The following is a 57,671-nucleotide window of genomic DNA, read 5'->3' as shown; positions in this document are numbered from 1 at the left end:
GGACGCTAAGTCCGACCAGCCCGCACTGTCGCCCGCAGCGGCGGCCGCCTGTTCCGGCGTGTGGCTGGAACGTCCCACCGCGACGCCGGCGCCCAGCAGCGATCTGGCCGCGGCGACCGGCAGATCCTGCTGGCCGATGTGAAAGACCGGGGCGCCGGAAAGCGTGGCGATGTCCGCCCGGTCATTGACGGCCCAGAGTTTGCCGTGTTCCCGGGCGACGGCGCGCAGCACCGCCAGCTGTTCCAGCTCCTCGGCGGCCTGCAGCGTCTTGTCCCGGAGCTGGATGATATCCACTCCTCCGGCGTAGGCCGCGCGCAGGAAATCCGCAAAATCCCCACGGTCCTTGCGCGCATCGGTGCACAGATACAGCCTCGCGTCGGCAACAGAAGGCTGGGCGGAGGGAGCGGCGGAATCCGGCGCGGAAGCGGTTATGGCAGGAATGGGCGTCATATCTCATAGACTAGTTCAGTACCGCGGGAGCCGGAAAAGCCGGCTGAGAGGGCACCGGGCGTTGCGCCACGTGCCGACCGACTTGTTCCGCTGGGCCAACGGCCCGGCGGACGGAACCTGATCCGGCTCATACCGGCGTAGGGAAGGAGAACACGTGCCAGCGAGCAATGAATTGGCCCTTGAAGCCGACGTCGTCGTGATCGGCGGCGGCATCGTGGGCCTGGGCATCGCCTGGGAGGCGCAGCGTACCGGACGCTCTGTGACGGTCATCGATCCCAGCCCTGCCGCCGGCGCAACGTTCGCCGCAGCCGGGATGCTGGCTCCTGTCAGCGAGCTGCATTACCAGGAGGAGCAGTTGCTGGGGCTGACACTGGCCTCCGCCGCGCTGTGGCCGGAGTTCGTGGCGCCGCTGGCTGCGGCTGGTCATGCGGACACCGGTTTCCGGACGACGGCGACGCTGGTGCTGGGTGCCGACGCGGCAGACCGCAGGGCGCTCGCCGACCTGCGGCAGGTCCAGCTCTCGCTTGGGCTGGCGGTGGATCCGCTGACCATCCGCGAGGCCCGCGCTGAAGAACCCCTGCTGGGTCCCCAGCTCTCCTGCGCCTTTCGAGTGGCGCACGATCATCAGGTGGATCCCCGGGGGTTGGCAACGGCGATCCGGGTGCAGCTGAATGTGGTCGCGGCCGCGTCCGGGCGGCTGATGGAGGAACAGACCTCGATCCGGCGGAAGGCCACTGGTCTGGTGCACCGCGATCCCGCCGATCCCGATTCCCGCGTCACGGGGGTGCTGCTGGAGGACGGGCGCACGGTCCGTGCCGGTGAGGTGGTAGTGGCCAACGGGCTGGGGGCCCCCGCCCTGACCGGTCTGCCGGCCGGACTTCGGCTGCCGCTGCGCCCGGTGTATGGAGACATTCTTCGGCTCGGTGTTCCGGAACATCTCCGGCCGCTGCTCACCTCCACCGTCCGCGGACTGGTGCGCGGGGTGCCGGTGTACATCGTGCCGCGCAACGACGGGACGGTGGTCATCGGTGCGACCCAGCGCGAGGAGGGAGTCGTCGGAGGTTCGGCAGGGGCCGCGGGGGGCGAAGTTGGGACCGCGGGAAGCTCGCGGAGCCGAGATGGGACTGCGGAAAGCACCTCGGGAAGCACCGCGGCGGGCGTGTCCGCCGGCGGGGTCTATGCGCTGCTGCGCGACGCCCAGACCCTGGTGCCGGCAGTTGCAGAGCTGGAACTCCTGGAGACAACCGCGCGCGCCCGGCCCGGGACACCGGACAACGCACCGCTGCTCGGCCGGGTGGCCGGACGACACGGCGACGTGGAGGGACTCATCATCGCCACCGGCTTCTTCCGGCACGGGGTGCTGTTGACCCCGATCGCCGCGCAGATCTGCCGGCAGCTGATGAACGGCATCACGGCCCTGGAGTGGACGCCGTTCCGCCCGGACCGGTTTTCGGTGGTCGCCTATTCGGCCGGCGCCTATTCGGTCGACCCCGGTTCGGCCGGTCCCGATGCGGCCGGACCTGCCGCACCGTCAACACCGTCAGCAGTCCCAGCAACGGCAGCCCCGTCAGCTGTTCACAATCATGAGGGGGATTACCAATGATCAGCATCAGGCTCAACGGACAAAACCAGCAGGTGGAAACCGGCCAGCACGTGGCCGCCCTGGTTTCCGGGGTCACCGGGCGCGCCATCGACGCGTTCGGCCAGGCATCCGATGGCGCTCGGCTCGGCGTGGCCGTGGCCGTCAATGCCGCCATTGTCCCGCGCAGCCGGTGGAACGCCACCGAGCTGGCGGATAACGACGACGTGGAAATCGTGACCGCGGTTCAGGGTGGCTAGCGACCCACCGGCAGGTGGCCTTCGGGCTGACCGACAGGCTGACGGGGCGGTGGATGCGGCGGATTCCGCGGCTCATGCAGTGGCGGATGCGGAAATAACCATGGAAAGACGAAGGAAGAAGCAATGAACGAGCAGGCAGTTAAGACGACGTTGGACCCGACCGCTGCCCGCGCGGCGCTCGCCGATTCTCCGGGTGCGGATTGCCTGATGATCGACGGCGTTGCGCTGGCCTCGCGTCTGATCATGGGAACCGGTGGAGCGCCCAGTCTGGACGGGCTGGGAGCAGCGCTACTGGCCTCCGGAACGGAGCTGACCACCGTGGCCATGCGGCGGCACAATCTCTCAGCCCCTGCCGGCACCTCGCTCTTTGACCTGCTGCTGGAACACCACATCCGGGTGCTGCCCAATACCGCGGGGTGCTTTACCGCACGCGAAGCCGTGATGACGGCGGAGCTGGCCCGCGAGGCGCTGGAAACGGATTGGGTGAAGCTGGAAGTCATCGCCGACGAGCGCACGTTGTTGCCGGACGCCGTCGAACTCGTTGACGCCACGGAACAACTGGTGGGCCGCGGGTTCAAGGTCTTCGCCTATACCAATGACGACCCGGTGCTGGCGCTGAGGCTGGAAAACCTGGGCGCGGCGGCCGTGATGCCGCTCGGCGCGCCGATCGGCACCGGGCTAGGCATTTTGAATCCGCACAACATTGAACTGATCGTCGCGCGGGCCTCCGTTCCGGTGGTGCTTGATGCCGGTATTGGCACCGCCTCCGACGCGGCACTCGCGATGGAACTGGGCTGCGACGCCGTCCTGCTGGCGACTGCCGTCACGCGTGCCCAAGACCCGGTCAGGATGGCGGAAGCCTTTAAACATGCCGTGATCGGCGGTAGGCTGGCCGCACAGGCCGGGCGGATTCCACGGCGTGAACACGCGCTGGCCTCCTCAGCGATGGAGGGTCGACCGGACCTGTAGCTGCCCATCATCTGATCGGCAGCACACGGACAACGAGGGAGCCCGCGATGGCAGCCATCGACGTTCTGAACCGGCAGCAGCTCCATGACGCGCTGGAGGTATTGCCGCACTGGCGCTACCGGTTGGGGGGTCTGCAGTCCGTGTTCAAGCTGTCGTCCGCCCGCGCGGCCCTGGATCTGCTGGCCCGCATCGGCGACCTGGCGGAGGCGGCCGGCCATCATCCGGACGTTGACTGGCGCTATAATCTGTTGTTCCTCAGGCTGACATCCCATGATGCCGGCAGCGAGGTGACCAGCCGGGACGCGGCACTTGCCAAGGAAATCTCAGCCGCCGCCGAAGAGGTTTCAGCCACCGCGAAACCGGAGCTGAACCGGACGGTGGAGCTGGGCATCGACACGGCCGACCCGAGCGCCGTGGCCGAGACCTGGCGGCTGGCGCTGGGTTACAAGGACGGACCCTACGGCGATCTGGTGGACCCCTATGGTCGCGGCCCGAACGTGTGGTTCCAGAAAACGGAAACCCCCAACTCCAGCCGAATGCATGTGGATGTGCACGTCTGCGCCACGGAATCTCCCGCTGTACTCAGCGCTGTCGAAGGTACCGGGGCCGGGCTGGACCACAGCCATGCACCCCAGTGGGTGATTGTCACGGATGCCCAGCAGAACAGGCTGTGCATGTGCACCGAGGAAGGGCGCGGCCCGGATCTGTGAGGACGGATTTGCGCCCGGCATGTGGCCCTCGTCGCAGGGTAAGGAACAAACGGCTCGTATGGAAGAACGACGCAGGTCGGCGGAGAAGCCAGGTGCTGGAGCTTGTCCGGGGACCGCAGCCGGCTGGGTTTGCGTGTGAACTCCTGAGGGTTGGTCGAGAGGATGCGCAGAGCATCCTGCCCGACTGACCTTTCGCCCTCGTCGAGAATGAGCCAGGATCGGTGCTGGGGGGTCTTTTAGCTCGCCTGCAAGGGTAATAATCCGTGACCGGTCGCTGCCCTTCATGGCCCCAATCACGGCCAGAGCATCAGTGAGAGCAACGGATAGCACGGCAGTATTCGGTGCGCTGCAGGCACTGCGGTCATAGGGTGCCCCAGCCGCCCGGTGGCGTGAGCAGATCCCGTCCGGGGCGGTCGCCGTCGGAGAAGTCTGCTGTGCGCTCAGCTGGGCGTGCAGATTCCTCTGCTTCGCCGTTGATCCATGGGGCCTCCTGTCCGCAGAGAAGGGCCAGGGACGCCCACGTGGTTCGCTCCGTCCAGGCTCTGCACGGAGCCCTGAGGCTGGACCCACCCCGACGGTCCAGCCGGTCCGGTACAAATGGCCGGGTTCAGTGCCAGAACAGCAGCGACGCTAGTTCAGTATTGGCGCAGGATGACGGTCATATGGGCCCTCTCGAACGCCGTCCGACGGCGTCCCAGCAGTTGCGTTGCCGTGGTGGAAAGAAAGACGCCGACCAGCAGCGAGGCAATCCACGGGATCCAGGTCAGTCCCGGCTGATAGCCGAGTCCGGCTGCTACTGTGATGATCCAGGTCAGCAGGGCAGCGGCCACAGCAATGCCCGCGGGGAGCAGTTCACCATACGTGTGGCGATGTATTCGGTCCGTTCCCCACACGATGGCGCCGGCGGCCGCGGACAGCAGGGCGATGACCACAAGATCAACCATGGCGGTACCTCCCTGTTCCTGGCAGTCTGGTTTAGAGAGCGCCGAAGCCGACCCGGCGCGATTCTTCGGCACCGACCTCGACGTAGCCCAAAACGTTGGCGGGGACAATGACGACCCGGCCCTTATCATCGGTCAGGCGAAGCTCGGAGCCCTTCGAGATGGCCTCGGACACGAGGGTGGCGACCTCATCCGCATTCTGGGCGGACTCCAGCACAATTTCGCGTCCGACGTTCTGAATACCGATCTTGATTTCCACCGTGGTGTCTCCTTTTATTTCCGGGCATATTGCGGATCCGGGCCCACGGCCCGTCCCTGAGTTTAGTCTATGGCTCTTTGGGGAAGCGGCTGATTCCGCGCCAGGCCAAACGGTAAATCAGTTCACTGGCCACATCGAGGTCCAGATGCCCGTCGGTTTCCAACCAGTAACGGGCACTGACCTGGGCCATTCCCGCCAGGGCACGGCCCAGCAGGGTGGCCTCGATATGGGGGAGCTTGGTGTCCTCGGAGATGACGCCGGCAATGGCATCGGCATAGGCGGCATTAAAGGTCTCGAGCCGGGCGGCGACCTCGGGATCGTTCACCAGATCCGATTCAAAGACGAACCGGTACGCCTGATCATCCTTGGCAATGAACTCGAAGTAGGCGCGCATCGTCGCCTGAACGCGGAACTTATTGTCCGTCGTCGAGCCCAAAGCGGCGATCAGCCGACTCGTCAGCTCGGCCAAATGGGCGTCGAGCAGAGCCAGATACAGTTCACGTTTGCTGGGAAAGTGCTGGTACAGCACCGGCTTGCTGACGCGGGCGGTGTCGGCGATTTCATCCATCGCGGTGCCGTGGTAGCCGTTGGCGACGAAGACTTCCTGGGCGGCGGCCAACAGCTGGGCGCGCCGTTCATCGCGGGGGAGCCGGGCCAGCCGCGGGCGACCGCCGCCCCGTTGCGGGCCATGAGGATCCTGGGTCATGCCGTGGCGCCTTTCCGGTTCGCGCCCCACCGGAGCGTATCGATCCACTCTACCGGCCGGTAATATGACTGCGCTCACGCCAAGGGCATAGATTAATGTTTATGGTACCAACATTGCGGGCAAGCACCGCGCAGCGCAGTTCCGATTCCCCGGCCCTCCCAGCCCTGGTGGAGCCCGGTCCGGAACTGAGCCGGACGGAAATTGAGCGGTATTCGAGACACCTGATCATCCCCGAGATCGGCACCGAGGGGCAGCGTCGGCTGAAGAATGCCCGTGTTCTGGTGATCGGGGCCGGCGGTCTGGGCTCGCCGGCGCTGCTGTATCTGGCTGCCGCCGGCGTGGGGACCATCGGGATCGTGGACGACGACGACGTGGACCTGAGCAATCTGCAGCGGCAGGTGATCCACTCGGTCGCCGATGTGGGCCGAAGCAAACTCGAATCCGCCAGGGATTCCATTGCGGCGTTGAATCCGCTGGTGAACGTGCGGCTGCATCCGCTCCGGCTGGATTCATCCAACGCGCTGGAAATGTTTGCCGATTACGATCTGATTCTGGACGGCGCGGACAACTTCGCCACCCGCTATCTGGTTAACGACGCAGCTGCGCTGCAGGGCAAACCCTATGTCTGGGGCTCCATCCTGCGCTTCGATGGACAGGTCAGCGTCTTTTGGGAGAAGTTCGGCCCCAGCTACCGTGACCTGTACCCGGAGCCGCCGGCCGCAGGATCCGTCCCCTCCTGCGCCGAGGGCGGGGTGTTCGGGATGCTCTGCGCCGCCGTCGGCTCCATGATGGTGATCGAAGCCGTGAAGCTGATCACCGGCGTAGGCCGTTCCCTGCTCGGCCGCCTTTTGATTTTTGACGCCCTGGGCTCCAGCTGGCGGGAAATCAGCATTTCCAAGGACCCGGACGCGGTGCCCGTGGCCGGCCTCGTGGACTATGCGGACTTCTGCGGTGTACCGGCGGCCGCGGCCGGGACAGACACAACGGACACCATTTCGGCCCGCGGTCTCGCGGCACGGCTTGCCGCCCGGGATCGCGGAGAAGACGGTTTTGAGCTCATCGATGTCCGCGAGCCGGGAGAATTCGGCATCGTGCGCATCCCCGGATCCGTGCTGATCCCGCTGGCCGGGATCCAGACCGGCAGCGCGCTGCCACGGATCGCGCGCGACGTGCCGCTGGTGCTGCACTGCAAGTCCGGCGCCCGCTCGGCCCAGGCGCTGGCGAGCCTGCAGGCGGCCGGTTACGACGACGTCGTCCATTTGGACGGCGGCATACTCGCCTGGGTGCGGGACGTGGAACCGGACAAACCCGTCTACTGACCGGTCACTGACCCCTAACTGACTCTTGACTGACCCGTTACCAGGCTGCCGATCCACCTGAGGTGCTCATTTTGCAGCTAGGGAGAGCCGATTGCCCCAGAATACGCACCCATATTCGACGATGCCCAGAACAGGAAGAGCTTATGGACACCTCCGCAGAACATGTCACCTCGGCAAGAACAAATGACATTGCAGCATAAGATCAACTCCGGCTTCGGGGCACGCTCCACCGCGGAGGAGGTGCTTCAAGGCCTTGACCTGGCGGGAACCACCGCGATGGTGACGGGCCGTTATTCAGGACTGGGGCTGGAAACCACGAAGGCGCTGGCCGCGGCGGGTGCATGGGTGGTGGTTCCGGCCCGCCGGCCGGATCATGCTCAGGAGGTCCTGGGCTCCGCCGGCCTTTATCCGGACCGAGTGGCCGTTGATGCCCTGGATCTGGCGGATCAGCACAGCGTAAAAGACTTCAGCGCCCGCTTTCTGGATTCCGGGCGCAGCCTGGACATCCTGATCAACAGCGCGGCCATCATGGCCAGCGCGGAAAAACGCGTGGTTTCGGGCTGGGAGTCGCAGTTCGCCACCAACCCTTTGGGCCATTACACCTTGACCAATCTGCCGTGGCCGGCCCTGACCGCCGGCGGCGGTGCGCGTGTCGTCGCGTTGTCCTCCACCGGGCACAAGCTCTCCGGTATCCGGTTCGACGATCCGCAGTTCAACACCGGCTATGACAAGTGGCAGGCGTATGGACAGGTCAAGACGGCGGACAGTGTCTTTGCCGTCTGGCTGGACCGGCGCGGACGCGGCGCGGGGGTGCGGGCCTTCGCCGCACATCCGGGCGGCATCATGACCGAACTGCAGCGCCACTTGCCCCGTGAAGAGATGATTACCGCCGGTTGGTTGGATGCGCAGGGCAAAGTCGATCCGCGGTTTAAATCACCGGAGCAGGGCGCCGCGACTTCCATCTGGGCCGCCACGGCGCCCGTGCTGGCGGAGATGGGTGGAGTCTACTGCGAGGACTGTGATATCGCCGAGCCGACCGACCCGGATTCGCCCACGTCCCCGCTGGCCGGCGTCGATGCGCACGCAGTGGACCCGGATGCCGCGGCCAGGCTCTGGGATCTTTCCGCGGAGCTCACCGGCATTAACGTGTTCGCTTAGGTGTCGCTGCTCTCCGCGGACGGCTGGACGGACACGCTGGTCGGTGCGATCACCCGAGGAGCGCCGCTGGATCCCGCCGGCCCCGTGCTGATAATGATTCTGGCCGCCGCCGTGGTACTGGCGGTCCCCGGTATTGTGTGGCGGCACTTCGGCATTTATGTCACGGTGGTCCACGAACTCGGCCACGCCTTTGCCGCGCTGCTGACCGGGCAGCGGCTGACCGGCATTCGGATCCGGTCCGACCAGTCCGGAACGACGCATACCCTCGCGCGGGGACGGTGGCCGGCGGTCTGGTCCGGCTTCTGGGGCTATCCCGCGCCGGCCGCGGTTGGCGCAGCGCTGGTGCTCGCCGCGTTGACCGGCTGGCAGAGCGCGGCACTCCTAGCGGGCGCCGTTGTCGTGCTGCTGGCCCTGCTCTTTGTCCGCAACTGGTTCGGCGCCCTGGCCGTGCTGGTCTGCGCCGCGGTATCCGTGGCGCTGCTGTACCTGGCGGACGGGCGTGTCCAGGGCTATGTGCTGCTGGTGCTCGGCGCGGCGCTGCTGCTGGGAGCCGTGCTGGCCTGGTTTAACGTCATCGCGGTGCACCTGACGCGGCGGAACCGGCTGGCTTCCTCGGACGCGTACCTTTTGTACCGGCGGACGGGGATTCCGTCCGTCGTCTGGCTGCTGCTGATGGGCACGGTGATCGCGGCATGCGCGTGGGCCGCGGTCACCGCAGTGCTGATAGCGGGCTGAGAGGGGCACCGCTCCCCGACAACGGGGCCGAGCCGCGACAATCCGCTCCGCGAAAGCGGGGCCGAGGCCGGGGCCATGAGAACGGCGCCGGATTGGGCTGCGTAACTGTGGCCGGACCGCGAGAACGATGCTGGGCAACTGCGTTTTCGCGGGGCAACTGCGTTCTCGGCGGGGAGGCGTGGGCCGGTACAGCGGGGCCGGGCACCGGACGGCGTTCAGGCCGTGTCGGCCGAGCGGTCAACCGGGCATTCGAGCGGAGAAACGGCAGCCGGCTGATCCACCGTGATGCCAAAGAGCGCCTCGAGGCCGGCCAGGTAGCTGTCCTGCTCGCCGGCGGCCGCCAATTCACGGGCCCGGACCGTCGGGATATGCAGCAGCGACTTGACCATCCGGCGCATCGCGAATTCCACTTCCTCCGCCGCGGCGGTGCAGCCGTGCTGGGCACGTACGCGGGCGATCTCGGTATCCAGCACGCCCATGGTGTGTCGGCGCAGTGCCACGATGGCGCTGTCCATCGAGCGGACGCTCTGCTGATCTTCGAAGCTGCGGGCGGCCTCGGCAACGATGCTGCTGGCGTGCGCCATCGATTCCGTCTGCTCCGTCGGTGCGGCCAGCCGGACGGATTCGAGCGTCAGCAGTTCGACGCCGTCCAGTTCCGCCACGGCCGGATCGAAGTCGTGGGTCAGCGCCAGATCAACAATGACCAGCGGGCGCGCCGAACGGCGGCGCAGGCGGGCAATTTCTGCCGCCTCGACGCGATGGTCCGATCCGCTGCAGCCGATCAGGATGTCCGCGGCGGCGACGGCGCCCTGGAGACTCTCGGCTGTCAGCGCGGTCCCGCCGCGCGATGCGACGAAAGCCGCTGCCCGGCCGGAGGAGGAGAAGACCGAGATGTCCCGGCAACCGCGTTCGGTGAGCCTGGCCATGGTGGCGCCGGCGTAGGCTCCGGTGCCGAAAATGACGGCCCGTGAGCCGGAGAAGTCCCCACCGGTTACCGCCCGGCTGACCCAGTCGCCGGCGGCATGGGTCCCTCCGTCAGCGGCGGGGGTCCCGCCATCAGCGGTAAGGCGCGCGGCGGACATGGCCGGCCGTGCGTCGCCGAGTTCGGCAGCCAGATCCAGTGCCACCGAGACGATGGAGAGCCCACGGCTGCCCAGCGCGGTCCGCGCGCCAACATCTTTGGCGGCCTTGGAGGCGGACTGGAACAGCCGGACCAGGGCGGGGCTGGCGGTCGAATCCTGCTGGGCGCCGGTCAAGGCGCGCCGGACCTGGCCGGCAATTTCGCGTTCACCGACGACGGCGGAATCCAGTCCCGCGCTGACGGCAAACAAGTGCCGGCTCACGGCCGGTCCGCTGCGCGTTTCGAAGGCGCGGGAGACGGTGTGTTCGGAGAGCCCGCTGGTCTGGCTGATCCGGCTGATGACCGCGGAACGTGCCGCTTCGACGTCGTCGTCCGTCTTTGTCTCGGCGTAAATCTCATACCGGTTACAGGTCGCAAGCGCCACCGCGCCGAGGATTTGGGGGTGGCTATCGAGCACGGACAAAGGGACCTCGGAGGCGCCGGCGCTCAGGCGGGCAACTGTCTCGAGGTCAATATCGGCGTGCGACGCAACAAGGGAGAATAGGACCACAACCCCTCCATAGTACCGACTTCTTGGCCAGGTAGAACAAGCAAGGGGAGCCATAGCTGAATTCTGACCGGTGATCTTCGTTACCTCGAACGGATACAGCCCGGCGCCAGCGCGCGGTCCTGGCGCGGTTTTGACGCCACGCGGCCGGATGACCGGCCTCCCGTTGCCTCCCCGGAGCCGTTGCCTCCCCGGAGCCGGAGCCGGAGCCGGAGCCTGGGGCTGGGCCTGGGGCGGCAGTTGGGATGGGAGCCGGAACCAGCACAGCGGCACTGCGGTTATCCAATTGGGCAGATCTTCGGCAGAATCAGAGCCATGACACTTAGCCAGACACATCCGCTGATGGATGGCCGCACCGCCGATTCGCCGCTGATTACCGCCTACCGCGGGGGGAAGCCGTCGCGGCGGCCGGTGTGGTTCATGCGCCAGGCCGGGCGTTCACTGCCTGAATACCGGGCGCTGCGCAAGGGCGTGGCGATGCTGGAGTCCTGCCTGAACCCTGAACTGGCCTCGGAGATCACCGTGCAGCCGGTCCGGCGGCACGACGTGGACGCAGGCATCTTTTTCTCCGACATCGTCATCCCGCTTAAGCTGGCCGGCGTCGGCGTCGACATTGTCCCGGGCGTGGGTCCGGTGCTGGATGCGCCGATCCGCACGGCCGCGGATGTCGCCGCCCTGCCCACGCTGACCGACGAAGCGCTGGAGCCGATCCGCGAGGCCGTCCGGCTGACGGTGGCCCAGCTCGGGAAGACGCCGCTGGTCGGCTTTGCCGGGGCGCCGTTCACGCTGGCCGCGTACATGGTGGAGGGCAAACCCTCGCGGGATCATCTGGGCCCGCGCACCATGATGCATGCGGATCCGGCTGCCTGGCAGGCACTGACCCGGTGGGCGGCAGACGCGTCCGGGATGTTCCTGCGCGCCCAGCTGGAAGCCGGGGCCAGCGCCGGCCAGCTCTTCGACTCCTGGGCAGGTTCGCTGGGGCTGGCCGATTACACCCGCTACGTGGCCCCCGCGTCCTCACGTGCACTGGATCATGTGCGCGATCTGGGGGCGCCGCTGATCCACTTCGGTACGGGGACATCCGAGCTGCTCGGGGCCATGCACGACGTCGGCGTGGACGTGATCGGGGTGGACTACCGATTGCCGCTCGATGTTGCCAACCGCCGGCTGGGCGGAAAGGTGCCGCTGCAGGGCAACATCGATCCGGCTCTGCTGTCCGCGCCCTGGGAGGTGCTCGAAGCCCATGTGCGCGAGGTCATCACCGCCGGTGCCGCCGCGCCCGGACACGTGCTGAACCTGGGGCACGGTGTGCCACCGGAGGCGGATCCGGCCGTCCTTACCCGGGTCGTGGAACTGATCCACTCGATCCAGCCGTGATGTCGGCAGGGGAGCCACAGTCACGGCCGCAGCCGCGTCCACGATCGAAGCCGCGCGCGGTCGTCGTCGGCGGCGGAATCTCCGGACTGGTGGCGGCCCGTGACCTCGCCGCGGCCGGCCATCGGGTCACCGTGCTGGAAGCCGGGCACGCCTTCGGCGGCTGCGTGGGCTCGCACCGGGTGGCAGGCCTGCTGCTGGACAGCGGCGCGGAGTCTTTTGCCACGCGTTCGACGGCGGTCGCAGACCTGGCGGCCGACCTCGGATTGGGCGGCAGCATCGTCTCGCCCGACCCCGCCGGCGCCTGGGTGCAGTTGCCGGACAGCCCGTTGCCGCTGCCCAGGACCGGAGTCCTGGGAATTCCTGCCGATCCGCACGCGCCGGAAGTCCGCCGGGCGCTCGGTTTCGCCGGTTCTCTGCGCGCAGCGCTGGATGCCCGGCTGCCCGTCTCGGTGGGGACGACGGCGGAAGAGTGCAGCGTCGCGGCGCTGGTGCGGGCCAGGATGGGCCGGAAGGTGCTGGAGCGTCTTGTGGCCCCGGTGGTGGGCGGCGTGCATTCCGCGGATCCTGAACTGATCGACGTGGACGTGGTGGCGCCTGGACTGCGCAAGGGGATCCTGCAGCATGGTTCACTGGCCGCCGCGGTGTCGGCCCAGCGTGCATCCGCCAAGGCTGGATCCGCGGTGGGCGGGCTTGCCGGCGGGATGTTCACGCTGGTCTCCGCCCTGACGGCGGCCTTGCGGCAGGCCGGGGTGGAACTGCATGTGGGTCATCCGGTGACTGCGATTTCGCGCAATGCGCCGGCGGAATCTGATACGAAAGCGCGGGGTGGGGCCAATAGATCGATTGCCGCAGGAGCGTGGACCGTGTCGGCCGGGGACTGGACCGCTCAGGCGGATGTTCTGGTGGTGGCCACCGACGGACCGGCGGCTGTGCGATTGCTGGGGCCAGCCGTTCCCGCACTCGCCGAACACGCTCCGGCTGCCGGGCCGGATGTGCGGCTGGTGACGCTGGTGCTGGATTTGCCGGAGCTGGACACGAAACCCCGCGGCACTGGCATTCTGGTGGCCCCGCAGACATCTGGCATCCGGGCAAAGGCGCTGACGCATGCCACCGCAAAGTGGCAATGGCTGGCCGATCTCGCCGGCCCCGGTAGGCATGTCCTCCGGCTCTCCTACGGCCGCGCCGGGACGGAACCCGCGATGCCGAGTCCTGCCGGGCCGAGCCGCGCCGGGACGGAACCCGCCACCGATGAGGAGCTGCTCGCCGCAGCACTCGCAGACGCGTCCACCCTGCTGGGTCAGCCGGTCAGCCGCGGCGTCCTGGTGGACTGGGACGTGGTCCGGTGGCCCGGTTCATTGCCGTTTGCCGCCGTCGGGCACCGCAAAGAGGTGGCCGAGGTCCGCGCCATTGCGCGCAGGCAACCCGGGCTGCTGCTGCTCGGCGGCTGGCTGGCCGGGAATGGTCTGGCCGCCGTGGTGGTGGATGCCCGAGCCGCGGTGGCGCTCCTGCTGAAGGACTGATCCAGCCGCACCTCGAAGCGGGCCACATTAGGCTTCGCGGCGTGTGAGTTCCGCAACTTCTACCGGCTGTAGAGGTCGTCGGTTTCAACTTTCCGGTCCGGAGGGGCAAACTGGTAACCATGAGCCACACTTCTGCGGAATCTGTCACTAAAACTTCTGATCCGGGAACGTCCGATACGACGCCGGTTACGAGTCCGTTTACCCTCTGGACGGTCTTCAAACGCGTTGGGCTGCCGGGTGCGGGCAGCGAACAGCGCGTCGCCGCTTTTGAAGAACTGGTCGCCGGGTTGGCAACCGAGCACATCATCTTGCGCGGGGCCTACGACGTCTCCGCCATGCGCAGCGACGCCGACGTGATGATCTGGCTGATCGGTCCCAGCGCGGACGGACTCCAACAGGCCGTCCGGCAGATCCGCCGGAGCGATCTGTTCACCGGGACGGAGATTGCCTGGTCGGCAATGGGCGTGCACCGCGAGGCTGAATTCGCCAAGAACCATGCCCCGTCCTACATGTCCAAGACAGAGCCCAAGGACTGGGTCTGTGTGTACCCGTTCGTCCGCTCCTACGAGTGGTACATCCTCCCCCCGGAGGAGCGCGGCAAGATGCTGCGCGACCACGGCATGCTGGGCCGGGATTTTCCGGGAGTACTGTCCAACACCGTCTCGTCCTTCGCCCTCGGTGACTGGGAATGGATCCTGGGACTGGAAGCCGACGACGTGCTGGACCTGGTTGATCTGATGCGCCATCTGCGCGCTACGGAGGCCCGCATGCATGTCCGCGAAGAAATCCCGTTCTACACCGGCCGCCGGATCAGTGCCGGCCAAATTGCCGAGGTTTTGCGATGACGCAGGAGGCAAAGGGGGCCGTTTCCGTGGTGAATCCGGTCACCGAGGCCGGCCGGAAGGCACCGAGGAACTACGACGCCGTCCTGCTCGCCTCGTTCGGCGGACCGGAAGGCCAGGACGACGTGATTCCGTTCCTGCGCAACGTCACGCGCGGACGCGGCATTCCGGATGAGCGCCTCGAAGAGGTCAGCCAGCATTACCGCGCCAATGGCGGCATCAGCCCAATCAACGCGCAGAACCGCGTGCTGAAAACGGATCTGGAAGCCGAGCTCGCCTCCCGGGGCATCGGCCTGCCGGTGTTGTGGGGCAACCGGAACTGGGCGCCCTATATCGCGGACACACTGCAGGAAGCCTACGACGCCGGCCATCGCCGGCTGCTGATGATCACCACCAGCGCCTATTCCTGTTACTCCAGCTGCCGGCAGTACCGGGAGGACATCGGCGTCGCGCTGACTGAGACCGGGCTCGACGGCAGGCTGGCCGTGGACAAGGTCCGCCAGTATTTTGACCACCCCGGTTTTGTGGAGCCTTTTATTGAAGGTACCGCCGCGGGGCTGGCCAAGGTGCGTGCCGACCTGGCCGCAGCTGGCACCCCTGATGCGCCGGTGCACGTCCTTTTTTCCACGCACTCCATTCCATTGCGCGATGCGGAGGCGGCCGGACGCTCGGAGGATGAGCCACGCCGCTTTGCCGAGGGCTCCGCTTATGTGGCCCAGCACCTGGCCAACGGAGCCGAGGTGATAAAGCGCGCTGATGCCGTCACCGGTGCCACCGCACCCACGCCGTGGTCACTCGTCTACCAGTCCCGGTCCGGCGCGGCGCACGTTCCGTGGCTGGAACCGGATATCAATGATGCGTTGGACGAGCTGGCCGGGCAGGGCGTCAAGGGCGTGGTGGTAGTGCCGTTGGGCTTCGTCACGGACCACATGGAGGTCCTCTGGGATCTGGACACCGAAGCCAAAGAGACCTGCGAAAGACTGGGACTGGCCTTTGACCGCGTCCCGACACCGGGCACGCACCGGAAATTCATCGCCGGTCTGGCGGATCTGATCTGCGAACGGACGGCGGAAAACAACATCACGGACCGTCCGGCCATGACGGATCTCGGACCGTGGTACGACGTCTGCCGTCCGGGCTGCTGCGCCAACTTCCGCGGGGAAAAGCCCAGCATCGCCGGCGCGGACAGCACCGTCGGATCGGCGCATGGCCCGCGTCCGGCCGGCACACAGGAGGGTGGCTAAACGAAAATGCAGACAGTAAAAATCGGCACCCGTGCCAGCAGACTGGCGTTGACCCAAAGCCAGCAGACGGCGGACAAGCTGGCCGCCATCGGAGGCTTCACTGCCGAGCTGGTGCATGTGAAGACCGACGGCGACGTTCTGACCGGGCCGCTGTCACAGATGGGTGGCACCGGCGTTTTTGTCACCGCGCTGCGGGACGCGCTGCTGACCGGGCGCTGCGACATTGCCGTACATTCGCTCAAAGACCTGCCCACTGGCCCCGCCGATGGGCTGAGGCTCGCAGCCCTCCCGGCCCGCGAGGATGTCCGGGATGTGCTGTGCGCCCGGGACGGTCTGACGTTCGCCGAGTTGCCGGTCGGTGCCAAGGTGGGCACCGGCTCGCCGCGCCGCGCTGCCCAGCTTCGGGCGGCGCGCTCCGACCTTGAGGTGGTGGATATCCGCGGCAACGTCGATACCAGACTGGGCCGGGTCGCAGGGCTGCCCGGAAATCAGGAATCCCCGGACGGGGCACAGCGGGTGGACGGGAAGTCCGGCGACCTCGATGCCGTCGTCCTGGCCGCAGCCGGACTGGCCCGGATCGGACGGCTCGACACCGTCAGTGAGTTCTTCGCAGCATCCATTATGCTGCCTGCCCCCGGCCAGGGCGCGCTCGCGGTGGAGTGCCGTGCCGGAGACGCTCCGGGAAGCTTTGGCGCCGTGACCGGGACGGCCACCGGTGCGCCGGGCGTCCTGGCACAGGCGCTGGCCGCGCTGGACGATGCCGACACCCGACTCTCCGTCACGGCAGAACGGGCACTGCTCGCACGGCTCGAGGCCGGCTGCAGCGCACCGGTGGGGGCCTTGGCACACCGCAAGGGCAGCCTGCTGTATCTGGAAGCCGTGGTGTGCGCGGTGGACGGATCCGCGGCGGTGCGGCTGAGAAAGGCCACCGATTCGCTGACCGAAGTGGGCGCGACGCTGCTCGGGATAGATCTGGCCGAGGAACTGCTGCTGCAGGGTGCCGGCGAATTGGCGGACCTGGCCGGCACCGGGCGATGACCACCGGGTGGAACGGGCCGGGAATCCGCCGGTCGAACGAGACGGGGCTCCGCTTGCCGGGCTTGTCGCGGCCAGATTCCGTAACAATTGAGTCCGTAACGATCGAACCCGTGCAGGTGCAACCCATGCTGCTTGAAGTCACCGACACGCCGCTGCGTGGGCTCCGGGTCGCCATTACACGGAGCCCGGACCGCGCGGACGCGCTGGTACATGCCCTGCAGGACCAAGGGGCCGTCCCGTTCCTGGTGCCTCTGATCGATTTTGAGCTTGCCCCCGATCAGGACTCGTTGTCAGGGCGCCTCGTGGCGCTGGCGGCCGGGGAGTACGACTGGCTATTGGTCAGCAGCATTACAACGGTGCGCGCGCTGAAGCAGTGGTGTGCCGAACGCGGAACCGAGCTGGCAGCGCTGGTCCCGGCCGGGACACGGGTTGCCACCATCGGGCCTACGTCGCGACGGGTGCTGGAGGCCGAGGGACTTACCGTGCAGCTGGCCCCTGAGGACGTGCAGTCCGCTGCCGGTCTGGTGGCCTTGTGGCCGGCCGGAGCGGCACGGGTCCTGCTGCCGCATTCCAACCTCGCCGACCCGGCCCTGGCGGCCGGCATGAGCCGGGGCGGGGCCGCGGTCGACTCGGTCACGGCATACGTGACGGTTGACTACCAGGCCCGGACGGAGCAGCGGCTCACCGCCGTGCTGGCTTCCGGTCAACCAGGCGCCGCTGCGCCGGTCAATGGCCTCGTCAATAACGGTACGGCCTGCGATGGCCGGGCCAGTTACCGTGCGCCCGCCCCAGCGCTGACGCCGGCGCAAGCGAAGGTGCTGATCAGCGGCGGCGGGCTTGACGCCGTCGTCGCCGCGTCAGCAAGCGCGGCCCGGAGCATTGCCCGCCATCTCGCGCCGCTGCCCCAGCGATGTCTGCTGGTCGCCATCGGCGAACCGACCCGTGACGAAGCTGTCCGGCTGGGCCTTGCCGTCGCGGCCACGGCGAAGAAACCAACGCCGGCCGGAATTGTGGAAGCGCTGGTGCAGGCCGTGAAAGACGCCGCGGCCACCGAGCCAGCCGTCCGCGAATCCGTAACCGCGGCTGCCGATCCGAAGGAGTCCTCATGAGTTTCCCCCACCACCGTCCGCGCCGGCTGCGCGCCACCAACGCGCTTCGCCGCCTCACGACCGAATTCCGGCTGGATCCGGCCGAGCTGATTCTGCCCGCCTTTATCCGCGAGGGTCTGAACAATCCGTTGCCCATCAACTCCATGCCGGGCGTGGTCCAACACAGTACCGAATCGCTGAAGCGTGCGGCGGTCCAAGCCGTGGAGCACGGGGTGGGCGGGATCATGCTCTTCGGCGTTCCCGCCGAGCGCGATGCCACCGGCTCCGCCTCGCTGGACCCGGACGGCGTGTTGAATAAGGCCATCCGCGATGTCCATGCGGAGGTCGGCGATGATCTGGTGGTCATGAGCGATCTCTGTCTGGACGAGTTCACCGATCACGGCCACTGCGGCGTGCTTAACGCGTCCGGCGGCGTGGATAACGATGCCACGCTGGAAATTTATGCGGACATGGCCGTGGCACAGGCGCGGGCCGGTGCTCAGGTGCTGGCGCCGTCGGGCATGATGGACGGTCAGGTAGCGGTCATCCGGCAGGCGCTGGACGCCGCCGGATTCGAGGAAACGTCCGTGCTGGCGTACGCCGCGAAGTACGCGTCGGCGTTCTACGGTCCCTTCCGGGAAGCCGTTGATTCCCAACTGACCGGGGACCGGCGGACCTATCAGATGGATCCGGGTAACCGGCGGGAGGCCCTGCTGGAGGTAAAGTTGGACCTCGCCGAGGGCGCTGACATGGTGATGGTGAAACCGGCCATGAGCTATCTGGATATTTTGGCCGACGTGGCCGCGATGTCCCCGGTTCCGGTGTCCGCCTATCAGGTGTCCGGCGAATACGCGATGATCGAAGCCGCGGCCGCGAACGGCTGGATCGACAGGCGCCGCGCCATCGAGGAATCCGTGCTCAGCATCAGGCGGGCTGGCGCTTCCATGGTCCTGACCTACTGGGCCACCGAACTGGCCGGCTGGCTGAAAAACCCCTAAGCCCCTCACGGCCTGAAAGAATGGACCTATGATCAGCACAGACATTTCAGCTTCACTCTTCGACCGGGCCAAGTCCCTGATGCCCGGCGGCGTCAATTCCCCGGTACGCGCCTTCGGCTCGGTGGGCGGGACGCCGCGTTTCATGGTGTCCGCCAAGGGCGCCCATCTCACGGACGCGGACGGACGCGATTATGTGGACCTGGTCTGCTCCTGGGGGCCGGCCCTGCTGGGACACGCCCACCCGGACGTTCTGGCGGCGGTGCATGCCGCCGTCGACCGCGGACTGAGCTTCGGGGCCTCGACGCCGGCCGAGGCGGAACTGGCGTCGCTGGTGCAGCAGCGCGTGCCCGCCGTCGAACGGCTGCGCATGGTCTCCACCGGTACCGAGGCGACCATGACGGCGGTCCGGCTGGCCCGCGGGTTCACCGGACGTAACCTGATCATCAAGTTCGCCGGCTGCTACCACGGGCATCTGGACTCATTGCTGGCCGCCGCGGGCTCCGGCCTGGCCACCCTGGCGCTGCCCGGCTCGGCCGGCGTCACCGCTGCCACCGCCGCGGAAACGCTGGTGCTGCCGTACAACGATCTGGGCGCCGTTGAGGCGGCCTTTGCCCGGCATGGTCACAGCATTGCCGCGGTCATCACGGAGGCCGCGCCGGCCAATATGGGCGTGGTGGCTCCGGGCGAGGGATTCAACGCCGGGTTGTCCCGGATCACCGCCGGGCATGGCGCGCTGCTGATCCTCGATGAGGTGCTGACCGGATTCCGCACCGGACCGGCCGGCTACTGGGGGCTGACCGGCGGAGCGCTTGGCGGGACGTCCGGGGCGCCGGTCGGGGGGACAGCAGGGAGCTCAACAGCTTCGGGTCCGGAGTGGACGCCGGACCTGTTTACCTTTGGCAAAGTGATCGGTGGGGGACTCCCGACGGCGGCGCTGGGCGGCCGCGCGGAGGTCATGGACTACCTGGCACCGGTGGGACCGGTCTACCAGGCGGGCACCCTCTCCGGGAATCCGGTGGCCATGGCAGCCGGTGTCGCCACGCTGACCGCGGCGACGGCGGACGTCTATGCAACCGTAGATGCCCGGTCGATGGAGCTGTCCTCGGCGCTGTCCCAGGCTTTGAGCACGGCCGGAGTGGACCACAGCATCCAACGCGCCGGCAGCCTCTTCTCCGTCGCCTTCGGCACGTCCGAACGGGGCGTGCACAACTATGAGGACGCCCAGGGACAGGAGACGTTCCGTTACGCGCCGTTCTTCCACGCGATGCTTGACGCCGGTGTCTATCTGCCGCCGTCGGTCTTTGAGGCGTGGTTCCTTTCCGCGGCGCACGATGACGCGGCGATGAACCGTATCGTGGACGCGCTTCCTGCTGCGGCGAAGGCCGCCGCAGCCGCCTAACTGATATGTAGGACACCGGCCGGGTACATCCGGCCGGATGCCGCTGAAATGGACCGGTGCCGTGGGAATCTCCACGGCACCGGTCCATTTGTCGGGCATTATGCCGTCCCGGGACGGCTGCTGACCGGTTCTCGGACTACAGAACGTCGGAGAGGAAGCCCCGCAGCCGGTCCGTCTCGGGGGCGGTGAAGAGCTGATCAGGGGATCCGGTCTCCACCACGACGCCGGCGTCCATGAAAGTCACCGTATCCGAGACATTGCGGCAGAAGCCCATCTCGTGGGTCACAACCACCATTGTCATACCCGACTTCGCCAAATCTGCCATCAACGCGAGGACCCCCTTGACCAGCTCCGGATCCAGGGCCGACGTGGCCTCGTCGAAGAACATGACTTCCGGCTGCATCGCCAGCGCACGGGCAATGGCCACGCGCTGCTGTTGGCCGCCGGAGAGATTGGCGGGGCGTGCGTCGGCCTTGTGCCGAAGCCCGACAAGGTCGAGCTGTTCCAGGGCCTGGACGCGTGCCTGATCTTTGGGGACTTTGCGCAGCTTCCGCAAGGCCATCGAGACATTTTCCACCACGGTCTTGTGCTGGAAGAGGTTGAATTGCTGGAAAACCATGCCGATCCGCTGGCGCAGCTGGTCCGGATTCTCCGTCAGGACGGACTTCCCGTCGAGCAGGATGTCACCCTGATCGGGTTCGATGAGCCGGTTCATCACGCGCAGCAGCGTAGATTTTCCGGAGCCGGAGGGGCCGATCACCGAGGCGGTGGTGCCCTTTTCAACGTGCAGATCAATCCCCCGCAGCACGTGGTTGGGGCCGAAGGACAGGTGCAGATTCTTGCCGGTCAGAGTGCCGGAGCTGATCTCAGCCATGGGTTACGCGCCCTTTCCGACGACGGCGGCAGCTTCATCGGGCTGGAGTTTCTCCGGCCGGCCGGTGCGGAGCCTGTTGTCGATGAAGTTCACCAGATGGGTCAGCGGTACCGTCAGCACCAGGTAAAGGATGCCGGCGGCCACCAGGGGAGAGAGGTTTCCGGAGTTGGCGGCCGCATCATTGCCGACCCGGAAGATCTCGCGCTGACTGGCCAACAGACCAAGCAGATAGATCAGCGACGAGTCTTTAATGAGGGAGATCATCTGGTTGACCAGCGCCGGCAGCACGCGCCGGATACCCTGCGGCACCACGACCAGCTGCATGGAAGTCCCATAGCTGAACCCCAGGGCACGGGATGCTTCCAGCTGCCCCTTCTCCACGCTTTGAATACCCGATCGGAAGATCTCACCTATGTAGGCGGCCGCCATCAGGGAGAGCGCCAGAACACCTAACGGGAACGGATTGGTGGAGCCGGTAAGCTGGCGGACGGAGGGGCCCAGACCGATGCCGATCAGCAGGATCGTCACGATGGCAGGCAGACCGCGGAAAATGTCCGTGTAGATCCGTGCGATCCATCGCCACAAGGGATTGCGCGAGATGCCCATGATCGCCAGGATCATGCCCAGGACGGACCCGATAATGCCGGCCGAAACAGCCAGGATCAACGTATTGGGCAAACCAACCGTGAGCAGGTTGGGCACTACGGCGCCCATGGCCTTCCAGTCAAAGAATGTTTTGAGAAGTTGCTCAAATGCGTCCATAATCGGCCCTACGGGAGGGTGACTGCCTTGCTGCCGGGCTTCCACGTCTTCGGGGTCTCGCGGGTCGGGTACCACTCCTTGACCAGCTTGGACCAGGTCCCGTCGGTGATCACAGCGTCCAGGCCGGAGTTCAGGGCGTCGATGAGGGCCTGGTTCTTGGAGTTCACCGCGTAGGCGGTGAAGTTCTGGGTGTTAATGACGGTCTCCGCAATCACGGTGCCGTCGCCGTCCTTGACCTGGCCGGTTGCCTGCTGGGAGGGCGCAACCCACGCGTCAACCTGGCCGTTCTTCAGATTGGCGTACAGGGAATTGTAGTCATTGAAGCGGACCGGCTCGATCTTGAGCGTATTCGTGACGTAATCATCCTGGATCGACCCTTGGACAACGCCGATGCGATCGTCCTTGGTCAGGTCCTTGAATGACTTAATTTTGGAGTCGGTCTTGGCGACGACGGCCATGTAGCCGAAGTCGTAGCCGTTGGTGAAGCCCACGTTCTCACGGCGTTTGTCGGTGGTGGAGATGGAGGAGGATCCAACGTCGAACTGCTTGTTCTGCACCTGGGCCAACAGGGCGGAGAAATCTGTGGAGGCAAACTCGACCTTCAGCCCTAGCTTATCCCCGACGGCGCGAAGCAGCTCGTTGTCGAAACCGGTGAACTTGCCGGACTTGTCCAGGAAAATGTTCGGTGGGGCATCAGAGAGTGTGCCGACGCGCAGGGTGCCGTCAGTGATCAGTCCCAGCGCGGACTTGTCGATCCGGTCCAGCGGCGTCACGGTTTTCGTCGTGTATTTGTCCAGAGCCTGCTGGTCGCTGCCGGCCAAGGCATCGGTGGGCGAGGAGCCGCTGTCAGCGCTGCCACCGCAGGCGGAGAGTGAGACGGCCAGGGCGACGGCGACTGGAACGGTGGTCAACCACTTGAGGGCTTTGGTTTTCATCCGGCAATCACTTTCATAGAGGTCCGTACCGCAGGGCACGGCGGGAGGGGAATTCGGGTGGGCAGGGAGCCGGTGTGCTGGCGTGCAATAAGCGCCCTAGCAGAAACTCAACTTGCCGAACTAAATTATGTCATCCGGGTTGGTTCGCAAGCTGGGATGCACAAGTGACGCCAATCATCGCTGTTCAACGAAGATAATTTGGTCACTGCTCCTACCCGGCCTTCGGTTGCGGGGCTGGTGCGGCGCGGAGTGAATTCCTGCTGGCACTCGGTGACCCCGCAGCCTTTATCGGGTCGTGTGAGATATGTCCCAATAACCGCCGGTGCGAATCGTCGGCGCGGATCGGCTAGGGGAGCAGCGGCCAGTGTCCCTCGATAACGGCCGCCGGATTCTTCCGGCGCAGATAGCTCTGAAAGTCCGCCGCCTGGGCGGCGGCCCAGCCAACCTGGGAAGCGTGCAGCGCAGCGGCTTCGAGCCGCAGCTCGGGAAAGCGGAGTGCCAGCGCATCCGCGAGCCGGATGGTGGCAAGCGCATCGGCGGCGGAGGTGTGCGCGTCCTTAAGACGGACGCCATACTCCGCGCACAGCGCCCCCAATGTCCGGCTGCCCTTACGGTATTTGTGCACCTGTTTGTTGCAGATGTACGGATCAATGACCGGCAAGGCACCGATCGGCAGCACGTTGTGACGGACGGATTCGCGGGCCAGAACGGTGAAGTCATAGCAGGCGTTAAACGCGATGACGGGGATACCGGCGGCGAATAGCCCCGTGAGCACCTGGGCCACCTCCGTTGCCGCCCGGGCGGCCGGAATGCCGTGCGTGCGGGCCCGCTCCGTCGTCACCCCGTGAATCGCCGTTACTTCAGCCGGAATCTCGATGCCGGGATCGGCAAGCCACTCGTGCTCGGCCGTCACCGTCCCGCCGCCGTCGACCACCACAATCGAAGCGGTGACCAGCCGCGCCTCGCGCGGATCGCGGCCGGTTGTCTCGACGTCGAACGCTGCCCTGGGGAGTGTGTGCCAACTGCTCATAAATCCACCGTACCGGCCGGCACCGACACTTCTTTCAACGCCCGCCGTGGGGTGCGACTCCCGTTTTGCCGCTATTGCGTCGCATCCTCCCGTTAGGCTGGAGAATATGCGTGCCGAGTTCATAAATGCGGTGCTGGAAGTGGTGGACCTTATTCCCTCCGGTGCCGTCCTCTCCTATGGAGATATTGCCGTGCTGCTGGACGACGGCGGCCCGCGGCAGGTGGGGTCCGTCATGTCCCATTACGGCAGTTCAGTGCCTTGGTGGCGGGTGGTAAGGGCCGGCGGCCAGCCGCCGGTCTGCCACGACGCGCGCGCTCTGCAGCACTACCGCGCGGAGGCGACGGCGCTGAAAGGGAGTGGGGGCTCCGGCGACGCGCGGACGGCTGGCGAGTCCCGGGCCGAGGAGGGCTGGCGGGTGGACATCGGCGCGGCACGCTGGCAGCCTTCCAACGACGATTTTGTGCTGCTCGACGGCATCCGGGACCGGTTGGCGGCGGGTAAAATGCCTGAGGCTCGGAAAATGTCAGAGCCTCATGATGAAGTTGTTTCATGATGCAGACGCCACTTCTCGAGCTGGTGCGCCCGGCCGCGGTTTCGGTTCAGGCGCCGGAACTCAGCGCCGACCAGGCGGCGGTGGTCGGGCTGGCGTCGGGAACCGGCCCCGTGCTGATCTGGGGTGCGCCGGGGACCGGTAAATCGACCGTGCTGGTGGAAGCGGCCGTCAAACGGATAGAGGCCGACGGCGTCGACCCCGCGGGTGTGCTGCTGCTGGGTCCCTCGCGGCTGGCCGCATCCGGGCTGCGCGACCGCCTGAGCGCCCGGCTGGACCGGAGCCTGAGCACCTCTCCGGCCCGCACCTGGGCTTCTTACGCCTTTGATGTGCTGCGCCGCGCGAAGGTGGAGGGCCGGTTGCCGCATCTGGAGCGGGCACCGAAGCTGCTCAGCGGCCCTGAGCAGGACCTGATCATCAAGGAACTGCTGGACGGTCACAGGCTGGGGATCGGCCGGGCACCGGCATGGCCGGAGGATCTGCGGGAGGCGCTCGGCACCCGCGGTTTCCGGCAGGAAATCCGGCAGCTTTTTGACCGCGTGATCGAGTACGGACTGGCACCGGAGGAGTTGGCCGCCCTGGGTGTGTCGAACGGCCGGCAGGACTGGATTGCCGCCGCGGACCTGTATGGCGAATACCGGGATGTTGTGGACTGGGGCAAGTCGGGCTCCTTTGACCCCGCCGGCATCATCACAGCCGTCATCGGGCTCTTCGAATCGGATACGGAGTATCTCGACCGGGAGCGGGACCGCCTGCAGCTGATCCTGGTGGACGATATCCAGGAAGCGAACCAGGCCGTGCACCGTCTGCTCGAGCTGCTGGGCCGGGGCAAGGACGTCCTGATCACAGGCTGCCCGGACACCGTGGTGCAGGGCTTCCGTGGTGCGCGTCCGGACCTCGCAGGGAAGATCCGCGAGCGTCTGGCCGGCAGTGGGGGCGTCACGGAGGCCGTGCTGAGCACCTCGCATCGCCTGAATCCGGAACTGGCGCGGGCTTGGGGGGCTGTTGCCGAGCGGATTTCGCTCAGCAGGGGAGGCCATAAGGCGCGGATCCTTCAGGGGAAGCCGGGTCCCGGGAGGTGTCCTGCTGCCGATGCGGATACTGACACCGATGCGGATACTGACACCGGTCCGGATGCGGGCCCGGACGCAGGTACGCATGCGGGCGTGCGCGGGCCGACGGAGTCTGCGGCGGCTCTGACCGCACACCTGGTGGCCTCGGAGATCCATGAACTTCGGTTGGTGGCGGAACGAATTCTTGATCTGCAGCATTATGGGAAGCGACGGCTTGCAGACATCGCCGTGATCGTCCGGACCGGTTCCCAGCTGGCGCAGCTGCAGCGTTATATGAGCGGCCAGGGTATTTCCGTCAAGGTGCCGGTGGCGGAGAATGCCGTCCGCGACGAAGCCGCAGTGCAGCCGCTGCTGGATGCCTTCCGCGTGGTGCTGGACCCGGAGCGCCTTGATGCCGAGCTGGCGGTCTCCCTGCTGACCTCTCGGCTGGGCAGGTCAACGGCGATCAGCCTGCGCCGGCTTCGCCAGGCGCTGCGGCGGGAAGAGCTGATCGGTGGCAGTGGCCGGGCCAGCGATAGTTTACTGATCGAGGCGCTGCTGCATCCGGCCGCGCTCTCCCAGCTTGGCTGGGAAGGGAAGAACGCTGCCCGGATGGGCCGGATGCTGGCCGCCGGGCAAAAAGCTTTGGAGGATCCCGGGGCCAATGCTGAAACGGTTCTGTGGGCCCTCTGGGAGGAATCCGGCTGCTCCGATTACTGGGCGGCGCAGGCCCTGGCCGGCGGTCCGGCGGGCATACGTGCCGACCGGGATCTGGACGCCATCATGGCACTCTTCCAGACAGCCGAGCGCTACGTGGATCAACTGCCGGGATCAAGTCCGCGGCAGTTCTTGGAGTACCTGCTGAATCAGGAACTGCCGATGGACACGCTGGCGGCCCGGGCCCAGCGCAGCGACGCGGTGGAAATCCTCACACCGGCCAGTGCAGCCGGGCGCGAATGGCCGGTGGTGATCGTGGCCGGGCTGCAGGAAGGCATCTGGCCCAATACCCGTCTGCGCGGTGAATTGCTGGGCAGTCAGCTGCTCGTGGATGTGCTGGAACGCGGTGCGGCGGCGGCCCACCAGCTGGGCCCCGCCACCCGGTTGCGGGAAATCCGCTATGACGAATTGCGCAGCTTCTCCACCGCCATTTCCCGCGCAAGCGAACGGCTGATCTGTACGGCGGCGTCCTCCGCGGATCTCCAGCCGTCGCAGTTCCTGGACATCGTTGCGCCGTGGGAGCCGCGGCCCGGCAGCAGCATGCAGACCCGCCCGGTGGAACAGGTCAGCCGGCCCATGACGCTGCGCTCGCTGGTGGCGGAACTGCGCCAGGAATCGGAGACAGCGGCGGATCCGGAAGCAGCCAGGGTGCTGGCCGTCCTCACCGAGGCCCGAGCGCCCGGCGCATCACCGGAGACGTGGTGGGGACTTGCGCCGCTGACGTCCGAGGCCGCGATTGTGCCGGGCGACGAACCAGTCAACGTCTCACCTTCCCGGATGGAGGCGGTACTGAAGTCTCCGCTCAACTGGTTTATCCAGGCCGCAGGTGGAGAGGCCGCGACCGACTTTGCCCGCAGCCTGGGCACCCTGGTGCATTCGATTGCCCAGGAACACCCCGATGCGGCCGGCCATCAATACATTGCCGAACTTCAGCGCCGCTGGCCAACTTTGGGGATGAAAGACACATGGGAGGGAAAGCTGGACCTTAAACGCGCGGAGGAAATGGTCCGCAAGCTGGCCCTCTATGTCATTCAGATGCGCTCCGAGGGACGCAGCCTGCTGGCTGTCGAACAGGACTTCAGCGTGGACATTCCTGCAGACGACATTTTTACTGAGGCACCACCCGCGGGAGACGCGCCGGCAGTCAGCACTGCCGCCACGGACCCGGGGGCCGCAGACGACGTGCGGCAGCGAATGGTCAGGCTCCGCGGTCAGGTGGACCGGCTGGAAATTGATGGCGAGGGAAACCTCGTGATCATCGACCTTAAGACTGGGCGGCGCAAGCCGAAAGCTGCCGAGCTGGCCGATCATCCGCAGCTCGGTGCCTACCAGGCCGCCGTGGCTGCCGGCGCCTTTACCGGACTGGACGGCGTTCCCGCAGGCGCGGGCACCGGCGGGGCCCGGCTGGCCCAATTGGGGGACGGTACCAGGTCGCTGAACGTGCAGGAGCAGGAGTCCTTGGAGGCCGCGACCGACTGGGCGACCCCGCTGGTCCGCAGGGCCGCAGGCCTGATGTCCGGATCCACCTTCATGGCAATCCATGATCCCAAGGGCGGCGGCAGCTTCAACGGCAGCTGCCCCGTCCCCGAAGTCTGCCCTCTTTGCAGTGCAGGAAAGCAGATCACCGAATGAGCACCGACCTCACCGAAGTCCCCAACAGCCCGAGCGGAGTCACCACAGGTCCAAGCAGCACCGATGCTGGGAGCAGGCCCGCTGCTGGGAGCAGCCCCGAGGCCGGGGGACGCTCGAATGCCGGGAGTGGCACCGGTGCAACCTATTCCACAGGCGCTGCTGCGGTCGCGGGCAGCGGGGTTCTGGAAAAGACGGACATCTCGCCATATGAGCTCGCCGAACTGCTGGGCCAGTTTCCACCCACCGACGAACAGGCCGTCATTATCGCGTCGCCGCTGGAGCCGTTGCTGGTGATCGCCGGGGCCGGGTCAGGGAAGACCACCACAATGGCTGACCGGGTTGTCTGGCTGGTGGCCAACGGTTACGTTCTGCCGGAGGAAATCCTGGGCGTGACATTCACGCGTAAGGCAGCGGGTGAACTTGCTGGGCGGATCCGCCGCCAGTTGACAAAGCTTGCCGCACTGTCGCGGTCAGGGAAAATTGCGGACTCCGGTGCCGCTGCTGGGGATGCACTCGAGCCGAAGGTCTCCACTTATCATTCCTATGCCAGCGGCATCGTCACCGATTACGGTCTTCGGCTGGGGATTGAGCGCGATGCGGTGGTACTCGGAGCCGCCGAATCCTGGCAGCTGGCCAGTCAGGTGGTCGAAGGCTACGACGGCGCCTATGAGCATTTTTCCGCCGCCAAATCCACCCTGGTCAAAGCCGTGATGGATCTGGCCGGTGAATGTGCCGAACACCTGCAGGACCCGGAATTTGTCCGTGCCACGGTGAAGGCCTACGCAGACCAGTTGGCTGCCATGCCCTATCTGGAGGGGAAGATCCGGGCCTCGACCAAGGGGGTAGCGGATCTGATCGATGTGCTGCGGACCCGGGGAAGTGTCGCGGAGATGGTCGGGCGGTACGCGGCCGCCAAGCGCAACCGCAACGCCCTCGATTATGGAGACCTGGTGGCGCTCGCGGCCCGGATTGCCGATCAGGTGCCGCAGGCAGTAGAGCTGGAGCGGCAGCGGTTCAAGGTGGTGCTGCTGGACGAATTCCAGGACACCTCGCACGCCCAGCTCCAGCTGTTCGCCAAGCTTTTCGGCGGTGGCCATCCGGTGACAGCGGTCGGGGATCCGCACCAATCCATCTACGGCTTCCGCGGGGCATCGGCTGGCCAGCTCTTCCGTTTCCCGGACATATTCCGTAGGGCCGGGGGTGGGTCCGCGGCAACGGCGGAACTGACAACGGCGTGGCGGAATTCCATCAATATCCTCAACGCAGCCAATGTCATGTCCGAGGTGCTGAATTCGGCCCAGCGCCGCCGGGCGGCCAGCCGCCGGGCCACCGTCAGCCGGGTCCCGGGGCCTGCGGTGAGCGTATCCCCGCTGCGGCAGAAGACCGACGCCGGGGTGGGCAGGGTGCTGTTGGCGCGTTACGCCACCGTGGTGGACGAGGCGGACGCGGTCGCCGAGAGCATTCTGGAACAGAAGGACTTCCGCAGCGTCCGAAGCCCGGCGGCCGGCCGGAGCCCGGCCGCGGCGGAACAAGAGCCGACGACGGTAGCCGTTCTGTGCCGCCGTCGTGTGCAGTTCGCTCCGCTGCAGACTGCCCTTGAATCGAATGGAATCCCCTACGAGATCGTGGGCCTCGGCGGCCTGCTGGGGACTCCCGAGATCGTGGATCTGGTCGCAACCTTGCGTGTGCTGGCCGATCCGGGTCGTTCCGACTCGCTGATGCGGCTGCTCACCGGGGCGCGCTGGCGGCTTGGCCCAGCGGATTTAATGGCGCTGGCAGACTGGTCCCGATATCTGGCCCGGCAGCGCGAATACGGTGCAAGTCCCGCTGCGGGACCGGACGCCCCGGATGTACCGGACGCAGCGGCCGCAGGGACGGATCGGCGGGACAAATTGGCTCAGGAGAAGACCCCGCAGGAGGATGCGACTGTTGAACTTGACCTGGTGGACGGCTCCAGCCTGGTCGAGGGGCTGGACCAACTGAAACGCGATTTCTGGCCCGAACGGCTTAACCGCACCCTGACAGATGCCGGTTTGGTACGGCTGCTGGCACTGCGGGACGAACTCCGCTACCTGCGCGGCTTTGTCGGCGATGACCTGACCACCTTGCTGGGGGAGGTGGAGCGGACCATGCTGCTGGACATCGAGCTCGCGGCCAAGCCGAATTCCAGCATCCACCATGCGCGCCGTAACCTCGACGCCTTTCAGGATGCGGCAGCCGACTTCATGCAGGCTGCCGAGCGGGTGGACCTGATGGCCTTTCTGGGCTGGCTCGAAACGGCTGAATCCGAGGAAGGCGGACTGGAAATGACTCAGCCCGAGGTCAACCCGGATGCCGTCCAGCTGCTGACCGTCCATGCCTCCAAGGGACTGGAATGGGACGTCGTCTACGTTCCCGGACTTAATGAGGGCGCTTTCCCCAGCGGCAAGGCGGACCGCTGGTCGCAGGGAACGGCATCCTTGCCGTGGCCGCTCCGCGGGGACCGGGACGACCTGCCGGAATGGGATCTGTCCTGGCCGGATCAGAAGGGCTGGCTGGACAGCGAGAAGCTTTATGCGGAGGATGTCAAGGCCCACGGTGAAGAGGAGGAACGGCGTCTGGCGTATGTGGCCTTTACCCGCGCCAAGACCTTCCTGATGTGCTCCTCCACGGCATGGAGCACCGGGCGCGCCAAACCGGCCGGTGCGTCCGCCTTCCTGACCGAGCTGCTGCCACTGACAAAGTTGCATCCGGCTCAGGCTGTCCTGGGCCCCTGGTTGGCGGACTGTGAACCCGGCGAAGAGAACCCGCTGACGGCGGGACTGGAAACAGCGCAGTGGCCCTATGACCCGCTGGAAGGTCCGGACATCCAGGGCCGCCCGGGGTCAGCACGGAAGGCTGGCCGGCGTCGCGCGGTCGAGGCGTCCGCGAGTGCCGTCATGCTGGAGCTGCACACCCTCGCGGACCACTCGCCCGGGAGAGACTCTCGTCTGCGGACGGCGGATTTTCTGGTGCGGAATCCGCGTTGGGGCAGGGAAGCCGCTCTGTTGCTGGCGCAGCGCCGGCTCGCGTCGGATGTGGAGCGGGTGGAGCTGCCGGCCCACATCTCAGCGTCCCTGCTCGTTGATCTCGGGGACGACGCGGCCGCGGTGACGCGGGCCCTGCGCCGGCCCGTTCCGCGCAAGCCCGGAATGGCCGCACGGAAAGGCACGGCGTTCCATGCCTGGGTGGAGGAATTCTTCGGTCAGGCCGGTCAGCTGGACCTCGATGAGGTCCCTGGCGCGGACAGCCATGTCGATGAAGCTTATGGGCTGGGCGACATGCAGGAAACCTTCCGGGCATCCGCCTGGGGGCACCGCACACCGGAAACGCTGGAGGTGCCCGTCGAGACGCGGGTCGGAGACGTTGTAGTCCGCGGGCGGATCGACGCGGTGTTCCGAGACGACGACGGCGCCTGGGACCTGATCGATTGGAAGACCGGGCGGGTTCCGTCCGCCACTGGGCTGGGCGCCCGTTCCGTGCAGCTGGCCGTCTACCGGTTGGCGTGGGCCAGGCTCAAGGGGGTCCCCGTGCAGGACGTCCGGGCGGCGTTCTATTACGTGGGGCAGGACAAGCTGATCCGCCCGCACGATTTGGCGGGCGAGGCCGAGCTGGAACGCATCGTCAGCTCGGCCTATACGGCCGGTGGCTCAGACTGAATGCAGTGGAATAACCTTCATCGCGGTGGTGCTGGTGTCTTCGGCGCTGGTCTTTTCGGCGCTGGTGCCTTCCGGAGTGCCGACGGCGGTATTCCCGGCGGCTGAACCGGGAAGGACGGTGGCAGCGTCGCCGTCATCGCCTGGCTTAGCATCCTCTCTTCTGTCCTGTCCGTTGTCCGGGCTGGGAGCAGGGGCAACGGCCGTGTCCGTCCCGGAGACAGCGTCGGCCGGAACGGGTTCCGCACTGATACTCGCCGCTGGGATCGTAGCTCCGGCGATTTTTCCCACTGTCACCTTGTGGCTGGCCTCGGCGTTGCTGCTCACCTCGGCAACACCTGCGCTACCGGCGCTACCGGCGTCGTCGTCGTCGTCGTGACGACCATCCGTCTCCTTTGCGTTGGATACGGGTACCGACGACCCCGTGACGGACGCGGTTCCCGTGGCCGGCGTGGCCGGAATCTCGGGTTCGGTGCTGATCGGCTGGCCACCGAACGTCGCAATATCGTTTTCCAGCGTACGGAGCATCTCCTCCGCCTCCGCCACCATCCGGGAGTCGTTGGCGGCGACCCCCTTGACCAGCCACTGCGCCAAGGCAAATTCGGCGGAAAGGGCCGCCCGTCGCAGCAGGTGACGGTCCGGGGATTCCTTGCGCGCCGCCGCATAGGCTTCCTGAACGGCGTCGACGAACGGCTGGTCATTAATGGCCACCAGCCAGGCAAAATCGTCGGCCGGGTCGCCGACCCGCAGATCAGTCCAACCCGTGACCGCCGTGACCCGCCGGTCCTCCACCAGCACGTTGTCCTCATGCAGGTCGCCATGCACCACGCACGGACTGAAACGCCACAGTGCCACGTCTTCGAGCGCGTGCTCCCAGCGCCGCAACAAAGTGGCGGGAATTTTGCCGGTGGTAGCAGCCTGGTCCAACTCGTTCAGCCGGCGCTGGCGGAATTCATTGGCTGTATAGCTGGGCAGATCCGCGTTGTTCACGAGCCCGGGCGGCAAATCGTGGATGGCCGCCATCGTGGTCCCGATTTCCTTTGCCAGCGTGGTCCCACCGCCGGCCAGCTCCTCCACCGACCGCGGAGCACCGGATAAATGGGAATAGACAAAGGTGGTCAGCTCGCCGCGACGGACGGTCCCGGCCACGGTGGGCATCAGGAAGGGCAGTTCGGCGCGGATGCCCGGGGAGAAAGCCCGCAGCACCAGCAGCTCGGTTTCGAGCCGGGCGCTGGCCTCGGGATGTTTGGGGGACCGGACGCGCCAGCGCTTGCGGTCGGAATCAAGCAGCATGGCCGAATCGAAGTCGGCTGCATCATCCGGCTCCGGGGCGCAGGCAACGGGAGCCAGGCCGGGCACGGCGGCGGTCGCTACGGCGGCCAATTCGATGGGTGTCATTCGTCTCACCTCTCCACCGTAGGCGGACAGGCGGGGAACACACTGTTGCGGCACGGCGAGTCGCGTGATCCGTTATTCTTCCCACACGATTTTTGCCGGCGCGGAGCCGGTCGGGAATGTGAATTGTCTGTGCAACTGCGTACGGTAGATCTATGATCCAAACCGAACCGTTGCCGTGGGCCGAATCCGTCCTGGACCGGGCCTGCGGTCGCCGGTCGGCGCCTGGTTTTCTGGAGGAGTTGCTGGGCCGCCGGGAGGGAAAATGTATGGTGCTGATCGGCGGAAGAGCCCTCGTCCATCAGGACAGCATTGTTTTTTTGGATCCAAATGAGCTTCCGGCCCCCGAGCTGACCGTCTATTTGGGACGGACGACGGCGGCGGCAGACGACGGCGCAGCGCTCCCCGCCGCGTTCCCTGCGGAGCTCCCCGCGGAGCATGCGGGGGGCGATATGCCGGTCAACGCACTGGTCAACGCGCAGTCCAACGTATCGGCCAAGGTACCGCCGGTCGGCGCTCCGCTGAGGTATGGGCAGCTGGCGTTGGGCACCGACGTCCTGGTCGTGGTGCTGCCCGACGATGCCTCCGGGGAGGCGCTGACCCAAGCTCCGGAGGGCAGCCGGCTGGCGGGGTACCGTGAGGTTGCCCTGAACCTGCCAGCCGCGGATGCCGGCATCTTCATCGAGGCGAGCGCCATCACCAATTGGCACCGGACCCATCAGCACTGTCCGCTGTGTGGCACGGCTACTGAGATCGAGGTGGCCGGCTGGGTGCGCCGCTGCCCGGCGGATAATTCGGAGCACTTTCCCCGCATCGATCCGGCCATTATTGTCGCCGTGGTCGGCCCGGATGACCGCATTCTGCTGGGCGGCGGGAGCAGCTGGGAGACAAACCGCTACTCGACCCTCGCAGGATTCGTCGAGCCCGGTGAGTCGCTGGAGCAGGCAGTGGTGCGGGAGATCGCAGAGGAGGTCGGTGTCCGGCTGCATAGCCCCCGGTACCTCGGCTCACAGGGCTGGCCCTTTCCCGCCTCGCTGATGCTCGGATTCACCGCCCAAACCGAGGATACGGTGGCAACGCCGGACGGGGTGGAAATCAGCCGCGCCCGCTGGTTCAGCAGGGCCGAAATCCAGCAGGCGGTCACCGCTGGCGAGGTGGTGATTTCGACCCGTACCTCCATTGCCAGGGCGCTGATCGAGCATTGGTACGGTGGCCCGATCCAGGACGCCGCAGGGACACCGGTGCCGGCCGTCCAACCGAAGAGCGCCATGCAGCGGGAGCACGCCGAAGGCAAGGCGTCCGGCGCATGACGGATGAAGCAACGCCCGTCATCGACGAGCGCACCCTCGAGGAACGAATCCTGGCCGGGCTCGACGACGAACAGCGCACCGTAGCGACAACGCTGACCGGGCCGATGTGTGTCCTGGCCGGTGCCGGCACCGGCAAGACCCGGGCCATCACGCACCGGATTGCCTACGGAGTCCATAGCGGCGTGTACAACCCGCAGCGGCTGCTCGCCGTGACCTTCACCGCGCGGGCCGCGGCGCAAATGCGGACCCGCCTTCGCGACCTCGGCGTCGGCAGCGTCCAGGCCCGGACCTTCCACGCCGCCGCGCTGCGGCAACTGCAGTTTTTCTGGCCCCAAGCCGTCGGCGGGGCCATCCCCGGCCTGCTGGATCATAAGGCGCAGCTCATTGCCGAGGCTGCCCGCCGGTTGCGGCTGTCCTCGGACCGTGCCTCTATCCGTGACCTTGCCGCCGAGATTGAGTGGGCAAAGGTTTCCATGCTTACCCCGGAGACGTACCTGACGCAGGCACAGGACCGCGGCGAACCCGGCGGGCTGGACCGGACCGCCGTCGGCCGTCTTTTTCAGGCCTATGAGGACGTAAAGACGGACCGGAACGTGATTGACTTTGAGGATGTTCTGCTGATCACGGTGGGTATCCTGCAGGAGGATCCACGCGTCGCTGCCACCGTTCGGGAGCAATACCGGCACTTTGTCGTGGACGAGTACCAGGACGTTTCGCCGCTGCAGCAGCGCATGCTGGACCTGTGGCTGGGCGGCCGAGAGGACTTATGCGTCGTCGGCGATGCCAGCCAGACCATCTACTCCTTCACCGGCGCCACTTCGCGGCATCTGCTGAACTTTCCCGCCCGCTATCCCAAGGCGCAGCTGGTCAAGCTGGTCAGGGACTACCGGTCAACGCCGCAGGTCGTGCAGCTGGCGAATTCCCTGCTGTCGGCTCGGCGGAGCGCCGGCCCTGTGGCCGACGCCGGCTGGTCTGCTCCGCTGCGCCTAGTGGCGCAGCGGCAAGAGGGTCCGGTACCGGAATTTGTCGAATGCAGCGACGACGAGGCCGAGGCCGCCGCCGTAGCGGCCCGCATCAAGGTGCTCATTGACAACGGGACACGGGCCAGTGGAATCGCGGTGCTGTTCCGGACCAACGGGCAGTCACAGGCCTATGAGCAGGCACTGGCCTCCGTCGGCGTCGGCTACCAGTTGCGCGGCGGTGAACGTTTCTTTGCCCGCAAGGAAGTCCGGGACGGCATTCTCCAGCTCCGGGCGGCCTCCCGTGCGGCCGAGAATGAGCCGGTGGGGCAGCTGGTCCGGGACGTGCTGGCCACCCTCGGCTACACCCATGATGCCCCACAGACCGGCGGCGCCGTCCGGGAACGCTGGGAATCCCTCGCCGCGCTGGTGGCGCTGGCCGATGAGCTGGTGGCCGTCCGCGGGTCCGCCGAGGGTGGCTTCAGTCTGGCCGACTTTGTGATGGAACTGCAGGAACGGTCCGTCGCCCAGTACGCTCCCACGGTCCAAGGCGTGACGCTGGCGTCGCTGCACGCCGCGAAGGGGCTGGAATGGGATGCGGTGTTCCTGGTCGGTTTGAGCGAGGGGCTGATGCCGATCTCGTTCGCGGACACCGCGGAGACGATTGATGAGGAACGCCGTCTGCTGTACGTGGGGATCACCCGGGCCCGGGAATTCCTGGCGCTTTCCTGGTCGACCGCCCGGACGCCGGGGGGCCGGGCGAACCGCAAGCCATCCCGCTTCCTGGACGGGCTGCGGCCCAATTCCGCACGCCGGCCGGGGAGCTCGGGTACAGTTTCGGCGTCGAGCCAGGCGCCCCGGAAGAGCAGAAAATCCGCTTCTCCATCGACCTGCCGGATCTGCGGCAAGATGCTTTCCTCCGGCGGGGAACGCAAGGTGGGCCGCTGCGCGGACTGCCCGCCCAGCTATGAGGAGGCAACGTTTGACGCGCTCCGCCAATGGCGGCTGTTGGAGGCCAAGCAGGCCGAGGTTCCGGCCTTCGTCGTCTTCACCGACGCAACGCTGGTGGCCATCGCGGAGGCACGGCCGCAGTCCGTGGACGAGCTCGCCGGGCTCCCTGGTGTGGGCCCGGCAAAACTGGAACGCTATGGTGCATCGATCCTCGAAATTCTGACGACGGACGCTTCCAGCTGATGGTCCCGCCACCGAGTCGGGGACGCCAACATACTGGCGCTGTCTTCGGATCCCGTGGCACGTGCGCTGATGCCGACACGATCGCTCCCGGGTGCGGGCCGGCCGTTGGTCTGGAGCTGGCGTTGGAACTGGCAGCCGCATTCCGGATGCGGGGGATAGCTGCGCTGCAGCCACGCACCATCTGAGGCACGCAGCGTCAGCACGGCAGACCAACTAGCGGGGCGGTTGATGCAGTCCAGATAGAGCAGGGCCTGGCGCGCCGCAGAACCGGCGGCGCACAATGCCATCGAACTCTCCTCCACAGCTGTCGCCTGACTGCGTGTGGCGGGGTCCGTCAACTGCCCACAGATCTGCGGCCATTGCGGGTCTGCCACGGCGCGGTGCCGTTCCACGCATTCACCGCACGCTGTCTCACCTGGAATCACCAGCGGTCCCACGGTGGCATCCTGTTCGCGCTGCAGCACGATCAGATGCGGTTGGTCGCGGCTCATCAATTGGGCCGAGGCTGCCGGGTCGACGGCGTCATGCCCCGCGTAAATCACCAGATCGAGGGTCTGGAAGTCCGAACCGCCGTTCTGCATCGAGCGGACAACGTGTGACTGGCAGCCGGGGTCCAGGCTCAAGAGCTGACGTCGGAGCGCTGCCGCGCGGTTCATTCCGATATCGGTCAGCCTGTAGGCTCCCGGTCCGATATCCGCCGGCGCCACCGGCGCCGCGTCCTCAAGCAAAATGGTGCCGACGCCGGCTCCCACCAGCCCCTGCGCCAGGGCTGCACCGGTTCGCCCCAGACCAATAATCCGCAGTACAGCGTTTCCGCGTCCGGCCAGCGGACGCAGGGCCGCGGAGCCGTAGACGGCGGCGGCCAGGGCGGCATCTCCGGCGAGCCGCTCCCCCCGGAAACCTGGCGGCGCCAGGGGAACCGTGTCGTCGAACAGCACGGTGGACAGCGAACCGATGATCTGTTGTGCCCGGGGTGTGGCGAGCCGTGCCCGGGCCGCGGTGTCCGCCACCGTTGTGCTGCCGGTGCCCTCGCGCAGCAGCCGGATAAAGGCACTGTCTGCGGGGGTGAGGCCTTCGAGAATAACGCCGCCGGGTCCCAAGCCGACCTGCAGCATATGGCTGTCTCTGGAAACGACCCGCAGACCGGGATTGATTTTCATGATTCCTCCGGCGTTCCGACGGGGACCGGAGGAGCCGTGTGCCATCCGGATAGCACGATCGTGGCACAGCACGGCGGCCGCCGTGCGGTTATCCACAGGCGCGGAGCTATCCACAGGGGCGGAGCCGAATGGAATGTTGTCAGCCGCGGGTTGTAACGTCGGAGTATGCCTTCTGACCGGACACCCGTTCCCCATCTCACTGCCGGCGGTGCACCGGTGCTTGTCCGGAGGTCGGCCCGGCGCCGGCGCACCGTGGCCGCATTTTGGGAGGGCGGGACAGCCGTGGTGGCAATTCCCGCGCATTTCAGCATGGCCCAGGAACGGCAGTGGGTCGCCAAGATGCTGGCCAAGCTGGACGCCAAAGGCTACGCTCCCGGAGCGCCCGGGGAAGCCGGGAACGGCACCTTCAAAAAACGCCGAGGCGGGTCCGACGGGGAGCTGATGGCACGCGCCGCAGAGCTTTCCGGCCGGTACCTGGAGGGCAAGGCGATTCCGGCCACCGTCCGTTGGGTTACCAACCAGAATTCGCGCTGGGGATCCGCAACCCCCGCAGAGCGGACCATCCGCTTGTCGGACAAGGTGCGCGGGATGCCCGGCTGGGTGCTCGACTATGTGCTCCTGCACGAGCTGTCACATCTGCTGGTGGCTTCCCACGGACCGGCATTCTGGGCACTGCTGCAGGGGTACCCGCAGCTGGAACGCGCCAAGGCATTCCTCGACGGCGTCGCCTACGCAACATCCCGCGGTCTGCAGCCGGGCGGGACAGGCGATGAGGGCGAAGCCTGTACGGAGTCGGGTGGCGATGGGTAGGCCTACAGCGGTGAAGCCCAGCAAGGATGGAACCGGCGCCAGCAGCGCCGGAGCGTATTCGTTTGCCTGCTGGGTCGGATTCGATTTTGTCGGGCGGTGGCTGTCAGCCAACCGGCATTCGAATCCGCCAGCCGGTAACTCCCGGCCGGTCTGCATCGTCGGCCGCGCATGACCTTACCTGCCGCGCTATGGCGGCAGCCGGATTCGTCTGCGGGCGAAGCTGTCAGCCAGTTCACTGCAGGGCATGGCCTTCGCCGCCGAGGACGGCCGCGGGCTAAATCTGCGGGCGCGGACCTTCATCCGGCTCGGTACTGCCCGGCTCGGTACTGCCCGGCTCGGTACTGCCCGGCTCGGTACTGCCCGGCTCGGTACTGCCCGGCTCGGTACTGCCCGGCTCGGTACTGCCCGGCTCGGTACTGCCCGGCTCGGTACTGCCCGATTCCCCGGTATCCGTAGTGTCCGCTGCCTGTTCGCCCTGCTCCGGGGGCGTGTCCTGCGCCGCTGCGTCGGCACTTTGTTCAAAGTCCCCGGCGAGCAGCTTCTGCAGTGCGGCGTCGACGTCGGAATCGGAGGCATCCAGCAGCTTCCGGCGTTCGCCGAAACCCGAAGGGTCGTCGAGATCTTCAGCGGTCGGCAGCAGATCCGGATGTTGCCAGATCGCGTCACGGCCGGCGATTCCGCGTTGTTCCTTCAACGCAGCCCAGAGCGTAGCGGCTTCGCGCAGCCGCCGCGGACGCAGCTCCAGTCCCACCAGAGCGCCGAAGGCGTGCTCTGCCGGACCGCCCGTTGCCCGGCGGCGGCGCACGGTTTCACGCAGCGCCGCGGCGGAGGGAAGGTTGCTGGCCGCTTCGAAGCTGAGCTCGTCCACCCATCCTTCAACGAGGGCCAGCGCCGTTTCCAGCTTGGCCAGAGCCGCATCTTGCTCCGGAGTGCGCTGCGGCATGAAAACGCCCTCGGACAGAGCGGCCTGAATGCCTTCCGGGTTACTGGGATCGAGGTCGCGTGCCAATTCCTCCATCCGGGACATGTCGATGTGAATTCCGCGGGCATACGATTCGATCGCCCCCAGCAGGTGTCCGCGCAACCACGGAACCTGGACAAAGAGCCGGGCATGCGCCGCCTCGCGCACCGCCAGGAACAGCCGCACATCCCGTTCCGGCAGGTCCAGCCCGGCACCGAAGGCGGCAACGTTGGCCGGAAGCAGTGCCATCTGCAGATCCGCAAGTGGCACGCCGATGTCGGTCGAACTGACCACCTCACGCGCCAGCGCACCCACGGCTTGACCCAGCTGCATGCCAAAGAGCGCCCCGCCCATGTTCTGCAGCATCGAGGACGCGCCGCCCATCATGGACTTCATTTCCTCCGGCAGCTGTTCGCCGAGGGTGCTGGAGAGGGCGAAAGCAATACTGTTGGCCACCGGCTCCGTGAGGCGCTTCCACGTGCCGAGCGTCTCTTCCACCCATTCCGCCCGCGACCATGCCCGCCCAATCAGGCCTGTGCTCGGCAGGTCTGTGACCGGATCAAGCCACAGCTCCGCCAGCCGCAGCGCCTCGTCGACTTCGCGGGACTGTGCCGCTGTCACCGACGGATCCCCGCCGGCCACGGCCTGCCGCGCGTTGTCGTGAGCCAGTTGCCAGTTCACGGGTTCATCACTCTGATTGCTCATCATCGCCTGAACCTGGGCGAAGAGTTGGGAAAGGACGTTCGGATCGTCCGGGAGACCGGCGGCTTTGGCCAGCGCCGCCGGATCAAAGCCCTCGATGCCTTGGCCGCCCATCAGATTGGCCAGCATTTCGGACAGCGGGTCCTTCGGTGTTTCGTCGTCGTTATCTGCTGGGTTCGAAGTCATCTGCGGCCGTTCCTTGGTGGATTTACTTCTTAACTTCACGTTACCGCCGCCCCGGTTCCTTGTCTGCCCGCCGCGTCCACCGTTCGCTACCGGCAAAGCCCAGTACGACGACGGCGGAACGGCGCCGCGCTCCCGTGCAGTTCCGCTGTGGTTCCCGTGCGCTTCCCTGGGGTTCGCTGGGGTTCCCTGCGGTTCCGCCGCGGTTCCCAAGGCGTTCCGCCGTGCTTCCCGTGCGGTTCCCTCTGGTCGCAGGCTGGCGGACCGGGGCCCCGATGCTTCCCCGAGCGCGAGGCCCGGCAATGGCCGCCAAACCGTTACAGCCGAACCCCTATCCGAGCACGTAGGCTAGGGGTTTGGACAAGTCAGGCAACGTGGCGGCAATTTCCGCAAGAGAGGTACAGGTTGTGAGCGATCCGAACACCGGGGGGCCCACCCAAGGGCAACCCATCGGAGGGCCCGCCGCTGCCTGGTCCGGTCCCTCCACTGTGCCGGCACCGCAGAGGCCCCGTGACGGCCGCTTCATCACGATGATAGTTTCCGGAGTACTGGCCGTCGCCCTGTGCATCGTGGCACTGAGCTTGCCGGTGCCGTATGTGATTGAATCCCCGGGGCCCACCTTCAACACCTTGGGCAAGGATAGCGGCAAGCCCGTCATCCAGGTCAGCGGGCATCAGACATTCCCGGCCGACGGGCAGCTCGATCTCGTGACCGTTTCCGTCAGCGGCGGTCCGAACAGCAACGTGAACGTCGTCGAGGCGTACCGGGCCTGGCTGGACAGCAGCCGCTCGGTCATCCCGGAAGAGCTGCTGTACCCGCCGGGGACCAGCCAGCAGGAGATCAGCAGCCAGAACGCCGTCGCCATGACGACCTCGCAGGAAGACGCGACGGCGGCAGCCCTGACCCAGCTGAAGATCCCCTTCGACACCACGCTGGCGGTGGCGGCAATTCCCGAAGGCTCCGCCTCGCAGGGCCAGCTGGAGCCCGGCGACGTCCTGGTGTCCATCGACGGTACCCCGATCACGTACATCAAGGTCATCCAGGATGCTTTGGCCGGCGGCAACGGCAAGGCGATCAGCATGGAGGTGCGCCGCGGTTCCGATCTGCTGACCAAGACCATAATCCCGCAAAAGAGCACGGCAGGGAAGTATCTGCTGGGCATTGCGCTGCAGAACAACTTCAAGTTCCCCTTCGACGTCAACATCTCGCTAAGCAACGTGGGCGGCCCCAGCGCCGGAATGATGTTTGCCTTGGGCATAATCGACACCGTCACCTCCGGGGACCTCACCGGCGGTAAGCACTTCGCCGGGACCGGCACCATCGATCCGGCGGGTAACGTCGGAGCGATAGGCGGCATCGCCCAGAAAATGATCGGTGCCCGGCAAAGCGGGGCCACCGTCTTTCTGGCCCCGGCTGCGAACTGCGGCGAGGTGGTGGGGCACGTGCCCGCCGGCCTTCAGGTGGTCCGGGTAGCGACCCTGCAGCAGGCCGAAGATGCCGTGGCCCAGATCGCCGCCGGTCAAAACGATCCCGCACTGCCGACCTGCACGGCAGGTTGAAACCGCCATGACATAATCCTGGAATTTACAGCACAAAATGACATCATCACTCCCACCACCGACTAAACAGAGGTAAGCGTGACTTCCCGTCCTGCCAGTCCGAACAGACCCGCCAACATCCGACGCCGGCGCGGGCCGCTGCTGCCCACACTCCTCGTGGTGGCAGCTCTGGTCGTCGCATTCGTCTTCTTCGCTAACGTCTACACTGACGTCCTCTGGTATAACCAGCTCGGCTTTTTGGAAGTCTTCTGGCGTGAAAACGCCTCGCGCCTGCTGACCTTCCTGGTCGGGTTCCTGATCATGGGCGGTGGGGTTTACGCCTCCATTAAAGTCGCCTACCGGGCCCGTCCGGTCTATGCCCCGGACAGCCAGGTCCAGGACAACCTGAACCACTACCAGGCTCAGCTGGAACCGGTCCGTCGGCTGGTCATGATCGGTGTGCCCGCCGTCTTCGGTTTGTTCGCCGGCACCGCTGCGGCCGGCCAGTGGCAGAAGGTATTGCTGTTCTTCTTCCAAGTGCCCTTCGGGCAGAAGGATCCGCAGTTCGGACTTGATCTGAGCTTTTACCTCAACACTCTGCCGTTCCTCGGATTTGTCATCGGGTTCCTGATCAGCGTGGTGCTCATTGCGGCCATCGCCGGCATCATGACGCACTATCTGTATGGGGCCATCAGGCTGCAGGAGCGCGGACTGTTCACCAGCCGCGCCGCACAGATCCACCTGGCCGTCCTCGCCGCCGTCTTCCTCGTTCTGCTGGCGATCAACTTCTGGCTGGACCGCTTCACCACGCTGCAGGACAACAGCGGTCTGCGGTCCGGCGCGATGTACACGGATGTCAACGCCGTCATCCCGACCAAAGCCATCCTGGCCGTTGCCGCGGGCCTGGTCGCGGTGTTGTTCATCGTGACCGCGGTCATCGGCCGCTGGCGGCTGCCGATCATCGGGACCGCGATGTTGATCATCACCTCGCTGCTGGCCGGCGGCATCTACCCCTGGGCGGTGCAGCAGTTCCAGGTCAAGCCTTCGGAGCAGTCGCTGGAGTCGGCGTATATCCAAAAGAACATCAACATGACCCGCTCGGCGTACGGTTTGGATAACGTCGAGGTGACCCCGTACAACGCGACGACGGACGCCACCCCGGGTGCGCTGCGGCAGGACGCGGAAACGGCAGCGAATATCCGCCTGCTGGATCCGAACCTGATCTCCACCACCTTTGGCCAGCTGGAACAGTACCGCCCGTACTACAAGTTCCCCAGCACGTTGAATGTGGACCGCTACACGATTGACGGCAAGGTCCAGGACACCGTCATCGCGGTGCGCGAACTGAACCCGAACGGCATCCCCACCGCCCAGCAGACCTGGTACAACAATCACCTGGTCTACACGCACGGCTACGGCGTGGTGGCCGCCTACGGAAATACGGCCACCGTTGATGGCAAGCCGGTATTCATGCAGTCCGGTGTGCCGTCGGTCGGCAAGCTGGGCACCGATACCAGCTACCAGCCGCGGATCTATTTCGGCCAGTTTTCACCCGATTACTCGATCGTGGGCGGCAACGCCGACGGTACACACGTTGAACTGGACCGGCCGCAGAGCTCGAGCGGAGGCACCGATTCCAACTCAACCTTCGCCGGCAACGGCGGACCGAACGTGGGTAACTGGTTCAACCGGCTGCTGTACTCCATCAGGTTCCAGTCCTCGGACCTGCTGCTGACCAATGGGGTCAACGACAAGTCCCAGATTCTCTATGACCGGACGCCGGAGGAGCGGGTTGCCAAGGTCGCGCCCTATCTGACCATCGACGGGAATCCGTACCCCGCCGTCATCGACGGGCGGGTCAAATGGATCGTGGACGGCTACACCACCAGCTCCGCGTACCCGTACGCGCAGCAACAGCAGCTGGAATCCGCCACCACGGATTCGCTGACGTCCAAGAACGGAACGGGCGCGCTGCCGAACAGCTCGATCAACTACATCCGCAATTCGGTCAAGGCCACAGTTGACGCCTATGATGGTTCGGTTTCCCTCTATGCCTGGGACGATCAGGATCCGATCCTCAAGGCCTGGCAGAAGGTGTTCCCGACGACGATCAAACCGTTTACGGAGATGTCCGGCGATCTGATGAGCCATGTGCGCTACCCGGAGGATCTCTTCAAGGTACAGCGCGAACTGCTGGGCCGTTATCACGTGACGGATCCGGGGAAGTTCTACCAAAACACCGAGGCGTGGAGCGTCCCGAACGATCCCACCTCGCCCACGGACAACGTTAAGCAGCCGCCGTACTACCTCTCCCTGCAGATGCCGGGCCAGGACAAGACGGCGTTCTCCCTGACCACATCCTTTATCCCGCAGTCCGTGCAGGGCACAGACTCACGGAACGTGCTCTACGGCTTCATGGCAGCGGATGCGGACGCCGGGAACGAAAAGGGGGTGAAGGCGGCCGGTTATGGCAAACTCAGACTGCTGGAGCTGCCCACGGAGACCCAGGTCCCCGGGCCCGGGCAGGTGCAAAACACCTTCACCTCCGACCCGTCCGTCTCGCAGCAGCTGAACGTGCTCCGGCTGGGCCAGTCCACCGTGATCAACGGTAACCTTCTGACCCTTCCGGTCGGCGGAGGACTCCTGTATGTACAGCCGGTTTACGTGAAGTCGAACGGTGAGACCTCGTATCCGACCCTGCAGCGCGTGCTGGTGGCATTCGGCAACAAGATCGGTTACGCGGCGACCCTGAACGAAGCGCTGGACCAGCTCTTCGGTGGCAATTCGGGTGCAGCGGCGGGCGACTCCCAAAAGCCCACCGGCACGGCGACGCCGGGAAGTTCGGGGACCGGCGGGACCGGTGGACCCGCCGTGGCTCCCGACCCGACGGCGCAGGCTTCGCTGACCCAGGCGCTGCAGGATGCCAACCAGGCAATCCAGGATGGACAGGCCGCGCTGGCCAAGAGCGACTTCGCCGCCTACGGTGCCGCCCAGACGAAGCTCAACGCGGCGATCGCGGCCGCGCTCGCGGCAGAGGCGAAGATGACGGGAACGCCGGCGGCCACGCCGTCAGCCGGCCCTTCGGGCACCGCAACCGGTTCGCCGTCGTCGTCAGCCACCCCGTCCAAGTAGGCCTGGTGATCTAAGCTTAAAGCTTGGGAATTCGGGACGGATTCAACGAAACCGTCCCGAATTCCCGGGCCATGGTCCAGCAGGGAACATCTCGGCGGTCCTGGCCGATTTGGCCTCACCACGGCGCACAGGTAGAGTTGGTGATGCGACGCGGGGTGGAGCAGTTCGGTAGCTCGCTGGGCTCATAACCCAGAGGTCACAGGTTCAAATCCTGTCCCCGCAACCATGAAAGAGGCCCTGATTGGCGGAAACGCCGGTGAGGGCCTCTTTCTTTTACCTCGCGGCGTGGGTGATCCAGCTTTTAGCCGGCGTTTTCAGTCGACACCGTGACGCTGGTGGCGTCCATGGCAAGCGAAGGCTCCCAGCCCGGACCCTAGGCCTCGAGGATTCTTCTGGTGTCCGACTCGCAAATGCACCCTTCCGCTCCGCTAAGATGGCACGCCGGTGCGCCTCTGACTTCCCTTGCGGTCCCGTAAACGCCGGCTCGTCCCCGTACAGTCGAGCAGGTCGGCGTCCGGCGCCCAATGACGGGAAGGGAGGCAACGAGAACCTCCACCTCGCCGAGCGAACGGTTCGACGCGCGGGCAACCGGCGATCGAGGACGCCCTGAAAGAGCGCAGCTAAACGACGGCACAATGTCTGATGGCACGGATAAACCAAAGGCGTGACTTTCTGCATGTCGACGTCGCTCCGCACAGAAGGCGGGCGATCCGCTGTGCTGACGAAAATTACTGTAGCGGGGCGCCTCAGGACCGTCAGCCGTTCGATCCTTCCAGTTCACTCCGTTCGTCCGGGGTATTGCGGCGCCCGCTGATAAGGTTCACCCGGGCCGTTACGGCGTACAAAATCTAGCTGGAGGTAAGATGAGCACCGTTAAGAGCCTGTGGGTCATGGCCCAGGGAGACCCTACTTTCATGCGACGAGTCAATGGGTGGCTCGCGGTCTTTTGGCTCGTGATGATCCCGTTCTCGTTGTGGATGGGTTGGTTGGACTCGGTCATTTACGTCTCGGCACTTTCCCTTTGGGCACTCGTCTCGGGTCATTGGTCTGCCTGGCAGGCGGCACGCGTGGAGGTTCAGCAACAAGAAGATGCCAAGGCTCGCGAGAAGGAAGACCTGGTATCCGAGGTCGTTGCCGCCATCCTCGCCAAAACCAATCTGGAACGCGCACCCCACAATGCGCAAGCATCCGATGCTTCCCTGAGTTGAACGCGCTTGCGCCGCACCGCGAGTGCCGTGTCCCGGGAACCGACCTTCTTCCCCGCCTTTTCGCTGTCTGACGGGAAGCGACCGCCCCTGCCCAAGACAGGATTGCATCGATTAATTCACCTGCTTCCCGAAGAACGTCTGCGCTTGAACAGCGGCCGGGTAAATCCTGTACGATCAGCGCATGGGAATAGTAATTACACTGATAATTGTTGGAGTCGTCCTCCTCGTTTTGGGCATTGCCGTCAAAGCTGCGATGTTCCTGCTGTGGATCGGGATCGTAGTGCTTGTAGTTGGAGCCGTCATGGGGGTAATGCGTAGCGTGCGAAACCGCGCCTAACACACCGGTTCGCCCCTTACGATCGCCTGTTGGGGCCATGCCAAAGAACACCGAGAAGATGTGAAGTAAGTACGGGCGGCGTAATGTCGTCGCGGGTGGGTCGCGTCATGAGAGCCACAGTAACCGGAACCCCAACGCGGGCGCTTTTTGCCTGTTTTGGGGTTCCGTTGTCTTTGCACAGCCCTCGGCTACGGTTCTTCCTTCCGGCTACAGGGGGTCCGGCGGAGTGGGTGGATCGACGAAGTCGCCGGAACCGCGCCGAAACTGCGCCAACGTCTGGACCAGACGTGTCAGGTCATCGGGCGGGATGCCAAGGCTGCGGAAGACATGTTCATTGAGACTGGCCGTGGCATCCTCCACCATGGCCCTGCCGAGGTCTGTCAGCAGCACCAAGGTGGCGCGTCCGTCCGTCGGGTGGGCGGATCTGCGCACCAGGCCATCCCGCTCCAACCTGTCCACCACGTTCGTCACGCTGGTCGGATGGACCTGCAGCCGGGCGCTCGCGCTTGCCATGGGCAGCAGCCCGTCCCGGCTGAAGCTGAGCAACCGCAGCATTTCAAAGCGCGCAAACGATAACCCAAGCGGCTTGAGTGCGGCATCCACGCGGGACAACATAATCTGTTGAGCGCGAATGATCGATGTGACGGCGGCCATTCCGTCGGCCGCGTCGGACCAGCCGTGCGAAATCCACAGCCGCTTGGCCTCGGCGATTGGGTCCATCGGCAACGGCGTTGCTGGGGGCACGTCGAAAGTCCTTTCACGAACGATTCCCGCCGGCACCGGGCGGGCGGCAAACACCGAGCCTCATCACAAAAAATACTCGGAACACATAGTAAATACTAGTAGTTCCTAGTATTCTCAGTGGTGAAGCATCAGTCATTGTGCATCAAAGGATTTTGCGCCGCAGGATTTTGCAACAAAGGAGTTGTTGAATGAAGATCGTCGTACTCGTAAAACAGGTGCCGGATACGGCGGAAGAGCGAAAGCTTGATCTGACGACGGGTCTGCTGGACCGTGATGCCGGCGACAGCGTTGTTGATGAGATCAACGAGCGGGCCCTTGAGGTGGCGCTGCGGGTCAAGGACGCGAATAAGAGTACCGAAGTGGTTGTCATGACGATGGGGCCGGACGGGGCAACCCAGGCATTGCGCAAGGCGCTTTCCATGGGTGCGGACTCCGGCGTGCACATCCTCGACGACTCCCTCGCGGGCGCGGACACCAAACGTACCGCGGCAGCACTCGCGGCTGGGCTGAAGGTCACCGGGTTCGACATCGTGCTCGCCGGCAACGAATCCACCGACGGCCGCGGCGGCGTTGTCCCGGCCATGGTGGCCGAGCACCTGGCCCTGCCGCTGCTTGGCTCATTGGTTTCCGCCGAGATCACCGAGGGAGCTGTACGCGGTGTTCGCCAGGGTGAGGGCGGCACATTGAATGTCCATGCGGCACTGCCCGCCATCGTGACCGTGACCGAAAGCTCCGCAGAGGCCCGGTTCCCGAATTTCAAGGGCATTCTGACCGCCAAGCGCAAGCCTGTCACTACACTGTCTGTGGCAGATCTGGGCAGCGCCGACCTCGGCAGCGCAGAGTTGGGCGGCGCAGGCCTGACGGGCTTCGGACCCGGTGCGGATGCCAGGGTCGGCAGCACGGTGATTGTGTCCACCACCGAACGCACGGCCCGCGCTGCGGGCAGGAAAATCGTCGACGACGGAACCGCAGCCACCGAGCTGGCCGAGTTCCTTGTTGCAAACCGTCTGGTCTGAGGGAGGAAAAGAATGTCGAACGTTCTGGCACTTGTGGAAATGTCCCACCGCGGCGAAATCGCCGGCTCCACCCGCGGATTGCTTGCCGCAGCCGCGAAGTTGGGCACGCCGGTCGCCGTGGTTGCCACCGCCACGGCATTGACGGACGACGACGTCGCCCGGCTTGGCGGGCTGGGTGCGGCACAGATTTACGCTGCGGTGACAGCGGCGGCCGGTGCCGTTCTGGTGATCCCGGCGCTGGAAGCGTTGAGTGAGGCCGTCCGTGCTCTGCAGCCGTCCGCGGTCGTGCTGGCCAATTCCGTGGACGGGCGCGAGGTGGCCGCCCGGTTGGCTGTGCGAACCGGCGGCGGTCTGCTGGCCGACGCCGTGGACGTGCGCGCCGACGCCGGGAAAGTCGTGGCCCTGCACTCGGTTTTCGGGGGTGCGTACACCGTTGAATCCGCAGTGGACGTGGGGCTGCCCATCATCACCCTCCGTTCAGGTGCCATCGACGATCACGCACCCGCAGCCACCCCGGAGGTCAGTGCGGTTTCCCTGACGGTCGAACAGGGAAACGCTGCCGTCATTGACGGATTCAACGACGAAGCCGCCATTTTGGCCCGGCCGGAACTGCGCGGCGCGGCCACAGTGGTGTCCGGCGGCCGCGGCTTGGGTTCAGCGCAGAACTTTGTGCTGGTGGAGCAACTGGCCGACGCGTTGGGGGCCGCCGTCGGAGCCTCGCGCGCCGCCGTCGACGCCGGTTTTATTGGCCACACGGCGCAGGTCGGACAGACCGGTGCCAGTGTGTCCCCGCACCTGTATATCGCCTTGGGCATTTCTGGTGCCATCCAGCATCGGGCCGGCATGCAAACCGCCAAGACCATCGTGGCCATCAACAAGGACGGGGACGCACCCATCTTTGACGTGGCGGATTTTGGCATTGTGGGAGACGTCTTCACGGTGGTGCCGAAACTCATCGACGCTCTCAACGCCCGGACCAGCTGACGAACGGTGGAAACAGCTGCGTCCGTGCCCGCCACACTTCGCCGAGAGGTTCCTTAGAAGATGCCTACAGCAGTGAAGAATTCGTCATCGACGAAGAGTAAGTGGTCCAGGTTCATTTGGATTGTGCCGGCAGTGGTCAGTGTCCTGCTGGTTGTGGTGTTGCTGGCCAAATGGCTCACGGGTTTGTCGGGTGTGCAGTCCTTCCTGACCGACTATCCCGGGCAATCGCGTCTGCCGGACAGCGCCCCCGTGGGCTTTCCGGCCTGGCTGGCCTGGCAGCACTTCCTGAATGTGTTCTTCATCGTACTGATCATCCGGTCCGGCTGGCAGGTGCGCACCGCCAAGCGGCCGCCGGCGCACTGGATCAGGAACAACAAGGGCCTGATCCGGACCAGGAATGCGCCCGTCAAGATGAGTTTGGACCTGTGGTTCCACCTGAGCCTGGACGCTCTGTGGGTGCTCAACGGCCTCATCTTTGTGATTGTGTTGTTTGCCACCGGACAGTGGATGCGGATCATCCCGACCAGGTGGGATGTGTTCCCGAACGCCGTCTCCGCCGCCCTGCAGTACGCGTCCCTTAGCTGGCCAATCGAGGACGGCTGGGTTAACTACAACGCACTGCAGCTGCTGACCTACTTTGTGACAGTGTTCATTGCCGCACCCTTGGCCATCATCACCGGGCTGCGCATGTCCTCGGGCTGGCCGAAGAAGGCGGAGAAGCTGAACAAGGCATACCGCATCGAGGCCGCCCGGTCGCTGCACTTCCCGGTCATGCTGTACTTTGTGCTGTTCATCATCGTGCACGTCACTTTGGTTCTCGCCACCGGGGCGCTGCGCAACCTCAACCATATGTACGGCAGCAGCGACGACATCAATTGGGTGGGGTTCGGCATCTTCGCAGCTTCCCTTCTGGTGATCGTGGCCGCCTGGTTCCTGGCCCGGCCGCTCTTCCTGCGACCGGTGGCGGCCTTGTCCGGAACCGTGAGCAAGTAGCCCCCGGAACCCTGAGCAAGTAGTCCCGGGAACCCTGAGTAAGTGATCCCCGGACCGTAAGCAAGTAGTCTCTGGGCATCATAAGTACCTACCGTCCTCAGGAGTAAGTAGTTGGCGGAACGGCGAGTAGATAGCTGTCCAATCAAATGGTTACACAGCGAGCCAGCCGTCCAGCCAGGCAAAGGAGCGCCCATGTTTGAACGCACGGAGGACCAGCAAGCCATGGTGGCGATGGTGCGCGACTTTGCCGGCGGGGCGATTTCCCCGCACAGTGCATATTGGGATGAGACGAAGCATTTCCCGGTGGACGTCCTGCGCGAAGCGGGCACGCTGGGCATGGGCGGAATCTATGTGAGCGAAGAGTACGGCGGATCCGGGCTCACGCGCACCGATGCCGTGCTGATTTTTGAGGAGCTGGCCAAAGCTGACCCCACCATCGCGGCGTACATCTCCATCCACAACATGGTGGTGTGGATGATCGACGCCTTTGGCAATGCCGTGCAGCGGGCCAATTGGGTGCCGCAGCTGGCGTCCATGGAGGCGTTGGGGAGCTATTGCCTGACGGAACCGGGGGCCGGTTCAGACGCCGCGGCGCTGAGCACCCAGGCGGTGCGCGACGGCGACGATTACGTTCTGAACGGGACGAAACAGTTCATCTCCGGCGCCGGTGCTGCCGGCTTCTATCTGGTCATGGCACGGACAGCCGACACGGGCAGCCACGGCATCACGGCCATCGTGGTACCGGCAAACCTTCAGGGTCTGTCGTTCGGGCCGAACGAAAAGAAAATGGGGTGGAACGCGCAGCCCACCCGCCAAGTCATTTTTGAGGATGTTCGCGTCCCCGTGGCCAACCGGCTGGGGGCCGAAGGCAGCGGATTTGGCATTGCCATGAAGGGACTCAACGGCGGCCGGATCAACATCGCCGCCTGCTCCCTGGGCGGTGGCCAGGCCGCCCTGGACAAGTCCATCGCGTATCTGAAGGAGCGCACGGCCTTTGGCGGAACCCTGATCAGCAAGCAGGCCCTGCTTTTCGAGATTGCGGACATGGACACCGAGCTGGAAACGGCGCGGACCCTGGTGCTGCGCGCCGCCGAAGCGCTGGATCGCGGAGCCGCAGACACCGTGAGGCTGTGCGCGATGGCCAAGCGTGTGGCCACGGACGCCGGCTTCAACGTGGCCAACAAAGCCCTCCAGCTCCATGGCGGCTACGGCTATCTGGCGGAGTATGGCCTGGAGAAGATCGTGCGGGATTTGCGCGTCCATCAGATCCTGGAAGGCAGCAACGAGATTATGCGCTTAATAGTGGGCCGGCTGGCAGTGGAGGACTAAGAAATGAACAATGACGACGTTCTGGTGCACCGAGCCGGTCACCTGGGCCACCTGATCCTGAACCGGCCCAAGGCCTTGAACGCCCTGACGCATGGCATGATCGCCGCGGTCGCCGACTCCCTGGATGCTTGGGAAAATGACGACGACGTCAGCACCGTTCTGATCTCCGGGTCCGGTGAGCGCGGCTTGTGCGCCGGCGGTGACATCGTGGCGATCTATCGTGACACCCGCCTTGGTGGCACGGAAAGCGCCGCCTTCTGGCGCGACGAATACATTCTCAACGCCAGGATCAAACGTTATCCCAAACCGATCGTGACCTTGATGGACGGAGTGGTCCTGGGCGGGGGAGTGGGTATTTCCGCGCACGCCGCCATCCGCGTTGTCACCGAACGCTCCCGGGTGGGCATGCCGGAAACGGGCATCGGTTTTGTCCCGGACGTCGGCGGCCTGTATCTGCTCTCCCGCGCGCCGGGCGAGTTGGGCACGCACGCAGCCCTGACCGCCGGCATGATCAACGGCGCCGACGCCATGGCGATGGGCCTGGCCGACCACTTTGTGGACTCCGCCGACCTGCCCGCGCTCATCGGTGGGCTGGCCGAACGGCCCGCACGCGCCGTCGTCGGCCGTTACGCGCAGGTGACGCCGGAATCGCCGTTGTCTCAGCAGCGGGACTGGATCGACCAGGCCTATGACGGGGACGACGTCGGCACCATCCTTGAGCGGCTGGCCCACTTTGGGCAACTGGAGGCTGCGCGCGCGGCCGACGCAATCCGGGCAAAGTCGCCCACCGCGCTGAGCGTGACGCTGGCGGGGCTGCGGCGCGCCAGGAGCATGGGCAGCCTGGAGGCGGTGCTGAATCAGGACTACCGGGTATCTCTGCACGCGCTGAGGTGGCCCGACTTTGCGGAGGGGATCCGCGCACAACTGGTCGACAAAGACCGCAATCCGGCGTGGAACCCCGCCACCTTGGCGGATGTGTCCGCGGCGGACGTGGAACATTCCTTCCAGGACTTGGGCCCGGACGAGCTCGGTCTAAGCTTCGTCCCGGCACGATCGGAGGCAGCATCATGAGCAGGGCAATCGCGTTCATCGGGCTGGGCCATATGGGGGCGCCGATGGCCGCTGACCTTGTCCGAGCCGGGTACTTGGTCACGGGTTTCGATGTTGTACCGGCGGCCGTGGACGCGGCCCCCAACGACGGCCTGACGATCGCCGAGTCAGGCGCGGAGGCGGTCACGGGGGCCGAGGTGATCATTACCATGCTGCAGGCTGGCCAACACGCCCTTGCCGCCTATCAGGGGTCCGACGGGCTGCTGGCCGCGGCGGCACCGGGGTCCCTATTTTTGGAATGTTCCACCATTGCTGTGGCCGATGCCCGCGTCGCTCACGACATGGTCCTGGCAGCAGGACACGGTGGGCTGGATGCCCCGGTGTCTGGTGGAGTGGCGGGCGCCGAGGCCGGGTCGTTGACGTTCATGGTGGGCGGGGATGCCGGCGACTTTGCCGACGCCGCGGAGATTTTTGACGTGATGGGCAAGCGGATTGTGCACTTTGCCGGCGCCGGCGCCGGGACCGACTTCTCCGGAATCATCAATGACATCCGCGCCGCAGCGCAGACCGCAGGTTGGAACACAGGGCACGGCACGGCGCAGAACCCAGCACAGAACAGGACGCAGGCATGAGCGACTATCTTTCGATCCTTACCGAGCAGCGTGGCCGGGTCGGCATCATCACGCTCAACCGGCCGGAGGCCCTGAACGCACTCACCGACGGCATGGGCCACGAAATCGTTGCGGCGGCGCGGGCCTTCGACAAGGATCCGGGCACGGGTGCAATCGTCATCACCGGATCATCCCGTGCCTTTGCCGCCGGTGCGGATATCAAGGAGATGGCCGGGAAGTCCCTGGTGGACATGTACCTGGCTGACTGGTTCTCCGCCTGGGACGAACTGGCGCGGATCCGGACGCCCATGATTGCCGCCGTCGCCGGTCACGCACTGGGCGGGGGCTGTGAACTGGCCATGATCTGCGACTTCATCATTGCCGCGGACAACGCCAAGTTCGGACAGCCCGAAATCAAGCTCGGCGTGATTCCCGGGATGGGCGGCTCCCAGCGGCTGACCCGCGCCATCGGTAAGGCCAAAGCCATGGAAATGGTGCTGACCGGCCGCGTCATGGGTGCCGAGGAGGCGGAGCGGTCCGGGCTGGTGGCCCGGGTGGTGCCGGTGGACGACCTGCTGGCCGGCGCCATCGCCACGGCCGAAACCATTGCCGCCATGTCCAAGCCGGCGACGATGATCGCCAAGGAAGCCGTCAACGCGGCATTTGAAACCTCTCTGGCAGAAGGCGTGCACATGGAGCGCCGGTTCATCTACGCCTGCTTTGCCACCGAGGACCAGAAAGAGGGCATGACGGCGTTTATGGAAAAGCGGGCGGCCGACTTTAACCACCGATAACGGGCCGCCCCTCGCCCGGTCTCCCCGCTGCTCCCCGGATGCAGAAAGCCCGCCGGGCTTGGCCAGGAAGAATGAGGTTCCTGACGTCCCGGCCGCGGCCGCGCTGGAAAGGAGAATGTTCACGGCTTGGCAACGGCGTTGAGGAATTCTTTGATCTTCTTGGCCATAGCCCCAGACTCCGACCAGTGGGGATAGTGACCTCTCCTGAGCGCGACAATTTCGTGGCGTTTCACTTTGCTCAGCTGACGCTCATGGAGATCGAGCCATTTCGCATTGCTGTCCAGCGAGTCGTGCGCAAGGAAGGTGAGGACCGGCATCGTGTCGGGTAGCTGACACCGGCAAGCTTCGCGGCGTTGCTGCTAATCCGGTCCTCAACCGACGCCTGGCACTGGTCAGTCGGAGGACAGTCGGTACCCCATGCCCCGCACGGTGCTCAGCGTTGACAGCCCGAAGGGCACATCGATCTTTCGGCGCAAGTAACCGATGTAAACCTCGACAACGTTATCTCCGCCGTCGAACATTGGATCCCAGACGTTATCCAGAATCTCCGCCTTGGAGACCACCTCGTCCGGATGGCGCATCAAAAACAACAGCAGCCCGAACTCCCGGGCCGTAAGGGCGATCTGCGTCCCGTCCCGGGAGACGGACCGCTTCAACGGATCCAACAGCAGAGTGCCCACGGTGAGGGTCACCGGCCGCTCTGGCGCGCCTCGCCGGATCAGGGCGCGCAGCCGCGCCACCAGGACAAGGAAACTGAACGGCTTGGTCAGGTAGTCATCGGCGCCCAGATCGAAAGCATCCGTCTGGTCGTACTCGCCGTCCTTGGCCGTCAGCATCATCACCGGTGTCCAGATCTGCCGTTCCCGCAGTTCCTTCAGCACCGCGTAGCCGTGCTTGCCCGGCAGCATCAGATCCAGTACGACGACGTCATAGGGGTTTTCGGTCGCGGCCCACAGCCCGCTGATCCCGTCATGGACGACGTCGACGACGAAGCCTTCACCGGTCAGGCCGCGCCGGATGGTCTCGGCCAGCAGTTTCTCATCGTCGACCAGCAGAACACGCATACCGACATCCTTCCACTCCCAACTGGCCTGATGGAGGTAATTGATGCCCATGTCCGCCCGAGGCCTGTGAGAATACTGAGGAGTCGGTGGGAACACTGAGGAATCCGAGGGACTACTGAGGAAATCTGTCGCGCCTCGGATTCCTCTCAACGCGACTGGCACAAACTGAACTGGTGGCCGTCCACAAGCCGAACGCCGGAGCGCGCCCATGACCGGACATAAAGCGGGGCCGAATCTACGCCGGGACCGAAGCCGCAGCGGAGCCCGCCGGGGCCGGACCCGCAGGCCCATCCTGAGTGTCATTGGCGGCCGCCGCGATCGCATCCGCCGCTCGACCCGGGATCCGCCAAATGGCGATGGCGCACGAGGCGAAGTGGTCAATCTTCCGCGCAATAGCGGGTATAGTTGAGCAAGCGACGCGGGGTGGAGCAGTTCGGTAGCTCGCTGGGCTCATAACCCAGAGGTCACAGGTTCAAATCCTGTCCCCGCAACCACAAAGAGGCCCTGACCAGCGGAAACGCCGATCAGGGCCTCTTGATTTCCAGTCGATTATGCCTCTCTCTTTATTCGCCGGTTACATCGTGTCCCCCGCCGGTTACATCGTGCTCAAAAGCCGGCTACCCCATGTGGCACGTAGTGTTCCTCCAGGGTCGATAACTCTTCGGCGCTGAGACTGATCTCCAGGGAGGCCACGGCGTCGTCCAAATGGCTGAGCTTCGTCGCGCCGACAATCGGCGCGGTCACGGCGGGATTCGACGAGACCCAGGCCAATGCCACCTGCGCCCGGGGCACGCCGCGGGCGCCGGCCACCGCCGCCACGGCTGAGGAAACCTTCCGGTCCGCGTCTTCGGCCTGCCGGTACAGGGACTTGCCGAACTCATCGAGGCCCGCACGGGTTGTCGCCGCGTCCCAATCCCGCGTAAGCCGCCCGCGGGCCAACGGACTCCACGGAAGGACACCGATTTTCTGGTCCTGGCACAGCGGATACATTTCCCGCTCCTCCTCCCGGTTGATCAGGTTGTAGTGGTCCTGCATCGTGATGAACCGTGCCCAACCGTTTGCTGTCTGCGTATGCAGCGCCTTGGCGAACTGCCAGGCATACATGGATGACGCGCCCAGATAGCGGACCTTGCCGGACCGGACGACGTCGTTCAGTGCTTCCAGCGTCTCCTCCAGCGGCGTCTCGGGGTCCCATCGGTGGATCTGGTAGAGATCGACATAGTCCGTCCCGAGCCGGCGCAGACTTTCATCGATCTGCCACAGAATCTGTTTGCGGGACAGTCCGGCCCCGTTGGCCCCGGGGGCCATGCGACCGTGGACTTTGGTGGCAATCACCAGTTCTTCTCTGCGTCCGTAATCGGTGAGGGCACGGCCTAGGATTTCCTCGCTGGAGCCATTCGAGTAGACATTGGCGGTGTCAAAGAAATTGAAACCGAGCTCAAGGGCCTGCCGGATGAACGGACGCGATTGATCCTCGGGCAGGCTCCATCCGTGGTTCCCTCGCTGCGGGTCTCCATAGCTCATGCATCCCAGCGCAAGCGCCGACACGTCCGTTCCGGTGTTTCCAAGTTTGACGTATTTCATAAGTTATCTCCTGTACTGGCCGTTAACGCCACTTTGCCCTTCGCTGGTTCTTTCAACCCTGTCCGCTTTCACGCCTCCCGGGTGCCCGAGGAGGTGGTCAGGGCCGGATCCCGCTGCGCCAGCGACCTGACGGCGTCGTCAATTTTGGCCAGGAGGCCGGCATCGAGACGGACTCCCGCTGCCTTGACATTGGAGCTCACCTGCTCGGGCCGGGATGCACCGATGATTGCGGATGCGACATTCTGGTTCTGCAGTACCCAAGCGATGGCCAACTGCGCCATGCTCAGACCAGCTGGTCGGCGATGGGTCGGAGCTTTTGCACTGCGTTGAGAACCTCCGGAGACATCCAGCGTTTGATGGTGTCCGCTGCGCCCTTTTCGTCCGTTGCCCGAGCCGAGTTCCTTTGCCAGCGCGTGGCCATCCCGGATCTGTTGCGCGGTCCACTCGCTGACGCCGGTATACAGCGCCTTGCACCGTCGTGTCGGACGACGTCGGTAAAAAGCCTGCAGCCGCCGGAGCGAGCCGTCGCTTGACTCGAGGATGTGCTTCCGGGAGAGCCCGACGTCGTTGTGCCCCTTGGGCGCGGTCGGACCGAGTACTTTGGTGAAGATTTCCAGAGACTGGCGCCGCTCGGCTTTCAGAGCAGCCCGGGCACTGTAGCGGCTGCCGTGTTGGCATAGACGTCGGCCGTGTCAAAGGTGCTGACGCCTGCGTCCAGGGCGGCGCGGACGCAGGCTGTGGCGGTATCATTCTCCACCTGCGATCCGTGGCGTTAGCCAGTTGTCGTAGGTAGATTCGGATACTTTGAAACCGCTGTTGCCAAGATATCTAAAGTCCATGCGTACGATGCTATCCGCCGCGATTCAGGCCCGTATAGGGCGGATCCAATATCGGGACGAGGGGACCACCAGCATCCCGCTTCCCTCACTGTTCCACTTGTTGCGCTTCCAGGGACAGAGATGTATTGCTGGCTGTCCGCGTGACCGAGGGCGCCAATCGTATGCTCCTGGTCGCAAAGGCGCCGTTGCCGGCTGAGAATTGGGCGGCGTCAGAAGGGTGGTGGTGGTTCGGGGTTGTTGGGGTAGACGCGTCCGGTGGGTGAGGTGTGGATGAAGACGCCGGGGGTTGGTTGGGTGAGGGTCCAGCCGGTGCCGGGGTCGTCTTTGA

The 57,671-nt window shown here is 65.7% G+C and carries 46 protein-coding genes, 2 tRNA genes and 2 pseudogenes (1 of these 50 running past the window's edge); 34 read left to right on the top strand and 16 right to left on the bottom strand.

What is annotated here, in order from left to right; translation table 11 throughout:
* On the bottom strand, positions 1-450 hold the 5' portion of the coding sequence (locus QMG52_RS05590; RefSeq protein ID WP_283559443.1) for a thiamine phosphate synthase. It extends 309 nt beyond the left edge of the window; the window shows 450 of its 759 coding nt (coding positions 1-450); the start codon lies at positions 448-450; the stop codon falls past the left edge of the window.
* Between the two features lie 154 nt (positions 451-604).
* Here QMG52_RS05590 and QMG52_RS05585 point away from each other — a divergent pair, with 154 nt between their 5' ends.
* From QMG52_RS05585 to QMG52_RS05570, 4 genes are all read left to right on the top strand, one after another.
* Positions 605-2,053 (top strand): FAD-dependent oxidoreductase, encoded by a 1,449-nt coding sequence (locus tag QMG52_RS05585; protein WP_283559442.1) that lies wholly within the window; start codon positions 605-607, stop codon positions 2,051-2,053.
* Positions 2,053-2,289 (top strand): sulfur carrier protein ThiS, encoded by a 237-nt coding sequence (gene thiS / locus QMG52_RS05580; protein ID WP_283559526.1) that lies wholly within the window; start codon positions 2,053-2,055, stop codon positions 2,287-2,289. The genes QMG52_RS05585 and thiS overlap by 1 nt, the downstream gene beginning before the upstream one ends.
* Positions 2,290-2,496: 207 nt before the next feature.
* On the top strand, positions 2,497-3,258 hold the full coding sequence (locus tag QMG52_RS05575; RefSeq protein WP_283559525.1) for a thiazole synthase: 762 nt from the start codon (positions 2,497-2,499) through the stop codon (positions 3,256-3,258).
* Positions 3,259-3,305: 47 nt separating this feature from the next.
* Positions 3,306-3,968, top strand: coding sequence for a 4a-hydroxytetrahydrobiopterin dehydratase (locus tag QMG52_RS05570; protein WP_283559441.1), 663 nt, complete (start codon positions 3,306-3,308; stop codon positions 3,966-3,968).
* A gap of 635 nt (positions 3,969-4,603) precedes the next feature.
* Here QMG52_RS05570 and QMG52_RS05565 read toward each other — a convergent pair.
* The 3 genes from QMG52_RS05565 to QMG52_RS05555 form a co-directional block, all read right to left on the bottom strand.
* Positions 4,604-4,912, bottom strand: coding sequence for a hypothetical protein (locus tag QMG52_RS05565; RefSeq protein WP_283559440.1), 309 nt, complete (start codon positions 4,910-4,912; stop codon positions 4,604-4,606).
* Positions 4,913-4,943: 31 nt separating this feature from the next.
* Entirely contained in the window at positions 4,944-5,168 is a 225-nt protein-coding gene (locus tag QMG52_RS05560; RefSeq protein WP_283559439.1) for a DUF3107 domain-containing protein, read from the bottom strand.
* Positions 5,169-5,235: 67 nt separating this feature from the next.
* On the bottom strand, positions 5,236-5,874 hold the full coding sequence (locus QMG52_RS05555) for a TetR/AcrR family transcriptional regulator (protein ID WP_283559438.1): 639 nt from the start codon (positions 5,872-5,874) through the stop codon (positions 5,236-5,238).
* A 101-nt stretch (positions 5,875-5,975) separates the two neighbouring features.
* Here QMG52_RS05555 and moeB point away from each other — a divergent pair, with 101 nt between their 5' ends.
* From moeB to QMG52_RS05540, 3 genes are all read left to right on the top strand, one after another.
* Entirely contained in the window at positions 5,976-7,193 is a 1,218-nt protein-coding gene (gene moeB, locus QMG52_RS05550; protein ID WP_283559524.1) for a molybdopterin-synthase adenylyltransferase MoeB, read from the top strand.
* A 183-nt stretch (positions 7,194-7,376) separates the two neighbouring features.
* Entirely contained in the window at positions 7,377-8,351 is a 975-nt protein-coding gene (locus QMG52_RS05545; RefSeq protein WP_283559437.1) for an SDR family NAD(P)-dependent oxidoreductase, read from the top strand.
* A complete protein-coding gene (locus tag QMG52_RS05540; protein ID WP_283559436.1) occupies positions 8,352-9,086 on the top strand; it encodes a M50 family metallopeptidase in 735 nt (244 codons plus the stop codon).
* A gap of 215 nt (positions 9,087-9,301) precedes the next feature.
* Here the strand turns inward: QMG52_RS05540 and QMG52_RS05535 are convergent, their stop codons facing one another.
* On the bottom strand, positions 9,302-10,717 hold the full coding sequence (locus QMG52_RS05535) for a glutamyl-tRNA reductase (protein ID WP_283559435.1): 1,416 nt from the start codon (positions 10,715-10,717) through the stop codon (positions 9,302-9,304).
* A gap of 312 nt (positions 10,718-11,029) precedes the next feature.
* On the opposite strand from QMG52_RS05535, the gene hemE reads away from it, so the two are divergent.
* From hemE to hemL, 8 genes are all read left to right on the top strand, one after another.
* Positions 11,030-12,091, top strand: a complete 1,062-nt coding sequence (gene hemE, locus QMG52_RS05530) for a uroporphyrinogen decarboxylase (protein WP_283559434.1) — start codon at positions 11,030-11,032, stop codon at positions 12,089-12,091.
* Positions 12,091-13,611 (top strand): protoporphyrinogen oxidase, encoded by a 1,521-nt coding sequence (gene hemG, locus QMG52_RS05525; RefSeq protein ID WP_283559433.1) that lies wholly within the window; start codon positions 12,091-12,093, stop codon positions 13,609-13,611. Before hemE ends, hemG begins: the two co-directional genes overlap by 1 nt.
* 119 nt (positions 13,612-13,730) lie before the next feature.
* A complete protein-coding gene (hemQ, locus tag QMG52_RS05520) occupies positions 13,731-14,456 on the top strand; it encodes a hydrogen peroxide-dependent heme synthase (protein WP_283559432.1) in 726 nt (241 codons plus the stop codon).
* The gene (locus QMG52_RS05515) at positions 14,453-15,697 is read left to right on the top strand and encodes a ferrochelatase (RefSeq protein ID WP_283559431.1); all 1,245 of its coding nucleotides are present in this window, start codon (positions 14,453-14,455) and stop codon (positions 15,695-15,697) included. The genes hemQ and QMG52_RS05515 overlap by 4 nt, the downstream gene beginning before the upstream one ends.
* Before the next feature lie 6 nt (positions 15,698-15,703).
* The gene (gene hemC, locus QMG52_RS05510; protein WP_283559430.1) at positions 15,704-16,735 is read left to right on the top strand and encodes a hydroxymethylbilane synthase; all 1,032 of its coding nucleotides are present in this window, start codon (positions 15,704-15,706) and stop codon (positions 16,733-16,735) included.
* A 125-nt stretch (positions 16,736-16,860) separates the two neighbouring features.
* Entirely contained in the window at positions 16,861-17,844 is a 984-nt protein-coding gene (locus QMG52_RS05505) for a uroporphyrinogen-III synthase (RefSeq protein WP_283559429.1), read from the top strand.
* Positions 17,841-18,821 (top strand): porphobilinogen synthase, encoded by a 981-nt coding sequence (gene hemB, locus QMG52_RS05500; RefSeq protein ID WP_283559428.1) that lies wholly within the window; start codon positions 17,841-17,843, stop codon positions 18,819-18,821. The genes QMG52_RS05505 and hemB overlap by 4 nt, the downstream gene beginning before the upstream one ends.
* 28 nt (positions 18,822-18,849) lie before the next feature.
* A complete protein-coding gene (gene hemL / locus QMG52_RS05495; protein ID WP_283559427.1) occupies positions 18,850-20,220 on the top strand; it encodes a glutamate-1-semialdehyde 2,1-aminomutase in 1,371 nt (456 codons plus the stop codon).
* A gap of 136 nt (positions 20,221-20,356) precedes the next feature.
* Here hemL and QMG52_RS05490 read toward each other — a convergent pair whose 3' ends face one another.
* The 4 genes from QMG52_RS05490 to QMG52_RS05475 form a co-directional block, all read right to left on the bottom strand.
* Positions 20,357-21,094, bottom strand: coding sequence for an amino acid ABC transporter ATP-binding protein (locus QMG52_RS05490; protein WP_283559426.1), 738 nt, complete (start codon positions 21,092-21,094; stop codon positions 20,357-20,359).
* 3 nt (positions 21,095-21,097) lie between these two features.
* Positions 21,098-21,856, bottom strand: coding sequence for an amino acid ABC transporter permease (locus QMG52_RS05485; RefSeq protein WP_283559425.1), 759 nt, complete (start codon positions 21,854-21,856; stop codon positions 21,098-21,100).
* 8 nt (positions 21,857-21,864) lie between these two features.
* Positions 21,865-22,791, bottom strand: coding sequence for a substrate-binding periplasmic protein (locus QMG52_RS05480; RefSeq protein WP_283559424.1), 927 nt, complete (start codon positions 22,789-22,791; stop codon positions 21,865-21,867).
* A 346-nt stretch (positions 22,792-23,137) separates the two neighbouring features.
* Positions 23,138-23,821 (bottom strand): 3'-5' exonuclease, encoded by a 684-nt coding sequence (locus QMG52_RS05475; protein WP_283559423.1) that lies wholly within the window; start codon positions 23,819-23,821, stop codon positions 23,138-23,140.
* Positions 23,822-23,927: 106 nt separating this feature from the next.
* Here QMG52_RS05475 and QMG52_RS05470 point away from each other — a divergent pair, with 106 nt between their 5' ends.
* The 3 genes from QMG52_RS05470 to QMG52_RS05460 are packed head-to-tail and all read left to right on the top strand — an operon-like array spanning position 23,928 to position 31,449.
* The gene (locus QMG52_RS05470) at positions 23,928-24,374 is read left to right on the top strand and encodes an MGMT family protein (RefSeq protein ID WP_283559422.1); all 447 of its coding nucleotides are present in this window, start codon (positions 23,928-23,930) and stop codon (positions 24,372-24,374) included.
* The gene (locus tag QMG52_RS05465; protein ID WP_283559421.1) at positions 24,371-27,772 is read left to right on the top strand and encodes an ATP-dependent helicase; all 3,402 of its coding nucleotides are present in this window, start codon (positions 24,371-24,373) and stop codon (positions 27,770-27,772) included. Before QMG52_RS05470 ends, QMG52_RS05465 begins: the two co-directional genes overlap by 4 nt.
* Entirely contained in the window at positions 27,769-31,449 is a 3,681-nt protein-coding gene (locus tag QMG52_RS05460; RefSeq protein ID WP_283559420.1) for an ATP-dependent helicase, read from the top strand. The genes QMG52_RS05465 and QMG52_RS05460 overlap by 4 nt, the downstream gene beginning before the upstream one ends.
* Here the strand turns inward: QMG52_RS05460 and QMG52_RS05455 are convergent.
* The gene (locus tag QMG52_RS05455; RefSeq protein WP_283559419.1) at positions 31,441-32,844 is read right to left on the bottom strand and encodes a macrolide 2'-phosphotransferase; all 1,404 of its coding nucleotides are present in this window, start codon (positions 32,842-32,844) and stop codon (positions 31,441-31,443) included. The two genes, QMG52_RS05460 and QMG52_RS05455, sit on opposite strands and share 9 nt — an antisense overlap.
* Positions 32,845-32,996: 152 nt before the next feature.
* Here QMG52_RS05455 and nudC point away from each other — a divergent pair, with 152 nt between their 5' ends.
* Entirely contained in the window at positions 32,997-34,151 is a 1,155-nt protein-coding gene (gene nudC, locus QMG52_RS05450) for an NAD(+) diphosphatase (protein WP_283559418.1), read from the top strand.
* Complete coding sequence (locus tag QMG52_RS05445) at positions 34,148-36,304, top strand: ATP-dependent DNA helicase UvrD2 (RefSeq protein WP_283559417.1); 2,157 nt, start codon at positions 34,148-34,150, stop codon at positions 36,302-36,304. Before nudC ends, QMG52_RS05445 begins: the two co-directional genes overlap by 4 nt.
* Here QMG52_RS05445 and QMG52_RS05440 read toward each other — a convergent pair.
* Positions 36,256-37,464 carry a ThiF family adenylyltransferase gene (locus QMG52_RS05440; RefSeq protein WP_283559416.1) on the bottom strand — a complete coding sequence of 403 codons (1,209 nt, stop codon included), beginning with the start codon at positions 37,462-37,464 and terminating at the stop codon, positions 36,256-36,258. The two genes, QMG52_RS05445 and QMG52_RS05440, sit on opposite strands and share 49 nt — an antisense overlap.
* 165 nt (positions 37,465-37,629) lie before the next feature.
* On the opposite strand from QMG52_RS05440, the gene QMG52_RS05435 reads away from it, so the two are divergent.
* Both QMG52_RS05435 and QMG52_RS22140 read left to right on the top strand, forming a co-directional pair.
* On the top strand, positions 37,630-38,274 hold the full coding sequence (locus QMG52_RS05435; RefSeq protein ID WP_283559415.1) for a M48 metallopeptidase family protein: 645 nt from the start codon (positions 37,630-37,632) through the stop codon (positions 38,272-38,274).
* 168 nt (positions 38,275-38,442) lie between these two features.
* The gene (locus tag QMG52_RS22140) at positions 38,443-38,730 is read left to right on the top strand and encodes a Cys-every-fifth RiPP peptide CefA (protein WP_502920451.1); all 288 of its coding nucleotides are present in this window, start codon (positions 38,443-38,445) and stop codon (positions 38,728-38,730) included.
* Here QMG52_RS22140 and QMG52_RS05430 read toward each other — a convergent pair.
* Positions 38,675-40,123 (bottom strand): annotated as a pseudogene (locus QMG52_RS05430) (zinc-dependent metalloprotease); the annotation flags it as partial. The gene QMG52_RS22140 and the pseudogene QMG52_RS05430 overlap by 56 nt on opposite strands.
* A 404-nt stretch (positions 40,124-40,527) precedes the next feature.
* Between QMG52_RS05430 and QMG52_RS05425 the strand changes: the two are divergent.
* The 4 genes from QMG52_RS05425 (at position 40,528) to QMG52_RS05410 (ending at position 45,998) form a co-directional block, all read left to right on the top strand.
* On the top strand, positions 40,528-41,679 hold the full coding sequence (locus QMG52_RS05425) for a YlbL family protein (protein ID WP_283559413.1): 1,152 nt from the start codon (positions 40,528-40,530) through the stop codon (positions 41,677-41,679).
* A gap of 78 nt (positions 41,680-41,757) precedes the next feature.
* Positions 41,758-44,790, top strand: coding sequence for a UPF0182 family membrane protein (locus tag QMG52_RS05420; RefSeq protein ID WP_283559412.1), 3,033 nt, complete (start codon positions 41,758-41,760; stop codon positions 44,788-44,790).
* A gap of 149 nt (positions 44,791-44,939) precedes the next feature.
* Positions 44,940-45,016 (top strand) — tRNA-Met (locus tag QMG52_RS05415).
* 637 nt (positions 45,017-45,653) lie between these two features.
* Entirely contained in the window at positions 45,654-45,998 is a 345-nt protein-coding gene (locus QMG52_RS05410; protein WP_283559411.1) for a hypothetical protein, read from the top strand.
* A 544-nt stretch (positions 45,999-46,542) separates the two neighbouring features.
* Here QMG52_RS05410 and QMG52_RS05405 read toward each other — a convergent pair.
* Positions 46,543-47,055, bottom strand: coding sequence for a MarR family winged helix-turn-helix transcriptional regulator (locus QMG52_RS05405; RefSeq protein WP_283559523.1), 513 nt, complete (start codon positions 47,053-47,055; stop codon positions 46,543-46,545).
* Between the two features lie 212 nt (positions 47,056-47,267).
* Here QMG52_RS05405 and QMG52_RS05400 point away from each other — a divergent pair, with 212 nt between their 5' ends.
* From QMG52_RS05400 to QMG52_RS05370, 7 genes are all read left to right on the top strand, one after another.
* A complete protein-coding gene (locus QMG52_RS05400; RefSeq protein ID WP_283559410.1) occupies positions 47,268-48,095 on the top strand; it encodes an electron transfer flavoprotein subunit beta/FixA family protein in 828 nt (275 codons plus the stop codon).
* A 12-nt stretch (positions 48,096-48,107) separates the two neighbouring features.
* Positions 48,108-49,079, top strand: a complete 972-nt coding sequence (locus QMG52_RS05395) for an electron transfer flavoprotein subunit alpha/FixB family protein (protein ID WP_283559409.1) — start codon at positions 48,108-48,110, stop codon at positions 49,077-49,079.
* Positions 49,080-49,139: 60 nt separating this feature from the next.
* Positions 49,140-50,072: a cytochrome b/b6 domain-containing protein gene (locus QMG52_RS05390; protein ID WP_283559408.1), complete on the top strand. Its 933-nt coding sequence runs from the start codon at positions 49,140-49,142 to the stop codon at positions 50,070-50,072.
* Between the two features lie 192 nt (positions 50,073-50,264).
* Positions 50,265-51,401, top strand: coding sequence for an acyl-CoA dehydrogenase family protein (locus QMG52_RS05385; RefSeq protein ID WP_283559407.1), 1,137 nt, complete (start codon positions 50,265-50,267; stop codon positions 51,399-51,401).
* 3 nt (positions 51,402-51,404) lie between these two features.
* A complete protein-coding gene (locus tag QMG52_RS05380) occupies positions 51,405-52,472 on the top strand; it encodes an enoyl-CoA hydratase/isomerase family protein (RefSeq protein ID WP_283559406.1) in 1,068 nt (355 codons plus the stop codon).
* Positions 52,469-53,083: an NAD(P)-dependent oxidoreductase gene (locus tag QMG52_RS05375; RefSeq protein WP_283559405.1), complete on the top strand. Its 615-nt coding sequence runs from the start codon at positions 52,469-52,471 to the stop codon at positions 53,081-53,083. Before QMG52_RS05380 ends, QMG52_RS05375 begins: the two co-directional genes overlap by 4 nt.
* A complete protein-coding gene (locus QMG52_RS05370; RefSeq protein WP_283559404.1) occupies positions 53,080-53,856 on the top strand; it encodes an enoyl-CoA hydratase in 777 nt (258 codons plus the stop codon). The genes QMG52_RS05375 and QMG52_RS05370 overlap by 4 nt, the downstream gene beginning before the upstream one ends.
* A 392-nt stretch (positions 53,857-54,248) precedes the next feature.
* Here the strand turns inward: QMG52_RS05370 and QMG52_RS05365 are convergent, their stop codons facing one another.
* Positions 54,249-54,920 carry a response regulator transcription factor gene (locus QMG52_RS05365; protein ID WP_283559403.1) on the bottom strand — a complete coding sequence of 224 codons (672 nt, stop codon included), beginning with the start codon at positions 54,918-54,920 and terminating at the stop codon, positions 54,249-54,251.
* A gap of 417 nt (positions 54,921-55,337) precedes the next feature.
* Between QMG52_RS05365 and QMG52_RS05360 the strand changes: the two genes are divergently transcribed.
* A tRNA-Met gene (locus tag QMG52_RS05360) sits at positions 55,338-55,414 on the top strand.
* A 112-nt stretch (positions 55,415-55,526) separates the two neighbouring features.
* Here the strand turns inward: QMG52_RS05360 and QMG52_RS05355 are convergent.
* Both QMG52_RS05355 and QMG52_RS05350 read right to left on the bottom strand, forming a co-directional pair.
* Positions 55,527-56,504 (bottom strand): aldo/keto reductase, encoded by a 978-nt coding sequence (locus tag QMG52_RS05355; protein WP_283559402.1) that lies wholly within the window; start codon positions 56,502-56,504, stop codon positions 55,527-55,529.
* A 68-nt stretch (positions 56,505-56,572) separates the two neighbouring features.
* Positions 56,573-57,343, bottom strand: a pseudogene (locus tag QMG52_RS05350) (aldo/keto reductase).
* Positions 57,344-57,671 lie beyond the last annotated feature (328 nt).

The organism is Paenarthrobacter sp. PH39-S1, assembly GCF_030063245.1.
GTDB lineage: Bacteria > Actinomycetota > Actinomycetes > Actinomycetales > Micrococcaceae > Arthrobacter_M.
This window is presented reverse-complemented; position numbering and strand designations above follow the sequence as displayed.

Bases quoted from the DNA above. Each gene is read 5' to 3' on its own strand.
- QMG52_RS05445 (WP_283559417.1), top strand. From the start codon at position 34,148: ATGACGGATGAAGCAACGCCCGTCATCGACGAGCGCACCCTCGAGGAA.
- QMG52_RS05505 (WP_283559429.1), top strand. From the start codon at position 16,861: ATGCTGCTTGAAGTCACCGACACGCCGCTGCGTGGGCTCCGGGTCGCC.
- hemG (WP_283559433.1), top strand. From the start codon at position 12,091: ATGTCGGCAGGGGAGCCACAGTCACGGCCGCAGCCGCGTCCACGATCG.
- QMG52_RS05440 (WP_283559416.1), bottom strand. From the start codon at position 37,464: ATGAAAATCAATCCCGGTCTGCGGGTCGTTTCCAGAGACAGCCATATG.
- hemL (WP_283559427.1), top strand. From the start codon at position 18,850: ATGATCAGCACAGACATTTCAGCTTCACTCTTCGACCGGGCCAAGTCC.
- QMG52_RS05490 (WP_283559426.1), bottom strand. From the start codon at position 21,094: ATGGCTGAGATCAGCTCCGGCACTCTGACCGGCAAGAATCTGCACCTG.
- QMG52_RS05475 (WP_283559423.1), bottom strand. From the start codon at position 23,821: ATGAGCAGTTGGCACACACTCCCCAGGGCAGCGTTCGACGTCGAGACA.
- hemB (WP_283559428.1), top strand. From the start codon at position 17,841: ATGAGTTTCCCCCACCACCGTCCGCGCCGGCTGCGCGCCACCAACGCG.
- QMG52_RS05545 (WP_283559437.1), top strand. From the start codon at position 7,377: ATGACATTGCAGCATAAGATCAACTCCGGCTTCGGGGCACGCTCCACC.
- QMG52_RS05465 (WP_283559421.1), top strand. From the start codon at position 24,371: ATGATGCAGACGCCACTTCTCGAGCTGGTGCGCCCGGCCGCGGTTTCG.
- QMG52_RS05405 (WP_283559523.1), bottom strand. From the start codon at position 47,055: ATGGACCCAATCGCCGAGGCCAAGCGGCTGTGGATTTCGCACGGCTGG.
- QMG52_RS05390 (WP_283559408.1), top strand. From the start codon at position 49,140: ATGCCTACAGCAGTGAAGAATTCGTCATCGACGAAGAGTAAGTGGTCC.
- QMG52_RS05385 (WP_283559407.1), top strand. From the start codon at position 50,265: ATGTTTGAACGCACGGAGGACCAGCAAGCCATGGTGGCGATGGTGCGC.
- QMG52_RS22140 (WP_502920451.1), top strand. From the start codon at position 38,443: ATGACCTTACCTGCCGCGCTATGGCGGCAGCCGGATTCGTCTGCGGGC.
- QMG52_RS05570 (WP_283559441.1), top strand. From the start codon at position 3,306: ATGGCAGCCATCGACGTTCTGAACCGGCAGCAGCTCCATGACGCGCTG.
- QMG52_RS05555 (WP_283559438.1), bottom strand. From the start codon at position 5,874: ATGACCCAGGATCCTCATGGCCCGCAACGGGGCGGCGGTCGCCCGCGG.
- QMG52_RS05410 (WP_283559411.1), top strand. From the start codon at position 45,654: ATGAGCACCGTTAAGAGCCTGTGGGTCATGGCCCAGGGAGACCCTACT.
- nudC (WP_283559418.1), top strand. From the start codon at position 32,997: ATGATCCAAACCGAACCGTTGCCGTGGGCCGAATCCGTCCTGGACCGG.
- QMG52_RS05375 (WP_283559405.1), top strand. From the start codon at position 52,469: ATGAGCAGGGCAATCGCGTTCATCGGGCTGGGCCATATGGGGGCGCCG.
- QMG52_RS05575 (WP_283559525.1), top strand. From the start codon at position 2,497: ATGATCGACGGCGTTGCGCTGGCCTCGCGTCTGATCATGGGAACCGGT.
- hemE (WP_283559434.1), top strand. From the start codon at position 11,030: ATGACACTTAGCCAGACACATCCGCTGATGGATGGCCGCACCGCCGAT.
- QMG52_RS05355 (WP_283559402.1), bottom strand. From the start codon at position 56,504: ATGAAATACGTCAAACTTGGAAACACCGGAACGGACGTGTCGGCGCTT.
- hemC (WP_283559430.1), top strand. From the start codon at position 15,704: ATGCAGACAGTAAAAATCGGCACCCGTGCCAGCAGACTGGCGTTGACC.
- QMG52_RS05515 (WP_283559431.1), top strand. From the start codon at position 14,453: ATGACGCAGGAGGCAAAGGGGGCCGTTTCCGTGGTGAATCCGGTCACC.
- QMG52_RS05435 (WP_283559415.1), top strand. From the start codon at position 37,630: ATGCCTTCTGACCGGACACCCGTTCCCCATCTCACTGCCGGCGGTGCA.
- QMG52_RS05380 (WP_283559406.1), top strand. From the start codon at position 51,405: ATGAACAATGACGACGTTCTGGTGCACCGAGCCGGTCACCTGGGCCAC.
- QMG52_RS05470 (WP_283559422.1), top strand. From the start codon at position 23,928: ATGCGTGCCGAGTTCATAAATGCGGTGCTGGAAGTGGTGGACCTTATT.
- QMG52_RS05365 (WP_283559403.1), bottom strand. From the start codon at position 54,920: ATGCGTGTTCTGCTGGTCGACGATGAGAAACTGCTGGCCGAGACCATC.
- hemQ (WP_283559432.1), top strand. From the start codon at position 13,731: ATGAGCCACACTTCTGCGGAATCTGTCACTAAAACTTCTGATCCGGGA.
- QMG52_RS05370 (WP_283559404.1), top strand. From the start codon at position 53,080: ATGAGCGACTATCTTTCGATCCTTACCGAGCAGCGTGGCCGGGTCGGC.
- QMG52_RS05395 (WP_283559409.1), top strand. From the start codon at position 48,108: ATGTCGAACGTTCTGGCACTTGTGGAAATGTCCCACCGCGGCGAAATC.
- QMG52_RS05460 (WP_283559420.1), top strand. From the start codon at position 27,769: ATGAGCACCGACCTCACCGAAGTCCCCAACAGCCCGAGCGGAGTCACC.
- moeB (WP_283559524.1), top strand. From the start codon at position 5,976: ATGGTACCAACATTGCGGGCAAGCACCGCGCAGCGCAGTTCCGATTCC.
- QMG52_RS05480 (WP_283559424.1), bottom strand. From the start codon at position 22,791: ATGAAAACCAAAGCCCTCAAGTGGTTGACCACCGTTCCAGTCGCCGTC.
- QMG52_RS05565 (WP_283559440.1), bottom strand. From the start codon at position 4,912: ATGGTTGATCTTGTGGTCATCGCCCTGCTGTCCGCGGCCGCCGGCGCC.
- QMG52_RS05400 (WP_283559410.1), top strand. From the start codon at position 47,268: ATGAAGATCGTCGTACTCGTAAAACAGGTGCCGGATACGGCGGAAGAG.
- QMG52_RS05485 (WP_283559425.1), bottom strand. From the start codon at position 21,856: ATGGACGCATTTGAGCAACTTCTCAAAACATTCTTTGACTGGAAGGCC.
- QMG52_RS05455 (WP_283559419.1), bottom strand. From the start codon at position 32,844: ATGACACCCATCGAATTGGCCGCCGTAGCGACCGCCGCCGTGCCCGGC.